General features: G+C 67.6%; 68 protein-coding genes (1 of these 68 running past the window's edge). 48 read left to right on the forward strand and 20 right to left on the reverse strand.

Features of this window, described 5'->3' with window-relative positions; genetic code table 11:
* The 31 genes from MFF26_RS24405 to MFF26_RS24555 form a co-directional block, all read left to right on the forward strand.
* On the forward strand, nt 1-111 hold a 111-nt coding region (locus MFF26_RS24405), incomplete at its 5' end, for an EF-Tu C-terminal domain-related protein (RefSeq protein ID WP_505744335.1).
* Between the two features lie 87 nt (nt 112-198).
* Complete coding sequence (rpsJ, locus tag MFF26_RS24410; protein WP_003597088.1) at nt 199-507, forward strand: 30S ribosomal protein S10; 309 nt, start codon at nt 199-201, stop codon at nt 505-507.
* 51 nt (nt 508-558) lie between these two features.
* Nucleotides 559-1,284 carry a 50S ribosomal protein L3 gene (gene rplC, locus MFF26_RS24415; RefSeq protein WP_137831214.1) on the forward strand — a complete coding sequence of 242 codons (726 nt, stop codon included), beginning with the start codon at nt 559-561 and terminating at the stop codon, nt 1,282-1,284.
* Nucleotides 1,284-1,904: a 50S ribosomal protein L4 gene (gene rplD, locus MFF26_RS24420; RefSeq protein ID WP_137831213.1), complete on the forward strand. Its 621-nt coding sequence runs from the start codon at nt 1,284-1,286 to the stop codon at nt 1,902-1,904. Before rplC ends, rplD begins: the two co-directional genes overlap by 1 nt.
* Entirely contained in the window at nt 1,901-2,197 is a 297-nt protein-coding gene (locus MFF26_RS24425) for a 50S ribosomal protein L23 (protein WP_091947107.1), read from the forward strand. Before rplD ends, MFF26_RS24425 begins: the two co-directional genes overlap by 4 nt.
* Nucleotides 2,198-2,222: 25 nt before the next feature.
* Nucleotides 2,223-3,059, forward strand: a complete 837-nt coding sequence (rplB, locus tag MFF26_RS24430; protein ID WP_137831212.1) for a 50S ribosomal protein L2 — start codon at nt 2,223-2,225, stop codon at nt 3,057-3,059.
* A gap of 5 nt (nt 3,060-3,064) precedes the next feature.
* Nucleotides 3,065-3,343, forward strand: a complete 279-nt coding sequence (rpsS, locus tag MFF26_RS24435; RefSeq protein WP_003597098.1) for a 30S ribosomal protein S19 — start codon at nt 3,065-3,067, stop codon at nt 3,341-3,343.
* A 1-nt stretch (nt 3,344) separates the two neighbouring features.
* Nucleotides 3,345-3,728: a 50S ribosomal protein L22 gene (rplV, locus tag MFF26_RS24440; protein WP_137831211.1), complete on the forward strand. Its 384-nt coding sequence runs from the start codon at nt 3,345-3,347 to the stop codon at nt 3,726-3,728.
* Nucleotides 3,729-3,738: 10 nt separating this feature from the next.
* Nucleotides 3,739-4,485: a 30S ribosomal protein S3 gene (gene rpsC, locus MFF26_RS24445; RefSeq protein WP_017485511.1), complete on the forward strand. Its 747-nt coding sequence runs from the start codon at nt 3,739-3,741 to the stop codon at nt 4,483-4,485.
* A gap of 30 nt (nt 4,486-4,515) precedes the next feature.
* Nucleotides 4,516-4,929: a 50S ribosomal protein L16 gene (gene rplP / locus MFF26_RS24450; RefSeq protein WP_137831210.1), complete on the forward strand. Its 414-nt coding sequence runs from the start codon at nt 4,516-4,518 to the stop codon at nt 4,927-4,929.
* Nucleotides 4,930-4,942: 13 nt separating this feature from the next.
* Nucleotides 4,943-5,158, forward strand: a complete 216-nt coding sequence (gene rpmC, locus MFF26_RS24455) for a 50S ribosomal protein L29 (protein ID WP_137831209.1) — start codon at nt 4,943-4,945, stop codon at nt 5,156-5,158.
* A gap of 10 nt (nt 5,159-5,168) precedes the next feature.
* The gene (gene rpsQ, locus MFF26_RS24460) at nt 5,169-5,453 is read left to right on the forward strand and encodes a 30S ribosomal protein S17 (RefSeq protein WP_137831208.1); all 285 of its coding nucleotides are present in this window, start codon (nt 5,169-5,171) and stop codon (nt 5,451-5,453) included.
* A gap of 335 nt (nt 5,454-5,788) precedes the next feature.
* Complete coding sequence (gene rplN / locus MFF26_RS24465) at nt 5,789-6,157, forward strand: 50S ribosomal protein L14 (RefSeq protein ID WP_012253654.1); 369 nt, start codon at nt 5,789-5,791, stop codon at nt 6,155-6,157.
* On the forward strand, nt 6,157-6,471 hold the full coding sequence (gene rplX, locus MFF26_RS24470; RefSeq protein ID WP_137831207.1) for a 50S ribosomal protein L24: 315 nt from the start codon (nt 6,157-6,159) through the stop codon (nt 6,469-6,471). Before rplN ends, rplX begins: the two co-directional genes overlap by 1 nt.
* The gene (rplE, locus tag MFF26_RS24475) at nt 6,464-7,030 is read left to right on the forward strand and encodes a 50S ribosomal protein L5 (protein ID WP_137831206.1); all 567 of its coding nucleotides are present in this window, start codon (nt 6,464-6,466) and stop codon (nt 7,028-7,030) included. The genes rplX and rplE overlap by 8 nt, the downstream gene beginning before the upstream one ends.
* A 41-nt stretch (nt 7,031-7,071) precedes the next feature.
* A complete protein-coding gene (gene rpsN, locus MFF26_RS24480) occupies nt 7,072-7,377 on the forward strand; it encodes a 30S ribosomal protein S14 (protein ID WP_137831205.1) in 306 nt (101 codons plus the stop codon).
* A gap of 12 nt (nt 7,378-7,389) precedes the next feature.
* Nucleotides 7,390-7,785 carry a 30S ribosomal protein S8 gene (gene rpsH, locus MFF26_RS24485; protein WP_137831204.1) on the forward strand — a complete coding sequence of 132 codons (396 nt, stop codon included), beginning with the start codon at nt 7,390-7,392 and terminating at the stop codon, nt 7,783-7,785.
* A 16-nt stretch (nt 7,786-7,801) separates the two neighbouring features.
* Entirely contained in the window at nt 7,802-8,335 is a 534-nt protein-coding gene (rplF, locus tag MFF26_RS24490; protein ID WP_091947083.1) for a 50S ribosomal protein L6, read from the forward strand.
* Nucleotides 8,336-8,347: 12 nt separating this feature from the next.
* Nucleotides 8,348-8,710 carry a 50S ribosomal protein L18 gene (gene rplR / locus MFF26_RS24495; protein ID WP_017485522.1) on the forward strand — a complete coding sequence of 121 codons (363 nt, stop codon included), beginning with the start codon at nt 8,348-8,350 and terminating at the stop codon, nt 8,708-8,710.
* Nucleotides 8,711-8,798: 88 nt separating this feature from the next.
* Nucleotides 8,799-9,377: a 30S ribosomal protein S5 gene (gene rpsE, locus MFF26_RS24500; RefSeq protein ID WP_137831203.1), complete on the forward strand. Its 579-nt coding sequence runs from the start codon at nt 8,799-8,801 to the stop codon at nt 9,375-9,377.
* Between the two features lie 12 nt (nt 9,378-9,389).
* Nucleotides 9,390-9,584: a 50S ribosomal protein L30 gene (gene rpmD / locus MFF26_RS24505; protein WP_137831202.1), complete on the forward strand. Its 195-nt coding sequence runs from the start codon at nt 9,390-9,392 to the stop codon at nt 9,582-9,584.
* A gap of 13 nt (nt 9,585-9,597) precedes the next feature.
* Nucleotides 9,598-10,107 (forward strand): 50S ribosomal protein L15, encoded by a 510-nt coding sequence (gene rplO, locus MFF26_RS24510; RefSeq protein ID WP_137831201.1) that lies wholly within the window; start codon nt 9,598-9,600, stop codon nt 10,105-10,107.
* Nucleotides 10,108-10,221: 114 nt separating this feature from the next.
* Nucleotides 10,222-11,571: a preprotein translocase subunit SecY gene (secY, locus tag MFF26_RS24515; RefSeq protein WP_137831200.1), complete on the forward strand. Its 1,350-nt coding sequence runs from the start codon at nt 10,222-10,224 to the stop codon at nt 11,569-11,571.
* Nucleotides 11,572-11,713: 142 nt separating this feature from the next.
* Complete coding sequence (locus MFF26_RS24520) at nt 11,714-12,316, forward strand: adenylate kinase (protein ID WP_137831199.1); 603 nt, start codon at nt 11,714-11,716, stop codon at nt 12,314-12,316.
* A gap of 319 nt (nt 12,317-12,635) precedes the next feature.
* On the forward strand, nt 12,636-13,004 hold the full coding sequence (gene rpsM / locus MFF26_RS24525) for a 30S ribosomal protein S13 (RefSeq protein WP_056247446.1): 369 nt from the start codon (nt 12,636-12,638) through the stop codon (nt 13,002-13,004).
* Nucleotides 13,005-13,176: 172 nt separating this feature from the next.
* Entirely contained in the window at nt 13,177-13,566 is a 390-nt protein-coding gene (gene rpsK / locus MFF26_RS24530; RefSeq protein WP_137831198.1) for a 30S ribosomal protein S11, read from the forward strand.
* Nucleotides 13,567-13,598: 32 nt separating this feature from the next.
* On the forward strand, nt 13,599-14,480 hold the full coding sequence (locus tag MFF26_RS24535) for an MBL fold metallo-hydrolase (RefSeq protein WP_137831197.1): 882 nt from the start codon (nt 13,599-13,601) through the stop codon (nt 14,478-14,480).
* A gap of 75 nt (nt 14,481-14,555) precedes the next feature.
* Nucleotides 14,556-15,593 carry a DNA-directed RNA polymerase subunit alpha gene (locus MFF26_RS24540; protein WP_171015565.1) on the forward strand — a complete coding sequence of 346 codons (1,038 nt, stop codon included), beginning with the start codon at nt 14,556-14,558 and terminating at the stop codon, nt 15,591-15,593.
* Nucleotides 15,594-15,833: 240 nt separating this feature from the next.
* Nucleotides 15,834-16,247 carry a 50S ribosomal protein L17 gene (gene rplQ, locus MFF26_RS24545; RefSeq protein WP_137831196.1) on the forward strand — a complete coding sequence of 138 codons (414 nt, stop codon included), beginning with the start codon at nt 15,834-15,836 and terminating at the stop codon, nt 16,245-16,247.
* Nucleotides 16,248-16,498: 251 nt separating this feature from the next.
* Nucleotides 16,499-16,975, forward strand: coding sequence for a MarR family winged helix-turn-helix transcriptional regulator (locus MFF26_RS24550; protein ID WP_137831195.1), 477 nt, complete (start codon nt 16,499-16,501; stop codon nt 16,973-16,975).
* A gap of 340 nt (nt 16,976-17,315) precedes the next feature.
* The gene (locus tag MFF26_RS24555; RefSeq protein WP_137831194.1) at nt 17,316-17,777 is read left to right on the forward strand and encodes an NUDIX hydrolase; all 462 of its coding nucleotides are present in this window, start codon (nt 17,316-17,318) and stop codon (nt 17,775-17,777) included.
* A 60-nt stretch (nt 17,778-17,837) separates the two neighbouring features.
* Here the strand turns inward: MFF26_RS24555 and MFF26_RS24560 are convergent, their stop codons facing one another.
* The 5 genes from MFF26_RS24560 to MFF26_RS24580 form a co-directional block, all read right to left on the reverse strand.
* Nucleotides 17,838-18,788 carry an ABC transporter ATP-binding protein gene (locus tag MFF26_RS24560; protein WP_137831193.1) on the reverse strand — a complete coding sequence of 317 codons (951 nt, stop codon included), beginning with the start codon at nt 18,786-18,788 and terminating at the stop codon, nt 17,838-17,840.
* 19 nt (nt 18,789-18,807) lie between these two features.
* Nucleotides 18,808-19,077: a hypothetical protein gene (locus MFF26_RS24565; protein ID WP_137831192.1), complete on the reverse strand. Its 270-nt coding sequence runs from the start codon at nt 19,075-19,077 to the stop codon at nt 18,808-18,810.
* Between the two features lie 162 nt (nt 19,078-19,239).
* A complete protein-coding gene (locus MFF26_RS24570) occupies nt 19,240-19,467 on the reverse strand; it encodes a hypothetical protein (RefSeq protein WP_137831191.1) in 228 nt (75 codons plus the stop codon).
* Between the two features lie 279 nt (nt 19,468-19,746).
* On the reverse strand, nt 19,747-20,310 hold the full coding sequence (locus tag MFF26_RS24575) for a thermonuclease family protein (RefSeq protein ID WP_238308780.1): 564 nt from the start codon (nt 20,308-20,310) through the stop codon (nt 19,747-19,749).
* A 333-nt stretch (nt 20,311-20,643) separates the two neighbouring features.
* Nucleotides 20,644-21,030, reverse strand: coding sequence for a hypothetical protein (locus MFF26_RS24580; RefSeq protein ID WP_238308781.1), 387 nt, complete (start codon nt 21,028-21,030; stop codon nt 20,644-20,646).
* A gap of 74 nt (nt 21,031-21,104) precedes the next feature.
* Between MFF26_RS24580 and MFF26_RS24585 the strand changes: the two genes are divergently transcribed.
* The 4 genes from MFF26_RS24585 to MFF26_RS24600 all read left to right on the forward strand — a co-directional run bounded on the left by MFF26_RS24585 (nt 21,105) and on the right by MFF26_RS24600 (nt 25,429).
* A complete protein-coding gene (locus MFF26_RS24585; protein ID WP_137831188.1) occupies nt 21,105-21,479 on the forward strand; it encodes a hypothetical protein in 375 nt (124 codons plus the stop codon).
* 276 nt (nt 21,480-21,755) lie between these two features.
* Complete coding sequence (locus MFF26_RS24590; RefSeq protein ID WP_137831187.1) at nt 21,756-23,000, forward strand: GGDEF domain-containing protein; 1,245 nt, start codon at nt 21,756-21,758, stop codon at nt 22,998-23,000.
* 128 nt (nt 23,001-23,128) lie between these two features.
* Nucleotides 23,129-24,127 (forward strand): phosphatase PAP2 family protein, encoded by a 999-nt coding sequence (locus tag MFF26_RS24595; RefSeq protein ID WP_137831186.1) that lies wholly within the window; start codon nt 23,129-23,131, stop codon nt 24,125-24,127.
* A 276-nt stretch (nt 24,128-24,403) separates the two neighbouring features.
* Entirely contained in the window at nt 24,404-25,429 is a 1,026-nt protein-coding gene (locus MFF26_RS24600; protein ID WP_238308782.1) for an alginate O-acetyltransferase AlgX-related protein, read from the forward strand.
* Here the strand turns inward: MFF26_RS24600 and MFF26_RS24605 are convergent.
* Nucleotides 25,356-26,243, reverse strand: coding sequence for a YihY/virulence factor BrkB family protein (locus MFF26_RS24605; protein ID WP_137831184.1), 888 nt, complete (start codon nt 26,241-26,243; stop codon nt 25,356-25,358). The genes MFF26_RS24600 and MFF26_RS24605 overlap by 74 nt on opposite strands.
* Before the next feature lie 469 nt (nt 26,244-26,712).
* Here MFF26_RS24605 and MFF26_RS24610 point away from each other — a divergent pair, with 469 nt between their 5' ends.
* The 3 genes from MFF26_RS24610 (at nt 26,713) to MFF26_RS24620 (ending at nt 30,195) form a co-directional block, all read left to right on the forward strand.
* A complete protein-coding gene (locus tag MFF26_RS24610; RefSeq protein ID WP_137831183.1) occupies nt 26,713-27,390 on the forward strand; it encodes a hypothetical protein in 678 nt (225 codons plus the stop codon).
* Nucleotides 27,391-27,504: 114 nt separating this feature from the next.
* Entirely contained in the window at nt 27,505-28,380 is an 876-nt protein-coding gene (locus tag MFF26_RS24615; RefSeq protein WP_137831182.1) for a DMT family transporter, read from the forward strand.
* Nucleotides 28,381-28,503: 123 nt separating this feature from the next.
* On the forward strand, nt 28,504-30,195 hold the full coding sequence (locus MFF26_RS24620) for an acyl-CoA dehydrogenase family protein (protein ID WP_137831181.1): 1,692 nt from the start codon (nt 28,504-28,506) through the stop codon (nt 30,193-30,195).
* A 76-nt stretch (nt 30,196-30,271) separates the two neighbouring features.
* Here the strand turns inward: MFF26_RS24620 and MFF26_RS26580 are convergent, their stop codons facing one another.
* On the reverse strand, nt 30,272-30,898 hold the full coding sequence (locus tag MFF26_RS26580) for a hypothetical protein (protein ID WP_308447770.1): 627 nt from the start codon (nt 30,896-30,898) through the stop codon (nt 30,272-30,274).
* Nucleotides 30,899-31,153: 255 nt separating this feature from the next.
* A complete protein-coding gene (locus tag MFF26_RS24630; RefSeq protein ID WP_137831565.1) occupies nt 31,154-32,272 on the reverse strand; it encodes an NADH:flavin oxidoreductase/NADH oxidase in 1,119 nt (372 codons plus the stop codon).
* A 137-nt stretch (nt 32,273-32,409) separates the two neighbouring features.
* Here MFF26_RS24630 and MFF26_RS24635 point away from each other — a divergent pair, with 137 nt between their 5' ends.
* The 5 genes from MFF26_RS24635 (at nt 32,410) to MFF26_RS24655 (ending at nt 36,010) form a co-directional block, all read left to right on the forward strand.
* Nucleotides 32,410-33,402, forward strand: a complete 993-nt coding sequence (locus tag MFF26_RS24635; protein ID WP_137831564.1) for a glutathione S-transferase family protein — start codon at nt 32,410-32,412, stop codon at nt 33,400-33,402.
* 84 nt (nt 33,403-33,486) lie between these two features.
* Nucleotides 33,487-33,996, forward strand: a complete 510-nt coding sequence (locus MFF26_RS24640) for a hypothetical protein (protein ID WP_137831563.1) — start codon at nt 33,487-33,489, stop codon at nt 33,994-33,996.
* A gap of 111 nt (nt 33,997-34,107) precedes the next feature.
* The gene (locus MFF26_RS24645) at nt 34,108-35,019 is read left to right on the forward strand and encodes a thioredoxin family protein (RefSeq protein WP_238308783.1); all 912 of its coding nucleotides are present in this window, start codon (nt 34,108-34,110) and stop codon (nt 35,017-35,019) included.
* Nucleotides 35,020-35,056: 37 nt separating this feature from the next.
* On the forward strand, nt 35,057-35,728 hold the full coding sequence (locus tag MFF26_RS24650) for an LON peptidase substrate-binding domain-containing protein (RefSeq protein WP_137831561.1): 672 nt from the start codon (nt 35,057-35,059) through the stop codon (nt 35,726-35,728).
* A gap of 75 nt (nt 35,729-35,803) precedes the next feature.
* Nucleotides 35,804-36,010: a Trm112 family protein gene (locus tag MFF26_RS24655; protein ID WP_091943211.1), complete on the forward strand. Its 207-nt coding sequence runs from the start codon at nt 35,804-35,806 to the stop codon at nt 36,008-36,010.
* Nucleotides 36,011-36,150: 140 nt separating this feature from the next.
* Here MFF26_RS24655 and MFF26_RS24660 read toward each other — a convergent pair whose 3' ends face one another.
* The 6 genes from MFF26_RS24660 to MFF26_RS24685 all read right to left on the reverse strand — a co-directional run bounded on the left by MFF26_RS24660 (nt 36,151) and on the right by MFF26_RS24685 (nt 41,979).
* Nucleotides 36,151-37,140 (reverse strand): TIM44-like domain-containing protein, encoded by a 990-nt coding sequence (locus tag MFF26_RS24660; protein WP_137831560.1) that lies wholly within the window; start codon nt 37,138-37,140, stop codon nt 36,151-36,153.
* A 109-nt stretch (nt 37,141-37,249) separates the two neighbouring features.
* Entirely contained in the window at nt 37,250-38,338 is a 1,089-nt protein-coding gene (locus MFF26_RS24665; RefSeq protein ID WP_238308785.1) for an ATP-binding protein, read from the reverse strand.
* A 112-nt stretch (nt 38,339-38,450) separates the two neighbouring features.
* Entirely contained in the window at nt 38,451-39,140 is a 690-nt protein-coding gene (locus MFF26_RS24670; RefSeq protein WP_137831558.1) for a transglutaminase-like cysteine peptidase, read from the reverse strand.
* Nucleotides 39,141-39,519: 379 nt separating this feature from the next.
* The gene (locus tag MFF26_RS24675) at nt 39,520-40,182 is read right to left on the reverse strand and encodes a transglutaminase-like cysteine peptidase (protein ID WP_137831557.1); all 663 of its coding nucleotides are present in this window, start codon (nt 40,180-40,182) and stop codon (nt 39,520-39,522) included.
* A 448-nt stretch (nt 40,183-40,630) separates the two neighbouring features.
* On the reverse strand, nt 40,631-41,242 hold the full coding sequence (locus MFF26_RS24680; protein WP_137831566.1) for a PilZ domain-containing protein: 612 nt from the start codon (nt 41,240-41,242) through the stop codon (nt 40,631-40,633).
* A gap of 116 nt (nt 41,243-41,358) precedes the next feature.
* Nucleotides 41,359-41,979, reverse strand: a complete 621-nt coding sequence (locus tag MFF26_RS24685; RefSeq protein ID WP_137831556.1) for a PAS domain-containing protein — start codon at nt 41,977-41,979, stop codon at nt 41,359-41,361.
* Nucleotides 41,980-42,368: 389 nt separating this feature from the next.
* Between MFF26_RS24685 and MFF26_RS24690 the strand changes: the two genes are divergently transcribed.
* The 3 genes from MFF26_RS24690 to MFF26_RS24700 all read left to right on the forward strand — a co-directional run bounded on the left by MFF26_RS24690 (nt 42,369) and on the right by MFF26_RS24700 (nt 44,861).
* A complete protein-coding gene (locus tag MFF26_RS24690; protein ID WP_137831555.1) occupies nt 42,369-43,184 on the forward strand; it encodes a rhomboid family intramembrane serine protease in 816 nt (271 codons plus the stop codon).
* 155 nt (nt 43,185-43,339) lie between these two features.
* Nucleotides 43,340-44,194 (forward strand): transporter, encoded by an 855-nt coding sequence (locus tag MFF26_RS24695; protein ID WP_137831554.1) that lies wholly within the window; start codon nt 43,340-43,342, stop codon nt 44,192-44,194.
* Nucleotides 44,195-44,429: 235 nt separating this feature from the next.
* Nucleotides 44,430-44,861 carry a CBS domain-containing protein gene (locus MFF26_RS24700; protein WP_137831553.1) on the forward strand — a complete coding sequence of 144 codons (432 nt, stop codon included), beginning with the start codon at nt 44,430-44,432 and terminating at the stop codon, nt 44,859-44,861.
* 106 nt (nt 44,862-44,967) lie between these two features.
* Here the strand turns inward: MFF26_RS24700 and MFF26_RS24705 are convergent, their stop codons facing one another.
* Genes MFF26_RS24705 through folE form a run of 3 tightly spaced genes read right to left on the reverse strand, consistent with a single transcriptional unit; the run spans nt 44,968 to nt 47,212 of the window.
* Nucleotides 44,968-46,029, reverse strand: a complete 1,062-nt coding sequence (locus MFF26_RS24705) for a patatin-like phospholipase family protein (RefSeq protein WP_137831552.1) — start codon at nt 46,027-46,029, stop codon at nt 44,968-44,970.
* Nucleotides 46,026-46,448: a phosphoribosyl-AMP cyclohydrolase gene (gene hisI, locus MFF26_RS24710; protein ID WP_137831551.1), complete on the reverse strand. Its 423-nt coding sequence runs from the start codon at nt 46,446-46,448 to the stop codon at nt 46,026-46,028. Before hisI ends, MFF26_RS24705 begins: the two co-directional genes overlap by 4 nt.
* 14 nt (nt 46,449-46,462) lie before the next feature.
* Complete coding sequence (gene folE / locus MFF26_RS24715; RefSeq protein ID WP_505744344.1) at nt 46,463-47,212, reverse strand: GTP cyclohydrolase I FolE; 750 nt, start codon at nt 47,210-47,212, stop codon at nt 46,463-46,465.
* A gap of 284 nt (nt 47,213-47,496) precedes the next feature.
* Between folE and MFF26_RS24720 the strand changes: the two genes are divergently transcribed.
* Together MFF26_RS24720 and yidD are read left to right on the forward strand one after the other, a co-directional pair.
* A complete protein-coding gene (locus tag MFF26_RS24720) occupies nt 47,497-47,955 on the forward strand; it encodes an iron-sulfur cluster assembly scaffold protein (protein ID WP_137831549.1) in 459 nt (152 codons plus the stop codon).
* Nucleotides 47,952-48,296, forward strand: coding sequence for a membrane protein insertion efficiency factor YidD (yidD, locus tag MFF26_RS24725; protein WP_238308788.1), 345 nt, complete (start codon nt 47,952-47,954; stop codon nt 48,294-48,296). The genes MFF26_RS24720 and yidD overlap by 4 nt, the downstream gene beginning before the upstream one ends.
* Before the next feature lie 137 nt (nt 48,297-48,433).
* Here the strand turns inward: yidD and thrS are convergent, their stop codons facing one another.
* The 3 genes from thrS to mepA form a co-directional block, all read right to left on the reverse strand.
* Nucleotides 48,434-50,461 carry a threonine--tRNA ligase gene (thrS, locus tag MFF26_RS24730; RefSeq protein ID WP_137831338.1) on the reverse strand — a complete coding sequence of 676 codons (2,028 nt, stop codon included), beginning with the start codon at nt 50,459-50,461 and terminating at the stop codon, nt 48,434-48,436.
* A 112-nt stretch (nt 50,462-50,573) separates the two neighbouring features.
* On the reverse strand, nt 50,574-51,365 hold the full coding sequence (locus tag MFF26_RS24735; RefSeq protein WP_238308790.1) for a hypothetical protein: 792 nt from the start codon (nt 51,363-51,365) through the stop codon (nt 50,574-50,576).
* Between the two features lie 68 nt (nt 51,366-51,433).
* Nucleotides 51,434-51,899, reverse strand: the 3' portion of a protein-coding gene (gene mepA, locus MFF26_RS24740; RefSeq protein WP_137831336.1) for a penicillin-insensitive murein endopeptidase. 479 nt of this gene lie beyond the right edge of the window; the window shows 466 of its 945 coding nt (coding positions 480-945); its start codon lies beyond the right edge, outside the window; it ends in the stop codon at nt 51,434-51,436.

Below are 51,899 nucleotides of genomic sequence, written 5' to 3' on the forward strand. Positions count from 1 at the left end.
ATGGACGTGGCGCTGATCGTGCCGGTGGCGATGGAAGAGAAGCTGCGCTTCGCCATCCGCGAGGGTGGCCGCACCGTCGGTGCCGGCGTCGTCGCCGCCATCAACGACTAACCGCCAACGCAAGGCATCATCGTCAGGGGACGTAAGAGGGGCGGGCCCTCGCGCCCGCCCTTCCAACGTTTCCGCCGAGGTCAGGTCATGAACGGTCAGAACATCCGCATTCGCCTTAAGGCGTTCGATCATCGCATCCTCGACGCGTCGACCAAGGAGATCGTCTCCACGGCGCGTCGTACCGGGGCGCAGATCCGGGGCCCGATCCCGCTGCCGACCCACATCGAGAAGTTTACGGTCAACCGCTCGCCCCACATCGACAAGAAGTCGCGCGAGCAGTTCGAGATGCGCACGCACAAGCGGGTGCTCGATATTGTCGACCCGACGCCGCAGACCGTGGACGCGCTGATGAAGCTCGACCTCGCCGCTGGCGTGGACGTGGAGATCAAGCTCTAAGTCCGCGCTGGATTTAGAGCTTACCGTTTCATCGCGCGAGGAGAGTGACCTATGCGCTCAGGCGTCATCGCACGGAAGGTCGGCATGACCCGCGTCTTCACCGACGCAGGCGAGCATGTGCCCGTAACCGTGCTCCAGATCGATCAGTGCCAGGTTGTGGCACACCGCACCACCGACAAGGATGGCTACGTCGCCGTCCAGCTCGGTGTCGGCAAGGCCAAGGTGAAGAACGTGTCGGCGGCCGAGCGCGGTCGCTTCGCGGTCTCCAAGGTCGAGCCGAAGAAGAAGCTCGCCGAATTCCGCGTGTCCGAGGACGCGCTGATCCCGGTGGGCGCCGAGATCACCGCCGACCACTTCATCCCGGGTCAGTTCGTCGACGTGACGGGCACCACCACGGGTAAGGGTTTCGCCGGCGGCATGAAGCGCTGGAACTTCGGCGGTCTTCGCGCCACGCACGGCGTGTCGATCTCCCACCGCTCGATCGGTTCGACCGGTGGTCGTCAGGATCCGGGCAAGACCTTCAAGAACAAGAAGATGCCGGGCCACATGGGCGTCGAGCGTGTCACCACGCAGAACCTCAAGGTCGTGCGCACCGATCCGGAGCGCGGCCTGATCCTCGTCGAGGGCGCCGTTCCGGGCGTCGCCGGCGGCTGGATCCAGGTTCGCGACGCGGTCAAGCGCAAGCTGCCCGCCGACGTGCCGCTGCCGGGGAAGTTCCGTGAGAACGGTTCGGCCAACGGCGCCGCCGAGGCTCCTGCGTCCGAGGAGAACGCGTGATGAAACTCGATGTCACCACGCTCGACGGCGGCACCGCCGGCTCGGTCGAGCTCAACGAGGCGATCTTCGGCCTTGAGCCGCGCGCCGACATCCTGCACCGGATGGTCCGCTACCAGCTCGCCAAGCGTCGCGCCGGCACCCACGCGGTGAAGAACCGCTCGGATGTCGATCGCACCTCGAAGAAGCTGTACAAGCAGAAGGGCACCGGCAACGCCCGTCACGGCGCTGCCTCCGCTCCGCAGTTCCGCGGCGGTGGCCGGGCCTTCGGTCCGGTGGTGCGCGATCACGCCCACGACCTTCCCAAGAAGGTCCGCGCGCTGGCGCTCAAGCACGCCCTTTCGTCGAAGGCCAAGACCTCGACCCTCATCGTCGTGGACGATCTCAAGGTCGAGAACCACAAGACGAAGGCGATGGTCGAGCGTCTGGGCAAGCTCGGCTGGTCGAGCGCCCTGATCATCGGCGGTCCGGAGGTCGACGAGAATTTCGGCCGCGCCGCCCGCTCGGTGGCCAAGATCGACGTGCTGCCCGTCCAGGGCATCAACGTCTACGACATCCTGCGCCGCGACACGCTCGTCCTGACGCGCGCGGCCGTCGACGCGCTGGAGGAGCGTTTCAAATGAGTGCCGATCCGCGCCACTACGACGTGATCGTCTCCCCGGTTATCACCGAGAAGGCGACCAACCTCACCGAGCAGAACAAGGTCGTCTTCCGGGTCGCCCCGAAGGCCACCAAGCCGCAGATTAAGGAAGCGGTCGAGCGTCTGTTCGACGTCAAGGTCACCGGCGTGAACACGCTCACGACCAAGGGCAAGAAGAAGTTCTTCCGCGGACAGCGCGGGCAGCGTTCGGACGTGAAGAAGGCGATCGTGACCCTCGCCGAGGGCGATACGATCGACGTCACGACCGGCCTCTGAGACGAGAAGCGTTAGGATCAAGCCGATGGCCTTGAAGACATTCAAACCGGTCACGCCGAGCCTTCGCCAGCTCGTGCTCGTCGACCGCCGTGAGCTCTACAAGGGCAAGCCGGTCAAGTCGCTGACCGAGGGCAAGAGCTCCTCGGGCGGCCGCAACAACCTGGGTCGCATCACCGTCCGCTTCCGCGGCGGCGGTCACAAGCGGGTCCTGCGCAACGTCGATTTCAAGCGTCGCGAGAACCTCAACGTGACTGCGACGGTCGAGCGGATCGAGTACGATCCGAACCGGACGGCCTTCATCGCGCTCATCACCTTCCCCGAGGGCAAGCAGAGCTACATCCTGGCTCCGCAGCGCCTGCAGCCGGGCGACAAGGTGGTGGCCGGCGAGAGCGTCGACATCAAGCCGGGCAATGCCGGCCCGATCGGCTCGATGCCGGTGGGCACCATCGTCCACAATGTCGAGCTGAAGATCGGCAAGGGCGGCGCCGTCGCCCGCTCCGCGGGCAACTACGCTCAGATCGTCGGTCGCGATCAGGGCTACGTGACGCTCCGTCTGAACTCGGGCGAGCAGCGTCTCGTCCACGGCCAGTGCTTCGCGACGGTGGGTGCGGTCTCGAACCCGGACCACATGAACATCTCGCTCGGCAAGGCCGGTCGTAATCGCTGGCTGGGCAAGCGTCCGCATAACCGCGGTGTCGCTATGAACCCGGTCGACCACCCGCACGGCGGCGGCGAGGGTCGTACCTCGGGCGGCCGGAACCCGGTCACGCCTTGGGGCGTGCCCACCAAGGGGAAGAAGACCCGGTCCAACAAGCGGACCGACACCTTCATCCTGTCCAGCCGCCATAACCGCAAGAAGTAACCGCCATGGCACGTTCCCTCTGGAAAGGGCCGTTCGTCGACGGCTACCTCCTCAAGAAGGCCGACGCCGCGCGCGGCGGAAGCCGCAACGAGGTCGTCAAGATCTGGAGCCGTCGCTCCACGATTCTCCCGCAGTTCGTCGGCATCACCTTCGGGGTGCACAACGGACACAAGCATATCCCGGTCTACGTCACCGAGGAGATGGTCGGTCACAAGTTCGGCGAGTTCTCGCCGACCCGCACCTTCCCCGGTCACGCGGCCGACAAGAAGGCGAAGAGGCGCTGAGATGGGCAAAGCTGCCACCCCCCGCGCGCTCCCCGAGAACGAGGCGAAGGCCGTCGCGCGGATGCTCCGCGTGTCGCCCCAGAAGCTCAACCTCGTGGCGGCGCTGATCCGCGGCAAGAAGGTCGATACCGCTCTGGCCGACCTCGAATTCTCCCGCAAGCGCATCGCCCGCGATGTGAAGAAGTGCCTGGAGAGCGCGATCGCCAACGCCGAGAACAACCACGACCTGGACGTGGACGATCTCGTCGTGACCCAGGCCTTCGTCGGCAAGGCGCTGGTTCTCAAGCGCTTCCACGCTCGTGCCCGCGGTCGCGGCGCGCGCATCCTGAAGCCCTTCTCGAACCTCACGATCGTGGTTCGCGAAGTGCGCGCTGAAGCGGCCTGAGGAGACCATCATGGGTCAGAAGATCAATCCGATCGGCCTGCGTCTCGGCATCAACCGGACCTGGGATTCCCGCTGGTTCGCCGAGAAGGGCGAGTACGCCAAGCTGATGCACGAGGACGTGGCCATCCGCGCCGCCCTCATGAAGCAACTGAAGCAGGCCGCCGTCTCGAAGATCGTCATCGAGCGCCCGCACCGGAAGTGCCGCGTCACCATCCACTCGGGTCGTCCGGGCGTGGTGATCGGCAAGAAGGGCGCGGACATCGAGAAGCTGCGCAAGCTTGTCGGCACGATGACCAAGGCCGACGTGACGATCAACATCGTCGAGGTGCGCAAGCCTGAGGTGGACGCGACGCTCGTCGCCGAGTCCATCGCGCAGCAGCTCGAGCGCCGCGTCGCCTTCCGTCGCGCCATGAAGCGCGCCGTGCAGTCGGCCATGCGCCTGGGTGCTGAGGGCATCCGCATCAACTGCGCCGGCCGTCTCGGCGGTGCCGAGATCGCCCGTACCGAATGGTACCGCGAGGGCCGCGTTCCGCTGCATACCCTGCGTGCGGATGTCGATTACGGCACGGCGACCGCCTTCACGACCTACGGCACCTGCGGCATCAAGGTGTGGGTGTTCAAGGGCGAGATCCTCGAGCACGATCCGATGGCTCAGGACAAGAAGGCCCAGGAAGAGGGCGGCCGTTCCGGCGGGCGTCGCGAGCGTGACGGCGATGACCGCGGGGGCCGTGGCCGCCGCGATCACGCCAACGCGTGACCCGGCCACCGGAGGATTTGAGAGGCTGCCATGCTGCAACCCAAGAAGACCAAGTTCCGTAAGCAGTTCAAGGGGCGCATCCATGGCGCCGCCAAGGGCGGCTTCGAGCTGAACTTCGGCCAGTTCGGGCTCAAGTGCCTTGAGCCCGAGCGCATCACCGCCCGGCAGATCGAGGCGGCCCGCCGCGCGATCACCCGCGAGATGAAGCGTCAGGGCCGCGTGTGGATCCGGGTGTTCCCGGATCTCCCCGTCACCGCCAAGCCGACCGAGGTCCGCATGGGCTCCGGTAAGGGTGCTCCCGAGTACTGGGCGGCCCGCGTCCATCCCGGTCGCATCATGTTCGAGGTCGACGGCGTCTCCGAGGACATCGCCCGGGAGGCCCTGCGCCTGGGCGCGGCCAAGCTGCCGGTGCGCACCCGCGTGATCCAGCGCATCGCCGACTAAAGGAAGATAGATCATGAAGTCCGATCAGAGACTGTCTGATCTGCGCGCTCTGTCGGCGGATCAGCTTTCCGACGAGCTCGTCAACCTGAAGAAGGAGCAGTTCAACCTGCGCTTCCAGGGCGCGACGGGCCAGCTCGAGAACGTCGCCCGGGTCCGCGAGGTCCGTCGCGATATCGCCCGTGTCCGCACGTTGCAGCGTCAGAAGACGCTCGACACGGCCAAGGCCTGAGGAGTCCGCCATGCCCAAGCGCGTCCTGCAAGGCGTCGTCGTCAGCGACAAGACCGATAAGACCATCGTCGTGAAGGTGGAGCGTCGCTTCACCCATCCGGTGATGAAGAAGACGGTTCGCCGCTCCAAGAACTACCACGCGCACGACGAGGCCAATCTGGCCAAGATCGGCCAAACGGTGTTCATCGAGGAGTCGCGGCCCTACTCGAAGACCAAGACCTGGAAGCTGGTTGAAGACCAGGCCGCCGCTGCGGAAGCAGCCGGCACCGGTGTCGAGGCCACCGTCGAGGCTTAATCGCCTCACCGGTTTCGAGATTCGCGAAGGGCGGATGCTGATGCGTCCGCCTTTTTCGTTGGGGCTGAGCCCCCTTCGGCCCTGGGTGCAGCGTGAGTTCGATCACCGCAGCGCTCAGTGCCTTGCCTTCTTCTTCTTCCCGGTGTAAGCGGCCCGTCTTCGCGACATTCGGCAAGGGTGCTCGCACCCTCCCAACGCGGTGACCGCGCCGGCGTCTCAAGCGCCGTTTGCGCGGTTCGTTACATCCGGGGACATCAGATCCCCATCAGGCGTCGTCCGCCGGGCAATACCGTCCGCGTGCGGAAACCCGCCTGAAACAAGGAAAGGTCACTCCCGTGATCCAGATGCAGACGAATCTGGACGTCGCCGACAATTCGGGTGCGCGCCGCGTGATGTGCATCAAGGTGCTCGGCGGCTCCAAGCGCAAGTATGCCGGCGTCGGCGACATCATCGTCGTCTCCGTCAAGGAGGCGATCCCGCGCGGCCGCGTCAAGAAGGGCGACGTCATGAAGGCGGTCGTCGTGCGTACCGCCAAGGACGTGAAGCGCGCCGACGGGTCGGTGATCCGCTTCGACAAGAATGCCGCAGTTCTGATCAACAATCAGAAGGAGCCGGTCGGCACCCGTATCTTCGGGCCGGTGCCGCGCGAGCTGCGCGCCCGCAACCACATGAAGATCATCTCGCTCGCTCCTGAGGTGCTGTGATGGCTGCGAAGATCAAGAAGGGCGACACGGTCGTCGTTCTCACCGGCCGCGACTCGGGTCGCTCCGGCGAGGTCATCCAGGTGCTCCCCAAGGAGGGCAAGGCCCTGGTGCGCGGGGTCAACCTCGTGAAGAAGCACCAGCGCCAGACGCAGAACCAGGAAGGTGGCATCATCTCCAAGGAGGCCGCCATCCAGCTTTCCAACATCGCGGTCGCCGATGCCAACGGCAAGCCGACCCGCGTGGGTTTCCGCATCCTCGATGACGGGCGCAAGGTCCGCTTCGCCAAGACGACGGGGGATCAGATCGATGGCTGAGGTCGACAAGAACGCCTACGTCCCGCGTCTGCGCAAGCATTACGACGAGGTCGTCCGGCAGAAGCTCATCGAGCAGTTCGGGTACAAGAACCCGATGCAGGTGCCGCAGATCGAGAAGATCGTCATCAACATGGGCGTCGGTGAATCCACCGCCGACTCCAAGAAGGCCTCGGTGGCGGCGGGCGATCTCGCCCTGATCGCCGGCCAGAAGCCGGTCATCACCCGCGCCCGCAAAGCGATCGCGACCTTCAAGGTCCGCGAAGGCATGCCGATCGGCTGCAAGGTGACCCTTCGCAAGGCCCGCATGTACGAGTTCATGGATCGCCTGGTCACGATCGCGCTGCCGCGCGTCCGCGACTTCCGCGGCCTGAACCCGCGCTCCTTCGACGGCCGCGGCAACTACGCCATGGGCCTCAAGGAGCACCTCGTGTTCCCGGAGATCTCCTACGACAAGGCGGAGCAGACCTGGGGCATGGACATCATCGTCCAGACGAGCGCCCGCACCGACGAGGAAGCCAAGGCCCTCCTCGCCCACTTCAAATTCCCGTTCCGGCAGTAAGCGGCGGCAACGCCGCTTAGACGCGGACACTGGAGACAGACATGGCTAAGAAAAGCTCAGTCGAGAAGAACAACCACCGCAAGGAGTTGGTCAAGCGCTTCGCCGAGAAGCGTAAGTCCCTCCTCGCCATCGCCAACGACGAGTCCCGTGAGATGGAGGAGCGCTTCGAGGCGCGCCTCAAGCTCGCGGAACTACCGCGCAACTCGTCGGCCACCCGTATCCGCAACCGCTGCGAGATGACCGGTCGCCCGCGTGCCTATTACCGCAAGCTCGGCGTCTCCCGCGTCGCCCTGCGGGAGCTCGGCAACCGGGGTCTGATCCCGGGTCTCGTGAAGTCCAGCTGGTAAGGGGAGGCATCCATGGTGAACGATCCCGTGGGTGACATGCTCACCCGCATCCGCAACGGCCAGAGCCGCCGTCGCAACGTCGTCCAGACCCCCGGTTCGCGTCTGCGCGCCTCGGTCCTCGATGTTCTGAAGTCGGAAGGCTACATCCGCGACTACGCCGTCTCGGATCTCGGCAATGGCCGCACCGAGTTCGCGATCGAACTCAAGTACTACGACGGTCGCCCGGTCATCCGGGAGATCAAGCGCGTGTCGAAGCCCGGCCGCCGCGTCTACTCGTCGGTTGGCGAGCTGCCGCGCGTGGCCGACGGTCTCGGCGTGACCATCGTCTCGACCCCGCAGGGCGTCATGGCCGATCACGAGGCGCGCGAGCGCAACGTCGGCGGTGAAGTGCTCTGCAAAGTGTTCTGATCCGGAGGACAGCGACATGTCTCGCGTAGGCAAGAAGCCCGTCCCCGTCCCCGCCGGCGTCACCGCCACGGTCACGGGTCAGACGGTCAAGATGAAGGGCTCCAAAGGCGAACTCCAGTTCGTCGTTCCGCCCCAGGTGAACGTCGAGTTCAAGGACGGCGCCGTCTCGGTTCAGCCCAAGGACCAGTCGAAGCAGGCGCGCTCCCTGTGGGGCACGTCGCGTGCCCAGGTGGCCAACCTCGTCGAGGGCGTCTCCAAGGGCTTCGAGAAGAAGCTGGAGATCACCGGCGTGGGTTACCGCGCAGCGATGGCCGGCAAGGCGCTCAAGCTGTCGCTCGGCTACAGCCACGACATCGAGTACGAGATCCCGGCCGGCATCACCATCGTGACGCCCAAGCCCACGGAGATCGTGGTGTCGGGCATCGATCGGCAGCGCGTCGGTCAGGTCGCGGCGGAGATTCGCGAGTATCGTGGCCCCGAGCCGTACAAGGGCAAGGGCGTCAAGTACGCTGGCGAGTTCATCTTCCGCAAGGAAGGCAAGAAGAAGTAAGGAGGGCGATTCATGTCGAACAAGAACGAAGCCCTCCTGCGCCGCAAGGCGCGGGTCCGTCGGGCTCTCAAGGCAACCGCCAATGGCCGCCCGCGGCTGTCGGTGTTCCGCTCATCCAAGCAGATCTACGTCCAGGTCATCGACGACGCCGCGGGCCGCACGCTCGCCGCCGCCTCGAGCCTCGACAAGGATCTCAAGGCCAGCCTCAAGACCGGTGCCGACAAGGCTGCCGCCGAGGCCGTGGGCAAGCTCGTCGCCGAGCGCGCCAAGGCTGCGGGTGTCACCAAGGTCGTCTTCGACCGCTCGGGCTACATCTTCCACGGCCGCGTGAAGGCTCTTGCCGACGCCGCCCGTGAGGGTGGCCTGGACTTCTGAGGACGCGTCTTCCCTCCCCTCGCGGGGAGGGGAGCATCGAGCGAGCGGGCCTTCGGGCTCGCGTCAGTGAGATCATAGGAACAACAGAATGGCACGTGAACGCGAGGGTCGTCGCCGCGACGACCGCGAGGAGCGCGACAGCGAGTTCGTGGACAAGCTCGTCCACATCAATCGCGTCGCCAAGGTGGTGAAGGGTGGCCGTCGCTTCGGCTTCGCGGCGCTCGTCGTCGTCGGTGACCAGAAGGGCCGCGTCGGCTTTGGCCACGGTAAGGCCCGTGAGGTGCCTGAGGCGATCCGTAAGGCGACCGAAGCCGCCAAGCGCGGGCTGATCCGCGTGTCGCTGCGCGAGGGCCGGACCCTGCACCACGACGTCAACGGTCGTCACGGCGCCGGCAAGGTGATTCTCCGCGCGGCTCCGCAGGGTACCGGCATCATTGCCGGCGGCCCGATGCGCGCCGTGTTCGAGACGCTCGGCATGCAGGACGTGGTGGCGAAGAGCCTCGGCTCGTCGAACCCCTACAACCTCGTGCGCGCCACCTTCGACGCGCTGAAGAACGAGGACAGCCCGCGCTCCGTCGCGGCCCGTCGTGGCCTCAAGGTCTCCGCCATCCAGTCGCGCCGCCGCGACGCGGATCCGGCCGACACCTCCGAAGCCGCCGTGGCGTAAGGGGAGGGCAGCATGGCTAACAAGACTGTCCGCGTCGAGCAGATCGGTTCGCCGATCCGCCGCGAGGCTTCCCAGCGTGCCACGCTGGTCGGCCTGAAGCTGAACAAGCTGCACCGCGTTTCCGAGCTGGAGGACACTCCGGCCGTGCGCGGCATGATCCGCAAGGTCGCGCATCTCGTGCGCGTCCTCGACGACGCCGCGGCGTGAGGAGGGCTTAACCATGAAGCTCAACGAGATCCGCGACAATGAAGGGGCTGTGAAGTCCCGCATGCGCGTCGGCCGGGGCATCGGCTCCGGCAAGGGCAAGACCGCGGGCCGCGGCGTGAAGGGTCAGAAGGCCCGCACCGGCGTGTCCATCAAGGGCTTCGAGGGCGGTCAGATGCCGCTCCACCGGCGCCTGCCGAAGCGCGGCTTCAACAACATTCACGCCCACGACCTGAACGAGGTGAATCTCGGTCGCGTCCAGCAGGCGGTGGATGCCGGCAAGCTCGACGCCAACGCGACCGTGACGGTCGATGCCCTTGTCCAGGCCGGGATCATCTCCCGCGCCCGCGACGGCGTGAAGCTGCTCGGTGTCGGCGAACTGACCTCGAAGCTCAGCTTCGAAGTCACCCGCGCCTCCAAGTCGGCCGTCGAGGCCGTCGAAAAGGCCGGCGGTTCGGTCACGACCACCTTCGCTGCCGGCGTCGCCCATCGCGGCGCGGCTGAAGGCGCGGTTGCGTCCGCCTGAGCCGACCATTAAGTCGAACGCCGAAGCGGCGGCCCGTGCTCGCACGCGGCCGCCGCTTCCGCTTTCAGGGACCGTCCACGACGTCTCCCGACGGCAATTTCCGGGATCGATGACATGGCCTCAGCCGCCGAGCAGCTCGCCGCCAACCTGAATTTCGGCGCCATCGCCAAGGCCGACGAACTCAAGAAGCGCATCTGGTTCACCCTGGGTGCGCTGATCGTGTTCCGCCTCGGCACCTACATTCCGATCCCCGGCATCGATCCGGAGCAGTTCGCCCGGAACTTCCAGAATCAGGCCGGCGGCGTGCTCGGCATGTTCAACATGTTCTCGGGCGGCGCGGTCGAGCGCATGGCAGTCTTCGCGCTCAACATCATGCCCTACATCTCGGCCTCGATCATCGTTCAGCTCCTCACCTCCGTGGTGCCGAGCCTCGAAGCCTTGAAGAAGGAGGGCGAGTCCGGCCGCAAGGTCATCAACCAGTACACCCGCTACCTCACCGTGGTGCTGGCACTGGTGCAGTCCTGGGGTATCGCCTTCGGCCTCCAGGGGTCCAACGCGGTCATCAATCCGGGCCCGTTCTTCATCCTCTCGACCGTCGTCACCCTGACCGGCGGCACGCTGTTCCTGATGTGGATCGGTGAGCAGATCACCGCCCGCGGGATCGGCAACGGTTCCTCGCTCATCATCTTCGCCGGTATCGTCGCCCACCTGCCGGCCTCGATCTTCGGCGCCCTGGAACTGACCCGCACCGGCGCGCTCTCGCCCGCGATCCTGCTCGGCGCCGGCCTCGCCGCCGTCGGCCTCGTCTACTTCATCGTGTTCATGGAGCGTGCCCAGCGTCGGCTCCTGATCAACTACCCGAAGCGCCAGGTCGGCAACCGCATGTACGAGGGCCAGACCTCGTTCCTGCCGCTCAAGCTCAACACGTCGGGTGTCATTCCGCCGATCTTCGCGTCCTCGCTGCTGCTTCTGCCGACCACGATCGCCAGCTTCTCGGCCAATCAGGGTTCGACCGGCATTCTCGGCACGCTGACGGCCTATCTCGGCCATGGCCGGCCGCTCTACATGGTCGCCTATGCGGCGATGATCATCTTCTTCACGTTCTTCTACACGGCCGTCGTCTTCAATCCGCAGGAGACGGCCGACAACCTGAAGAAGCAGGGCGGCTTCCTTCCCGGCATCCGCCCCGGTGAGCGCACTGCCGCCTTCATCGACAAGGTTCTGACCCGCATCACGGTGATCGGTGCCGCCTACCTCACCTTCGTCTGTCTCGTGCCGGAGATCGTCGCCTCCTACACCTCGGCGGCCCTCGGCTTCGGCGGCACGTCGCTGCTGATCGTCGTGTCGGTCACGATGGACACCGTGGCGCAGATCCACGGGCATCTGATGGCGCATCAGTACGAGGGCATCGTGAAGAAGGCGAAGCTGCGCGGCGCCTCCGTCGGCGGTGCACGGCGTCGCTGAATTGTCATTCTCCGCCAAAGGTTCGGTGGACGGGCCTTCGGAATTCTCGCATCAACGTCGTTGCGACAGAGGCGCCCGTTTAAGGGGGCGCCAACCAGTGAAGAACGAGCCCGGCGCCGGGCCCTGATGACGAGGAGACGCCATGCGGATCATCCTGCTCGGACCGCCGGGAGCGGGAAAGGGCACCCAGTCCGAGCGTATTGTGGAGCGCTACGGCATTCCGCAGCTCTCGACGGGTGACATGCTGCGCGCCGCCGTCGCCGCCGGTACGCCGGTGGGCCTCGAGGCCAAGTCGATCATGGAAAGCGGCGGCCTCGTGCCGGACGCGGTGGTGGTCGGCATCGTTGCCGATCGCGTCGAAGAGGCGGATGCCAAGAGCGGCTTCATCCTCGACGGCTTCCCGCGCACGGTCGAACAGGCCAAGGCCCTCGATCGGATGCTGGCCGAGAAGGGTATTGCGCTCGATGCAGTGGTCGAGTTCGTCGTCGACGAGAATGCCCTCGTTGGCCGTATCGCCAAGCGCGCCGAAGAGACCGCAGCCCGCGGTCAGCCGGTGCGCAAGGACGACACGCCTGAGGTCTTCAAGACCCGTCTCGACGCTTACAAGACGCAGACCGCCCCGCTCTCCGACTATTATGCCGGCACCGGGCTGTTGCGGAAGATCGACGGCATGCAGCCGATCGATCACGTGACGGGTGAGGTCGTGACCCTGCTCAACGGCTTTCGCGAGAAGGCCGTCTCCTGAATCCGAAGCTCTCCGCCGTCTTCCGGGGCTCGTCTCAGGCGAGAGTCCGGAAGGCGGCGGTGGGGTCGTCGGACGATCGGCGGACAGGCGATCGCTCGAAGCCGACCGACAAGATCGTATAGAGATCGTTGACAAGGGGGTCCGTCTGCGCTAGGCGGGCCCCCTTCGTCCAAACGGGATGTGGTCCGAAAGCGCCTCGACGAGGACGCTCGCGGACCGATTTGTCGTTTCGGGCGGATGCGCAGGGGCCGGCCTCCACCGGACGCGCATCGTCATCGTGTGACGGCGGAAATCGGTTCCGCCACATGGAGAGAACATCTTGGCCCGTATCGCAGGCGTCAACATCCCGACCGCCAAGCGCGTCGTCATCGCGCTTCAGTACATCCACGGCATCGGCCCGAAGAAGGCCGAGGAGATCACCGAGAAGGTCGGTATCCCCGCCGAGCGCCGCGTGAACCAGCTCACCGACGCCGAGGTGCTCCAGATCCGCGAGACCATCGACCGGGATTACATGGTCGAGGGCGATCTGCGCCGCGACGTGTCGATGAACATCAAGCGCCTGATGGATCTCGGTTGCTACCGCGGTCTCCGTCACCGCAAGCAGCTCCCGGTTCGCGGCCAGCGCACCCATACCAACGCCCGCACCCGTAAGGGCAAGGCGAAGCCGATCGCCGGCAAGAAGAAGTAATCTTTTGCGATTGGAAGGCCGTGCTTCGCTCGGCCTCCCTTCCGTCGCGCCGAGTGCTCCTCGACGCCGCCGGTTGAATGGGACGCTCCTGCACGGCAGCGGCGCCCAACTCCGAAAAAGAATCCCGAGCGCCTGGTGTTACGGGCGTGATTGAAGGACCAGCGAGAAGAAGATGGCTAAGGAACCGACCCGCGTCCGCCGGCGCGAACGCAAGAACATCGTCTCGGGCGTGGCGCACGTGGCCGCCTCGTTCAACAACACGATGATCACCATCACCGACGCCCAGGGCAACACGATCTCGTGGTCGTCCGCCGGCGCCATGGGCTTCAAGGGCTCGCGCAAGTCGACCCCGTACGCCGCCCAGGTCGCTGCCGAGGACGCTGCCCGCAAGGCCGCCGAGCACGGCATGCGCACCCTCGAGGTTGAGGTCTCGGGCCCCGGATCTGGTCGTGAGTCGGCCCTCCGCGCGCTTCAGGCAGGTGGCTTCACTGTCACCTCGATCCGCGACGTGACCTCGATCCCGCATAACGGCTGCCGCCCGCGCAAGCGTCGTCGCGTCTGATCGTTCACGCACACGGCCGAACGGAGAAGCCTATGGCGGACGGATCGAACAAGCCCTTACCCGGCGTGCTGCGGTGGAATGTCGGCGACCTCACGGTCACGGCGCTCAACGACGGTTGGTTTCAGGGCTCGCTCGATCTCGTCACCGGCATTCCGAAGGAGGAGGCGGGCGCGCTTCAGCGGGCCGGCTTCCGCCCGGAGGCTCCGATCGTGACGCTCAACGCGTTCCTGATCACCGGCGCCGGCCGCAAGCCGGTGCTGATCGATTCGGGCTACGGCCATTTCGGGCCCGAGACGATGGGCCGTGTGCCTGCTGCCCTGGCGTTGGCGGGCGTCAGCCCCGACGAGATCGAGACGGTGCTTCTGACCCATCTCCATCCCGACCATGCGGGCGGGCTGGTGAAGCAGGACGGTTCGGCAGCCTACGCCAACGCGGAACTCGTGGTGCATGCCGACGAGGCTGCCCACTGGCTGCCCGATGAGGCGCTCTCCCGCGCTCCCGATGCGGCGAAGCCGTATTTCGAGAACGCCCGCAAGGCGGTTGCGCCCTATGCGTCGCGGTTGCGCAAGCATGAAGGCGGCGAGCTGGTGCCCGGCATCATCGCCGTCCCGCTCCCGGGGCACACGCCGGGTCATTGCGGCATGCGGATCGTGTCTGGGGACAAATCGCTCTTCATGTGGACCGATGTGGTGCACATGCCCGCGATCCAGTTCAAGCAACCCGAGGCTGGCGTCGCCTTCGATGTCGACGGGGAGCAGGCGCGGGCGACCCGCAAGCGCGTCTTCGACGAGGTCGCCACCGAGAAGAGCCTGATCGCGGGCTCGCATCTCGAATTCCCGGCGCTCGGGTACGTTGCCCGCGACGGCGCGGGCTACAGCTTCGTCCCCGTTCTCTGGGTCGGCGGCGAGGCGTGATTTTAGGGACCGGCCGGGCGCCCGAGGGGCGCGCCCGGCCGGCCGAAGCGCTTCCGGGACGCCGGCGGCGCGGGTTTGGCAAGAGGTAGGACCGTGGTCATTCAGAAGAACTGGCAAGAGCTGATCAAGCCGAACAAGCTCCAGGTTTCGGCCGGCGACGATCCCAAGCGGGTCGCCACCGTGGTGGCCGAGCCGCTGGAGCGGGGCTTCGGCACGACGCTCGGCAACTCGCTTCGCCGCGTGCTGCTCTCCTCGCTCCAGGGCGCTGCGGTCACCTCCGTCCAGATCGACGGCGTGCTCCACGAATTCTCCTCGATTCCGGGCGTGCGCGAGGACGTGACCGACATCGTCCTCAACATCAAGACGATCGCGCTGCGTTCGCAGACCGACACCCCGAAGCGCATGACGCTGCGCAAGACCGGCCCCGGCCTCGTCACGGCCGGCGACATTGCCGTGACCGGCGACGTGCAGGTCCTGAATCCCGACCTCGTCATCTGCACGCTGGATGACGGCGCCGAGATCCGCATGGAATTCACCGTCGCCACCGGCAAGGGCTACGTGCCGGCCGAGCGCAACCGTCCCGAGGACGCGCCGATCGGACTCATCCCGGTCGATGCGCTCTACTCGCCGGTGACCAAGGTCAGCTACCGCGTCGAGACCACCCGTGAGGGTCAGGATCTCGACAAGGACAAGCTGACCATGACGGTCGAGACCAACGGCGCGATCTCGCCGGAGGATGCCCTGGCCTACGCCGCGCGCATCATCCAGGATCAGCTCCAGGTCTTCGTGAACTTCGAGGAGCCCCGCAAGGAAGAGGCCGCGCCGCTCGCGCCGCAGCTGCCCTTCAACCCGGCGCTGCTCAAGAAGGTCGATGAGCTCGAGCTGTCGGTCCGTTCGGCGAACTGCCTGAAGAACGACAACATCGTCTATATCGGCGACCTCATCCAGAAGTCGGAGGGCGAGATGCTGCGCACCCCGAACTTCGGCCGCAAGTCGCTCAACGAGATCAAGGAAGTGCTCGCCGGCATGGGCCTGCACCTCGGTATGGACGTTCCCGGATGGCCGCCGGAGAACATCGAGGATCTCGCCAAGCGCTTCGAGGAGCATTATTGAGCCGCGCGTCTCACGCTCCGACCTCATCCTGAGGTGCCGGAGCGAAGCGGGGGCCTCGAAGGAGGCCTTCCGCGCGCAGCGATCCCCGGAGCCCTCCTTCGAGGCCGCTTGTGCTGCATCTCAGGATGAGGGCTTTGGGGTTGGAATCCCGCCGCGGGGTCAAGCGGATTTCGAGAACAGCCCTGCGGGGCACATGGTCGTTCCGTGGCACGGCGATCGTGACTGAGAAGGAAAGCCAACATGCGTCACGCTTACCGCGGTCGTCGCTTCAACCGCACCGCCGAGCATCGTAAGGCGATGTTCGCCAACATGTCCGCCGCGCTCATCAAGCACGAGCAGATCGTCACCACCCTGCCGAAGGCCAAGGATCTGCGTCCGGTCGTCGAGAAGCTGATCTCCCTCGGCCGCACCGACAGCGTCCATGCCCGCCGCCTCGCCATGGCGCAGATCCGCGATGCCGACATGGTCAAGAAGCTCTTCACGGTGCTCGGCCCGCGCTACCAGTCGCGGCCCGGCGGCTATTGCCGCATCATGAAGGCGGGCTTCCGCTACGGCGACAACGCTCCGCTCGCCGTCATCGAGTTCGTGGACCGCGACGTCGATGCGCGCGGCAAGGATTCCGGCCCGACTCAGGTCGAGGCAGACGCCGCCTGATCGGGCGATCGACAGTCGAGTGATGCGAGAGGCGGCCGAGAGGCCGCCTTTTTGCATATGGACCGTCGATGTCGGATGCTACGGCTGACAGCCGGATGAAAGTCCGGGGGAAAAGCGGCACTGGGACAATTGTGCAGGTACCCCCTGGTCTTTCATCCGTTATCGTATTCTCTGTGTAATCTGGGCTGGTCCGCCGCCGCGGCGACAGGCGCCCCGGTTACGCAGCCGGCTGAAAGGCCTTGGCGAACGGCATGGTGTGCGTCGTGAATGCTCCCGATGAGACTGCGAGGGTGCTCAAGGACCCTTTGCTCCTCGACAATCAGCTCTGCTACGCGCTGTACGCTGCCGCCCACCGGATGACGAAATCCTACCGGCCGATGCTGGAGCGGATGGGCCTGACCTACCCGCAATACCTCGTGCTGCTGGTGTTGTGGGAGAGCGACGGCATCACCGTCTCCGAGATCGGCCGACGCCTCCGCCTCGATTCCGGGACTTTGACGCCGGTTCTGAAGCGCTTGGAGAGCAGTGGTTTCCTCAGCCGGAGCCGACGCCAATCGGATGAGCGCGAGGTCGAGATCTCGTTGACCGAGGAGGGCCGTGCCCTTCGCGCCGAGGCGGTGGCGGTGCGCCAGTCGGTCATGTGTCAGCTCAACATGTCGGAGCCGGAAATTCAGGCCATGCGCGCCGATCTCAATGCGCTGATCGAGAACCTCAGCACCGGCGCTTGAGAGCGCTGCGAAGGGCGCATCGTCGTCTCGGCTTGGGGAGGAAGCGGCGCTTCCTGTTTGTCGTCTCCCCGCACACCGTGCTGCCCGACCCTGTGACGCGTCTGCGGCGAATGTGGTCCTAATGCTTTGCCGGATCATTTTCTCTTGAGCCCCTTCCATCGGTTCCGTTAGGGGATGCGCGTCACCATTCGCTGCAGCGCGGTACAGGGTTCGGGGGCAACGTCGTGCCGACCTGTCATCAGGGCGTCAAACGCCTCGGTGCTTCTCTCCACCTCATGGGGAAAGTCACGAGGGAAGGAACGGCGTGCGAACCGCATCGGCCGCGGGACGTTTCACGACCATGACGGCCGGCCCGATTGAGAGCAGCCGCGAAGCGCGGCCCCAGGTCGGCGTCCTGCCGATGCGCCGGACCCCTGAGGGCGGAACCGAAATCCTGCTCGTGACCTCGAGGGAGACCCGTCGCTGGATCATTCCCAAGGGCTGGCCGATGAAGGGCCGCAAGCCGTTCGAGGCGGCCGCCCGTGAAGCCTACGAAGAGGCTGGCATCGTCGGCCATGTCGGAAAGCGGCCGATCGGATTCTATCTCTACGAAAAACGTCTCAAGAACCGCGATGCGGTCCTGTGCCAAGTCACCGTCTTTCCCTTGGACGTTCGAAAGCAGCTGAAGAAATTTCCCGAGCGCGGTCAGCGCGAGGCCCGCTGGTTCTCTCCATCCGATGCTGCGGAGGCGGTGATCGAGGCGGGTCTTGCCGGTCTGATCCGGGCGGCGGCGAACCGCGATCCCAAGAAACGAAAAGGCTGAGGCCAGGCGCTCGGTCGCCGGCGCGACAGGGGCGGCCGGTTGTTTGGAGGTGAACCGAATTCACCCCCGGCTCTCCGGGCAATCCTTTGGCAATTGCGCCGCCTTGCGCACCGCGTCGAGGGTCACGCTTCCCGATCCGACGACGAGCCGCGTCGCGCCTGTCGCCAGCATCCGGTCGAGCGCCTCCCGCACGCTGGCCTCCGGCGCGATGGCCGGATGGGAAGGGGCGGTGGTCTGCGCATCGGCGATGTCACGCACCCGCAAACGTTCCAGCCGCCGCAACGCCCGGGTTCCGCCGAGGAAATTCTCGACGAAGTCGTCGGCGGGCGCGGCAAGCAGCTGCTCGGGCGTGTCCGCCTGAACCAGATGGCCATCGCGCATCAGCGCGACCCGATCGCCCATTCGCATCGCCTCGCCGATATCGTGGGTCACGAGGATGACGGTCTTGCGCAGATTCCGGAGAATGGCCCCGATCTCGTCCTGCAAGCGGTCGCGGGCGACGGGGTCGACGGCGCCGAACGGCTCGTCCATCAGCAGGATCGGGGGATCGGCGGCGAGCGCCCGAGCCACGCCGACGCGCTGGCGTTGCCCCCCGGACAATTCGGACGGCCGTCGGTCGCGGTAGAGGGCAGGATCGAGGCCGACGAGGTCGAGCATCGCGTCCACTCGCTCGAGAATCCGCGCCCGCTTCCAGCCGAGCAGAGCCGGCACGGCGGCGACGTTTCGGCCGACGCTTCGATGGGGAAACAGCCCCACGCCCTGAAGCACGTAGCCGATGCCGCGGCGGAGGGTGACGGGATCGATCCCCGCGACGTCGCGGCCCCCGACCAGCACCCGCCCGGCATCCGGCTCCACGAGACGGTTGACCATCCGCAGCGTCGTCGATTTGCCGCAACCGGAAGGCCCGATGAGCGCGCATGTCGTGCCCTCCTCGACCGTGAGGTCGAGCGACGCAACGGCCGCAGACGCCGCTCCGGGGTAACGCTTCACGACGCCTTCGAACCGGATCACCCTCCCGGCTCCGCCCTGTTCAGCAGCCTTTGCAGATCGAGCCCATCGTCCGGTTCATCTTGGCGTCCCACGCCTTGTCGCGCTCGCGCGCGGCGCGCTGCGCCTTCAGCATCTGCTCCTGCGAGGTGGACGACAGCTGGCCCGGGGCGGGCGGCTTGGTTTGCCCGGTGGCCGTGACGCTGCGGCCGGTCGCCGTGAGCCGAGCGTCGGCGGTGCCCTGTGCTTCGGCGGCACCGGCCGCGCTGAAGACGGAGAGCAGAAGAACGGCGGCAACGGTCGGACTACGCATCGTGGTCATGACTCCCAGAGTCCCGCGCCGCCGGGGCGATCTCGACGAACGCAATCGCCGAGGCACCCGTAAGGCCGGGCACATTCCCCCCGCGCGAGTCTAGGTGGCACCGCTCCGGCCCGGCGGCAAGGCATGCTCGGAGCCGCTCCACCGGGACCGCGGTCAGTTTCCGCCGAAGACGATGCTGTCGCGTCCGAGAGCGGGATCGTCGTTGCGGTGGACGTGCAGGGTCAGGGTCTCGTCGGCGCGGTCGCCGATCTCGTCGATCCAGACCAGCCAGGATGCGGGGAGCGCTGTTTCGCGATCCACGTCGAGGTTCACACCGAGTTCGTGGCCGAGCTTGTGCAAAACCAGCCGTGAGCGGAAGCCGAGAGCCTGTTCGATCGACATGGATGAACCTCGCGCGTCTTCGGGAGACGGTCTCTCCTCGTCCGACGGCTCTGACCGGGTTGCATCACTCCGCTTCCGCCTCTGCGCGTCGGATTGATCCATCTCGCCGACCGGTGATGGCCGATCGGCGGCAGAAGCGGCCAGCCGCGCAACCCGTGGCGAAGCCATCGATCACATTTAGATCGACCGATCGATGCCGAAGTCCAGTCGAGAGGGTATGAAGGCGCCCGGCTGGGCGTGGCGGGCGCTCCGCTCAGCTTCCCAGCGCCACCAACGGATTCATCGAGCGTCGAGCTTGTCGATATCGGCGGCGGCGTTGGCGACCGCATTGGCGCGGTTATAGGCGGTCCGTGGGCGATTGGTCGGATCCTCGAAGGAACCTGCCCAGAGGCCCAGCCGCTTGCCCCAGGCCAGTGTCTCGGCACCGACATAGGCCGCCTGACCGGTGCGGCGGTCCGCCATGGCGAGGCCTTTCTCGGCCAGCCACGCACTGAGATCTTCCTTGTCCCGCAGGCAGACCGAGATGGCACGGCCGTAACTGTCGGTCTCGCGGATGCGGCAGGTCACGGTCGCGTCCCGCAGGTGGGCGGCGAGTGCCTTGGCCGCCACGGTCCCGCAGGCATAGGATTGCGCCTTCGCATTGAGGCAGGTTTGCTTGAGGCCCGGCGCGACCACGCCGTAGAGACCGACCACTTGCCCGCCGACGATCAGCGTGTCGCCGTTGAGCACACGGACCTTGCCGCTGACGCTGTCGCCGGCCCAGGCACCACCCAGGGCCGCCATCGTCGAGAAAAAGCCCGCAGCGATGACGGCGGCGGGCCCGATCGATCCTGTCTTCCGCATTCCATGACCTCAGCGCACGCCCGGCCTCACGGCCGGACCTATGCGAGTCTTATGCCCATTCTGTGGCTGGCTCAGCAGCCGCCCGTGTCGGCGGCGGCGTTGACCGGACGGGCATTGCTCTCGGGTTATCTTTTGATCGGTTTTCTCTCTACACACCAGTCACCGGTTCGATAAAATGCCACCGACCGGCGCTTCTCCGGCTTGATCGCAGCATCGTCCCCGCCGTGGAAGACCGCGTTCGCGCGCGCCTGCACGGGATGCATCAGCGCGGATCGACCCATCTGCAGGCTGACGCGTCGCGCTTCCGCCGCTCCGTAAGATTTGGCCGTCGTGTCAGCCGTTGACCACGGCGCGGGGGCGTTCGAAGGTCGTGGCGGCATCCGGTCGCGGTGGAGGAGCGATGAAGGGATCGGACGATGCATTCACGCCTCCGGAGACCGCATCGATCGCACCCGGCCCGCGTCGCAGCGGAACGCTCATCCACCGCAGAATGCGTACGTTGCCCCCGCGCTCGAAGTGGCGCGCCAAACGCCGCCGCGCCCAAGCCGGAAGACCGTCGATATCCGTCATGTCTGCTTCCGATACTGTGTTGGATCTGCGAAACATTGCCCGCGTTCGGATCAGTTGAGTTGTTCTCAACTGTGAAAGCAATAAGGCGTGGGCGCGGACGGAACGTGGCTGTTTTTCGCCGACGCTGTCGGGTGACAGCTCCGGAAACATCGGCGACTCCAATCGTTGCCTGCCGGAAACGCGTTGCGAGACGGTCGGTATGCCGCTCTCGAGGGGAGACGGGGATGGCGGCGAGCTTGGCGGATCTGATGCGCGGCGCGGCGGCCGAGGCACGGCGGCTCGCCGCGACCTTCCCCGGCGCGGTCGCGAAGGACGATCTGCCCTGGCGCGTGATCGCAGGCTTCGATGCGGACATCCGCGGCCATATCGAGCGCGACCGCCGGATCGAGGACGAGCGCGACCGCGTGCTGATGGCATCGGTCACCCTGGCCGAAGTCCCACCGGAAGCGGAGACGGAAGAGCGGGAGCGCGCGCGGCGGGGCCTCGTTCGGGCGGTGGATTATCTGGAGGAGGCGGTGCTGCGCTTCGGAATCCTCAACCGCGTCGCTGCCCAGCGCGGCTGCGGCGCAGCGGGCGATCCGGTGACCAGCAGTCGCTGACCCCGGCATCGGACGATAGCTTCCGGAGAGGGGGTGTTCGTCCGCTTCCCGCATTCGGCATGCACCGCCAGGACGCTCCGATCGGGATAGGGCGCGGTCGAGCGGTGGACGGCGCGCCTTTATCCTGTCGCTTTGCCCCCGTCGGCAGGATTCGTTCGTTCACGTCGAAGTTGACTAAAATCCCGGCCCGATTAGTGCCGGGCACCTCTTTACCAGAGATCGAAAATGCTGGACTAGATCGACTGAAGCTGATCGGTCGACTGTCTCGCATTTGTCATGCACGCCTTGATCGAATCCGGTCTGCGCCGCCCCTGGTACCGTCTCTGTCTGCCATCCGCGCTGGAAGAGCAGTACCGGGTGGAGACGGACCGCCGCAGCGGCCGGTACGCCCAGTCCTGGCTGGCCGTCTTCGCCCTCTTCAACGTCCTGTCCCTTGCACTGGACTACGACGTCTTCGGCCCGGACGCGTTCCAAGTGCCGCTTGCCCTGACGATGGGCGTGTTCTGCCCCGTCGTGCTGATCGCCATCGTGTCACTGCGCGGGTCGCCGACCATGCTGCGGATGGCGGGAGCCATGCTGGCGACGGTGCTCGTCGATATCGCCATCGCCCTCAACAGCGCGCGGCTCGCCCCGCCGGAGCACGCCGCGTCCTACATTATCCTCGCGGCGATCGTGCCCCTCCTCGTCGGACTCATCTTGCCGTTGCCGTTCCGACATACCGTCGTCTACTGCGCCATGTCCTTCGCGCTCTATGCCGGGCTGATCCTCGCCTTCGATCTCGCCGGGCCCGGACAGGCCGGCTTGCCGCTCCTCGTCTCGGGACTGATCCTGGTGCCGCTCAAGCTCGGGTATTCGCGGGAATGGGAGGCGAAGACGGTGTTTCTTCTCGGCCTGCGGGAGAGGCTCCAGGCGGAGGCGTTGGCCCGCGCCAATGCGCAGCTGACCATCCTGTCGGAGACGGATTCCCTCACGCGCCTGCCGAACCGGCGCCATTTCTCAGAACGCCTCGATCGGATGTGGCAGGTGGCCGCCGACGAGGGCCTCTGGCTCGGTGTCGTCTTCGTGGATATCGATCATTTCAAACCCTTCAACGACGCGGTCGGCCACCATGCCGGTGACGAATGCCTCGTCGCGGTGGCGGGTGTGCTCGGTTCGACGGTCGAGGCGAAGGGCGGGCTCATGGCACGCTACGGCGGCGAGGAGTTCGTCGCCTACCTGCCCGGGGTCGATCTCGGCGGGGCCATCGAGGCCGGAGAGGCGATCCGGGCTGCCGTGATGCAGCTCGCGCTGCCCCATCCCGGCCTTCAGCAAGGGGCACAGGTCACCGTGAGCGTCGGCGTCACGTCGGCCCACGGCTCCTCCCGCGCCTCTGGGATGAAAGTCAAGGACCTCCTCCGCGCCGCGGATCTCGCGCTCTACGCGGCGAAGACCGAGGGCCGCAATCGCGTGGCCGCCCTCGGCACCGCGGCCAACAGCAACCGTGCGCCGGCCGACGGCTCCGTGGCGAGCGACCTTCCCTGACGGCACGCCCGCGAACCGTTCCTCCCGCACGTCTCACCCTAAACTCCGCGAACATCGCACCGTCATGCGGGAGCTTGACGGGCGCGGGCGAGTTTGCCCCGGCGGGTTCGATGAGGAGCGAAGGGCGGATGCTGCTGGACGAGAACTGCGCCGCCGGTGTGCAGACCCTGCGCGGAGAGGGACCCGCGAGCCCTCGTGGGATGGTGGGGCCGCACCGGACAGACCGCGCGGTCGGCGTCCATCCTCGCCTCACGGCCGGCATCGCCGCCCCGGGTCGCGCCTACTGGGGCTTCGCCGCCGCGATCGGTGCCCTCGACGGGATCGGGCTGGCCTGGGCGGGGATCGTCGTCGAGCCCACCGGTTTCCTCGCGGCCTTCGGGGCGATCCTGCTGCTGCTCGGGGCAGCCTTGCTGTGCAGCCTCATCCGTGAGCCGAAGCTGCGGGCGATGGCCCTCGCGAGCGCCTACCTCCTCGCCGTCACCACGGCACTGGCGGTCCTCCACATCCTTGCCGCCCTTCCGGCCCTGCCGCTCGCCGACGATGCGCTGGCAAGTATCGAACGGGCCCTCGGCTTCGACGGCCCGGCCTACCTCGCCTTCCTGGCAGAGCATCCGGATCTGACCCGGCTCCTGGCGCTCGCCTATCATTCGAGCGGGCCGCAGATCGGGCTCGTCGTGATTGTTCTGAGCGCCTGCGGGCGCACGACGCGGCTCTGGACCTTCGCCCGCCTGTTCACCCTGACGCTCTCCGCCTGCATCCTCGTCTCGGCCTTCGTTCCGGCGGCCGGCACCTATGCGGCGGCGGCGGTCGAGGCCCGGCCTACGGGCGAGATGGAAACGGTCGGCGCGCTCTGGCATCTCGAGGCCCTGCGGGCCCTGCGCGAAGGCCACTTCCACAGTCTCGCTTTGTCGGAGATCCGCGGTCTCGTCACCTTCCCGTCGTTCCACGCGAGCCTTGCCGTCCTCACCGGATGGGCGCTCATGCCGCTGCCGGTGATCGGACCGCTCGCCCTGCTCCTCAACGCCGCGATCATCGTCGCTGCCATCGGCGCGGGAGGGCATTATCTGCCCGACGTGATGGCGGGCGCGGGCCTCGCCTTCGCCTTCGTGGCCTCGCGCTCCCGCTAGAGCATCGGCCCGAAAGGTGGGAGCCGGCTTTCGGAAAAAGCCGATGCATCACAATAACCTAGAGCATCGTGCCGGATCCGATATCCGACACGATGCTCTAGGATGCTGCCGACGGACCGGCCACTTTTTCCGCGGTCGGTGTCGAACCCGTACGGTGGCGCCCGATGCGTCGGGACCGGAGAGGGTCGGTGGGGGTGACGCGGATTGTCCGCCGGCCCCGGCACCCGTTACAGCGGGGTCCATGACAAGCGGGCTGCCTGCTCCCGGACGATGCCGATGACGTCCGTCCCCGACCCGTCCGCCGATCGTTCCCCCGACGTGCATGAGGGCAGCGACGGCTGGCTGTTCCTGACCGGCGGCACGAACCGCGTGATCGAACAATACCGGCGAACGGGCCTCTCCCGCCGCCTGCTCTGGCGCTGGCGTCGACTTCTGGCGCACCGGGTGAGGGCCTGCGCCCGGCTCGGTGCCACCTATATTCACGTCGTCGCCCCCGAGAAGCTGACGGTCTACGGCGATCATGCGCCGAGCTTGGCCTTCGATCCCGCCTCTGCACCCGTGCGGCGGCTTGCCCGCTGGCTGACGGCATCCCCGGGCGCCCGCGCCTTCGTCGATCTCGACGAGGCCTTCCGCGCGGCGCGGAACGGGCCGCCGCTCTACCTGCGCACCGACTCGCACTGGACGGTCCGGGGCAGCGAGATCGCCTATCGGGCGATCCTGTCCCGCATGGGTGTGACCCCGCGCGACGATCTCGAAGCCCGACGCACGGGTGGGACCGTTCCGTTCTCCGGCGATCTCGGACGCAAATGCGCGCCGATCCGGTTCGAGCAGGCCCCCGTCACCACCTTCGCGACGGGCGCTCGACGCATCCTGGCCAACGAACTGCTCACGGAGCTGGAGGCGCAGGGGCGCGGCATCGAGGCCCATCTCGGGGCGCATGCGGTGTTCCGCAACGACGATCCGAGGGCGGACCCCCGCCGACTCGTCATCTTCGGCGATTCATTCTGCCAGCATACCAGCTACAGTCCCGTGGCGACGCTGACCGCGTTGATGGCCGACCGCTTCCGCGAGGTCCATTTCCTGTGGTCGACCAGCATCGACTGGCACTATCTCGCCGCGGTGCGCCCGGATTTCGTCCTCGGCGAGATCGCCGAACGCTTCATGATCGATCTGCCACCCCGGGGCTTCCCGATCGAACGCCTGGCGGAACTCGCCCGCGCGCGGAAATTCACGGACGCGACGCCGCTTCCGCCTGACGCGCCCGCATCCGCGCCTGAAGCCGTTGGCGCCGCGCCGCGATGACCGTGCCGTTCACCTCGCCGCCGAACAGGAACATCGCGGCAAGCCAGTAGAGGAACACGAGGAACACCATCGCGGTGGCCAAACCTCCGTAGGTCGAGGCGTAGGCGTTCGAGAAGCGATCGAGGTAGAAGCCGAAGCCGAGGCCGGCGAGGAACCACAGCACCAGCGTCACGCCGATGCCGGGCAGCACCGCCAGCAGAGGGCGGCGCCCGGCGGCGACGAATTTGTGGGCGATCACCAGAACCAGCGCGATCAGGAACGCCGTCACCCCGATCCGCCCGATCGCCACCGTGAGCCCGAGCGGTTCCAGGCCCGGCGCCACGAACACGACCTGCCGCCAGAGCAGCGGCCCCAGCACCACCAGCAGGGCGAAGGCCAGCATCGCGAAGGCGCCGCACACGACGTAGCCGATCGATTCGAGGCGCGTCAGCCACCAAGGCCGCATCTCGCGCAACCCGTAGGCGCGATTGAGCCCAACCCGAAGGGATTCGACCCCGGAGGATGAGAAGTAGAGCGCCAGCACCGCACCCAGCGTCAGCACGCCGCCGCGCTGCTCGGTGAGGATGCGATGCACCTCGCCGACGATGGGCTTGGCGACCTCGCGCGGCACGGCGTCGAAGATCAGTGTCCCGGCCTCGTCGGCGAGCGACTTTGTGCCGAACAGGCCGGCGAGGGCCGCGAGCAGAATCAGGAACGGGAACAGCGACGTCAGCATCGACAGCGCGATGTGGCTCGCGATCGCCCAGCCGTCATGGGCGACGAAGCGCTGCGCGGCGAGGCTCGCCACGTCGAGGATCTTTCTGGGACGGCTCAAGGGAGGGGCGGATTCTGCGGTGGACGACGAGGGCCTCTCATACGGGCATTCGGGCGGGCCGCGTCAATCGCAGCGGGCGTCGGGGTGGCGGGATGGGAACCGAAACAGCCGGGGCTCGCCCTCACGATGCGTTGTGCACGCCTCGGCGATGTCGCGGCAAGACGTAGCCGCATAGCCAAAACGCTTGACCGGCCGTGCCGCCTTCTGAAGCCCTGCATCTCGGTCGACGCCGGATTCTGCTGCAGGATCAAAGGAGTTTATAATAAAGTGTATGATCGTCAAATGGATTGATATCGTTTCCTAATCTAGTCGTAGGATTCGACATAACTTCAATGAATTTTCAAAAATCATTATCTTTAGGAAAATCCTGCGCGCTTATAATCGTTGTGACACCATATGCGTGCTGCGCTCGGTCGTCTTGCTCGAAGGATTCTGCGATTAGACGCCACATTGAAGGTAGGAAAATCACATGAGCCTGACGTTCCTACGCCGCATATTTTTGACTGGGGGTGTCTTGCTGCTCCTTGCTTATTTCCTCGGCGTCATGATTGCCCTGCCGTCTAAGAATGGTCCCCAAATCATCATACCAACCGCGGCAAACCTCATACCCAATGCAGGCATGATTCTGCTGGTAATATCCGGTCTGATCGCCGCAGCAATGCGAGCAGGCTGGCGGCGAGCCGTGCCTTTGCTGAACCTCGCTCTCGTGATCCCCGTCGTGGGACTGTTGCTCGGTTTCGTTGAACTGACCCTCGTACGGCGCGAGATCGACCGCGTGATCCTTCCGGGTGGGCGGGTCGTATTGATGACGCTCGAGCCAGGGTTCACCGACACAAGCTTCGGGCTTTGGTGGCCGGATGGCTGGCGCTGGAAAGCGGTCTTCGATGCTGGCGACCAGATCACGTACTCGGAAGACGGTTCCTTCACGAGCGATCCGAGATTGGTCCTTACGCGGGATGGGCGGCACTTGATGATCCGCCGTGGTGGCATCTGGACGGATTGCTGGATGATCCAGCCTGAGATGACGTCGTCGGAGCCAACACCCTGTTTGGCTGGGGAGGGCAACAGCCCTGGAAGCCGGAGTGCATGGCTCGACCGTTCCGACCGCATCGCCGCTGCGATCGGTGCCGAGCCCGCGAGACCGTAATAGTCCCCCTTGCCCATCCGCTCGCCGTGGCGCGCGTCGCCTTGAGGCCGGTATGGCAGCCCGGACGGCCGGATGGTTGCCTTCCCCGGCCGCCTATGATGCGTGGCCTTCGCCATGCCCCCGTTTCTCACCGGGCTGATCCCGGCCGCCTTCGTCCTGATCTGGGCCTCGGGCTTCGTCGCCGCGCGCTACGTCGCGCCGCTCTCGGAGCCGCTGGTGTTCGTGGCGGCGCGCCTTTCCCTCGTCGCCCTCGTGCTGACCGGCATCGCGCTGGCGCTGCGGGCCCGATGGCCGAAGGATGGGCGCGGATGGCGCGACGGGCTGGTGGCGGGGGTGCTGATGCAGGGCATCTACGTCGCCGGGGTGTTCTGGTCGGTTAAGCACGGGTTGCCCTCAGGCATCGCGGCGCTCGTCGGCAGCCTGCAGCCGCTCCTGACCGCCGCCGCCTCCGAGCCGTTGCTCGGCGAGCGGGTCGGCCCAAGGCGCTGGGCGGGGATCGGGCTGGGCTTCCTCGGAGCCGGTCTGGTGCTGGCGCCGAAGCTCGGCGCCCTCGACCCCGCCGGCATTCCGCCGGTGGCCCTCGCTGTCTGCCTCGCCGCGATGCTCGCCATGACGGCGGGCACCCTGTGGCAGAAGCGCAAGGCGGCCAAGGCCGACCTCGTCACCAATGCGGCGATCCAGTTCATCGGCGGGGCCGCGTTTGCCGTGCCGCTGGCGCTCGTCGCCGGAGAGGCCTGGCCCGAGCTGAGCCTGCCCCTCGGCCTCGGCATGGCTTGGTCCGTGCTCGTCAACTCGGTCGCCGGCATCCTGCTGCTGATGGCGCTGATCCGGCGCGGCGCGGTGGCGGGCGTCGCCTCGCTGTTCTTCCTCGTGCCGCCGGTCTCGGCGGCCATCGCCTATCTGATGTTCGGTGAGACCCTGACCCTGGTCCAGATCGCCGGCATGGCGGTCGCCGCCGCAGGTGTCGCCGTAGCGAGCCGAAGCCGATGAACTGGATGATGAATTCAGTCCGGTTTCATCCAAAGGTATAGGCTGCGGCAAAGAAAATCGACTACTGCGCGGGCAATCCTGCCTATAATGAACCTAACCCGATCATTGCACAGGGAATGAGACATGGCCGCTTCTCCCGCCATTCAGCCCGCCAACGACCCGCAGGATTTCGTATCCCTCGCCCAGCAGGCCGCCGAAGGCGCCAAGGCCCTCGTCGCCGAGGCGACACAGCGCGTGAAGGCGCGCGTGGCCGGGCCTGAGGGCAAGCTCGACGCGGGCAAGCTGGAGCGCGAGCAGCACGCCGCGCACGGCCTCGCCTGGTTGACGACCTACGGTGAAGCGGTGCGCGAGCTCGCCGACTACGCCGCCCGCCTCCAGGGCGAGGGCCAGTTCGGCGAGACCGAGGCCCTGCTCGTGAAGATCGGCATGGGCGAGTATCTCGACCAGATGTTCTTCGGCATCCCGATGAGCCAGGGCGAGATGGTGCGCCCGACGAGTTCGCTCGGATTCACCGCCTCGGAACTCTCCGGCTTCCGCAACGCCGCCATCGAGACGATCACGGCCGAGGGCAACACCGCGGAGAACCGCGCGGCCCTCGTCGCCAAGATCCGCGAGGCGACCCGTTCGGGCGCCGCGACGATCGGTGCCTCCGGCCTCGACGAGGACATGGAGGCGATCCGCTCCGAGATGCGCCGCTTCGGCAAGGCCGAGGTCGTGGATCAGGCCCACGAATGGCACCTGAAGAACGACTACATCCCGATGGAGATCGTGGCGAAGATGGCCGAACTCGGCGTCTTCGGCCTCACCATCCCGGAGGAGTACGGCGGCATGGGCATGCCGAAGGCCGCCATGTGCGTGGTCTCGGAGGAGCTGTCGCGCGCCTATATCGGCGTCGGCTCGCTCGGCACCCGTTCGGAGATCGCCGCCGAGCTGATCCTGTGCGGCGGCACCGAGGAGCAGAAGCAGCGCTTCCTGCCGGGCATCGCCTCCGGCGACATCCTACCCACCGCCGTCTTCACCGAGCCGAATACCGGCTCCGACCTCGCCTCCCTGCGCACCAAGGCGGTGAAGGACGGCGACGTGTGGAAGATCTCGGGCAACAAGACCTGGATCACGCACCCCGTGCGCGCCGACATCATGACGGTGCTGGTCCGCACCAAGCCGGAGGAGAAGGGCCATCGCGGCCTCTCCATGCTCATCGCCGAGAAGCCGCGCGGCACCGACGAGGAGCCCTTCCCGGTCCAGGGTCTCACCGGCGGCGAGATCGAGGTGCTCGGCTACCGCGGCATGAAGGAGTACGAACTCTCCTTCGAGAATTTCGAGGTGCCCGGCGGCAATCTGCTCGGTGAAGTCGAGGGCAAGGGCTTTGCCCAGCTGATGCAGACCTTCGAGTCGGCCCGCATCCAGACCGCCGCCCGCGCCATCGGCGTCGCCCAGTCGGCCCTCGATATCGGCCTGCGCTACGCCGAGGAACGCGTCCAGTTCGGCAAGGCGCTGGTCGAGTTCCCGCGGGTCGCCGACAAGATCGCCATGATGGCGGTGGAGATCAACATCGCCCGCCAGCTCACTTACTTCTCGGCCCGCGAGAAGGACGAGGGCAAGCGCTGCGATCTCGAGGCCGGCATGGCGAAGCTCCTGGGCGCCCGCGTCGCCTGGGCGGCGGCGGACAACGCCCTGCAGATCCACGGCGGCAACGGCTTCGCGCTGGAGTACCAGATCAGCCGCGTGCTGTGCGACGCCCGCATCCTCTCGATCTTCGAGGGCGCGGCCGAGATCCAGGCCCAGGTCATCGCCCGTCGCCTGCTCGAGCAGTAAGCCTCTGTTTTTCTAAAGTGAAAGGCCCCGCCCGGACTGTCCGGGCGGGGCCTTTTTCATGTCGTGTGCGGGGCCATCACAGCCCTGGGAAGCGGCCGAGATCCAGGCGCCCCGCCTCCGCGCTGCCGAGCCGGGCGAACTGGCGCTCGATCGAGTCGGCATAGCCCGCAAGGGTGCGGTGCCAGCCCTGGGCCTGCGCCTCCAGGCCTGAGAAATCGCCGTTGCTGCCGAGGCTCTCACCGCGCGCGGTGGCGCGGGGTGTGGCCCGTACCGTCCGGTCGAGACCGGCGACCCGAGCCGAGGCTCGGCGTTCGGCAAGGCGTTCGGCCCTGGCCGGCCGCTCGCGCGGGGTCGCGGCCGCTTGGCGGGGGAGGCGCGTTTCGGCTGCGGCGACGCGACGCCCGCGATCGGTCCGAGCCGGCGGCGCGGCCTCGGAGGATTTGGCGGTCTCGCGGGGCGCCGGCGCCGCGGCGGTCCGAGCGGTGCGATCCCCCTCGTCGAGCATTGCCCGGCACGCCCCGCTCAGGCGCTCGCGCTCCCGCCGCAGACAGGCGGCGATGCGACCGGGATCGGGGATCGAGGACGCGCAGAGCCGGAACGCGTCCGGTCCGCAAGCCGCTCGCTGCGCCTCCGTCCCCTGTGCCAGGGCCGGCGGGGCGGCCAGCAGCGGCAGGAGCAGGGCGAGCTTCGGGATGGTGTTCAAGCGCGTGCCTCCGTTGCTTCGCGAACGGGGTACATCGCGTGTCACGGCCGACCCCGGACGCTCGGGTCACCGCTCATCCCTCGGGCGGCGGTGTATGCGGTGAGGAGACCACAGCACCGCGTCACGAGGCAAATCACGAGCGACGTGAAGAGGCGGGACCGATTGTCCTGAATCGGCATCGACCATCCATTTGTCGATGATCGACCCGCCCCGAAAGCATCCCGCCCCGTCACCGCCGCGGATCGGCGACCACCGTCACCGTTGGCCGTGCGCCGTGTCCTTGAACAGATCCTTGTGTTCCCGTGGCTGCGAGCGCCAATACTGCTTGGGTGCGCGCACCTGCGCCCCGAGTTCGGCCGCCGCGTGCCAGGGCCAGCGGGGATCGTAGAGCATGGCGCGGGCGAGCGAGACCGCATCGGCTTTCCCCTCCGTCAGGATCGCTTCGGCCTGAGCCGCCTCCGTGATGAGGCCGACGGCGATGGTGGTCAGGCCCGTCTCCGCCTTGATCCGCTCGGCGAAGGGCACCTGATAGCCCGGCCCGAGCGGGATCTTCTGGGCCGTGGAGAGGCCACCGGTCGAGACGTGGATCGCCGCCGCGCCCCGCGCCTTCAGGGCACGGGCGAGCTCCACCGTCTGGTCGAGATCCCAGCCCTCCTCGACCCAGTCGGTGGCCGAAACCCGCATCCAGACCGGCTTGCCGGCAGGCACCGCCGCGCGCACCGCCTCGAACACCTCGAGAGGGAAGCGCATCCGGTTCTCCAGGCTGCCGCCATAGGCGTCCTCGCGCCGGTTCGAGAGCGGCGAGAGGAACTGGTGCAGCAGGTAGCCGTGGGCGCCGTGGATCTCGAACCCCTCGATGCCGAGGCGCAGCGCCCGCTCCGCCGTAGCAACGAATCCGTCGCGCACCCGCTTCAATCCCTCCGCATCGAGGGCGTGGGGAGGAACCTCGTCCGCCGCATGGGCGAGGGCCGAGGGGGCCTCGGTGCGCCAGCCGTCGGGGGCGTCGGGGGCGATCTGCGCGCCGCCTTCCCAGGGAACGCGGCTCGACGCCTTCCGGCCGGCATGGTTGATCTGGATGGCGATGGGGATCGGCGCGTATTCGCGGATCGCGTCGAGGACCCGGGCGAGGGCCCGCTCCGTCGCCGCGTCGTAGAGGCCGAGATCGGCCGGCGAGATGCGGGCCTCCGGCGAGATGGCCGTGGCTTCCAGCGTCAGGAGGCCGGCGCCCGATTGGGCGAGTTGGCCGAGATGCGTCATGTGCCAATCGGTCGCCGCCCCGCCGCGGGCCGAGTACTGGCACATCGGCGCGATGATGATGCGGTTTTCCAGTTCGAGGTCGTCGAGGCGCAGGGGTTCGAACAGGCGGGCGGACATTGTGGAACTCCGGATCGTCTTGCCTCGGGCATTTGGGGTCTCGCACCGCTGCGGCCACCCCGCGGCCTTCCATCCGCCGACGCCCCTCCCATGTTCCCGCACGGATGACGGCGTGAACGGCGGAAGGAAGTGACGCGATGGGACTGCTGGTCGACGGCGTGTGGCGGGATCAGTGGTACGACACGGCCAAGACCGGCGGACGCTTCGAGCGTTCGGCGTCCGCTTTCCGCAACTGGGTCACGGCGGATGGCCGTCCCGGCCCGTCGGGGGAGGGCGGTTTCAAGGGCGAGGCCGGGCGCTATCACCTGACCGTTTCCCTCGCCTGTCCCTGGGCCCATCGCACGCTGATCGTGCGGGCCCTCAAGGGTTTGGAGGCGGCGATCAGCGTCTCGGTGGTCTCCCCGTACATGCGCGAGGAGGGCTGGGTGTTTCAGCCCGAAGCCGCGGGCGGCGTTCCGGGAGCGACCGCGGACGACCTGTTCGGCGTCGAGCGCCTCTATGAACTCTACCAGCGGGCCAAGCCCGACTATAGCGGCCGCGTGACCGTGCCGGTTCTGTGGGACCGCGAGCGAAACACGATCGTCTCCAACGAATCCGCCGAGATCATCCGGATGCTCAACGATGCCTTCGGCGGCAGCGGGCCGGACCTCTACCCGGACGACCTCCGCAGCGCGATCGATGCGGTCAATGCCCGCGTCTACGACCGGGTCAACAACGGCGTCTACAAAGCGGGCTTCGCCACGAAGCAGGAGGCCTACGAAGAGGCGTTTCTCGCCCTGTTCGAGGAACTCGACGCCCTGGAGGAGCGGCTGGACCGGCAGCGCTACCTCTGCGGCGCGCGGCTCACGGAGGCCGATCTTCGCCTGTTCACGACGCTGGTGCGGTTCGATGCTGTCTATGTCGGTCACTTCAAGTGCAACCGGCAGCGTATCGCCGATTACCCGAACCTCTCGAATTACCTGCGCGACCTCTACGCCTTGCCCGGCATCGCCGCGACGGTGAACCTCGATCACATCAAGCGCCACTATTACGGCAGCCACCCGACCATCAACCCGACCGGGATCGTGCCGCTCGGCCCCGAACTCGACTTCACTGCGGGAAACGATCGCGCCCGGCGCTTCGGCGCTTGAAGCGGAGCGCTCCGAGAACACATAGCGCCGACAGATTCGACAAGAAGCCGTGCCATGCACGGCCGGACCGGAGGAACCGACACCATGACGATCCGTGCCGTCCCCATCCTCGTGCTGCTCGGCGCGTTCGCGACCGGGCCGGCGATCGCGCAGCAGGGGGCCGAGATCAAGATGACCGGCCAGTGCGAGCGCTTGGTGATCGCCGACAAGGACATCACGCAGAACTGCAAGGAGCAGGTCGTCAACACCGTCACGCGCGGCCGCACCACCTTCGATTTCGCGGCCTGGGACGGTCAGACGCTGAGCTTCAGCGGATCCGGCGCTCAGCATGAGGCCACCGAGGAGACCGAGCAGTTGCAGCCGGTCAGCCTCGTGGTATCCGGATTGAAGAACAGCGACGGCATCGTGCGCAGCCCCGCTCCGGCCGTCGGCGCCTGCCGCTTCTCGAGCCCGCAGCCCGGCAAGACGCAGATCGCCTGTGAGGCGACGTCCCAGGGCAAGACCTATGCGGGCGTGTTCGTGACCGATGCCAAGACGGATTCGAAGGCCGGCGGCGACGGGACCAAGGGCGCGACCGAAGGGACCAAGCCCTGATCTGACGGCCATCCCCGCCTGCCGGAAAACCGCTGGTCAGGCCGGGGCGCCGGCCCCATGTAACGCGAGCGATCCAACGCACGCGAAACATGTTCCGACTTTGAGGGCTCCATGCTCGAAGCCAACCCCGCCGCCGGTGCACCTCCCGCCGCCGGCCTGATCAAGGACACCACCACCGCGGGGTTCCAGCAGGATGTCATTGCCGAATCGATGAACCAGCCGGTCATCGTCGATTTCTGGGCGCCCTGGTGCGGCCCGTGCAAGCAACTGACGCCGGTCCTCGAGAAGGTGGTGAATGCGGCGGGGGGGCGGGTGAAGCTCGCCAAGCTGAACATCGACGAGCATCCGGGCGTGTGGCAGCAGATCGGCCAGCAATTGGGCCTGCAATCGATTCCCGCCGTGATCGCGATCGATCGCGGGCGGCCGGTCGATGCCTTCATGGGAGCGGTGCCGGAATCCGAGGTGCGCGCCTTCGTCGATCGGCTCGCTGGACCCTCCGAGATCGACCAAGTCCTCGAAGAAGCCGCGGCGGTGGCCTCGGCCGGTGACTTGGCCTCCGCCGCCGAACTCTACGCCGCAGTTTTGCGCGAGGAGCCCGCCAACCTCACGGCGCTTGCCGGCCTCGCCAAGACACAGCTCGAACTCGGCGAGACCGAGAATGCCCGTCAGGTCCTCGCGATGGTGCCGGCGGACAAGGCCGAGGACCCGGCCCTGGCCGGCGTGCGCGCCGCCCTCGAACTGGCCGACCAAGCGGAAAGTCTCGGCGACCTTGCCGGCCTGCAGAAGCGGATCGAGGCCGATCCGAACGATCATCAGGCTCGCTTCGACCTCGCGTTGGGGCTCAACGCTGCGGGCAAGCGCGACGAGGCGGTGGACCAACTCGTCGCCATCGCCCGGGCCGATCGCTCTTGGAACGAGGATGCGGCGCGCAAGCAGATGCTCCAGTTCTTCGAGGCCTGGGGTCTGATGGATCCGGCCGCGATCCGCGGTCGGCGCCAACTCTCGACGATCCTGTTCTCGTGATCGCGGGACGCCCCATCGGCTCGCGGGGGAGACGCGCATGACCACGCAGACGAGCATCAAGTCGCCCGCGGATTGCCCCGCCGTCATTCCGGTTTTCCCGCTTCCGGGCGCGCTGCTGCTGCCGCGGGGACAGATGCCGCTCAACATCTTCGAGCCGCGCTACCTCGCGATGATCGATGATGCGCTCCGCACGGACCGGATCATCGGCATGATCCAGCCCGACGCGGAGGGGGGCGGACCGCCGATGGCGCCGAAGCTCTACCGTGTCGGCTGTGCCGGCCGGATCAGTCAGTTCGCCGAGACCGGCGACGGGCGCTACCTGATCTCCCTGACCGGCGTCAGCCGCTTCCGGATCGAGAGCGAGCTCGCCGTCACCACCGCCTATCGCCGCTGCCACGTCTCCTACGACGCCTTCGCCACCGATTTCGAGCCGCGGGCCGGCGAGGAAGCGGTCGACCGCGACGGCGTCCTGCGGGCCCTGCGCCGGTTCGTCGAAGCCAACGATCTTCAGGTCGATTGGTCGGGAATCGAGGAGGCGCCCAACGAAGCCCTCGTCAACGCCCTCTGCATGATGAGCCCGTTCGGCGTCCGCGAGAAGCAGGCGATGCTGGAAGCCGCCGATCTCAAGACCCGCGCCGAGGTGCTCGTCGCCGTCACCGAGATGGAGCTGGTGCGGGCGAGCGGCGGACCCGAACCGACGCTGCAATAGCGATTTCGCGTGGGCGCCCCGGCCGGTTCCGGCTATGGGGCGACGCGGATTGTTCCCGATAACCCGGAAGAGACCATGGCCGATAGCGCTGTCCCCCCCGTCGAGGCGACCCGGGTTGATCCCCGCCTGCTCGAACTCTTGGTCTGCCCGCTGACGAAGGAGCCGCTCGAATACGACGCGGCGCGTGAGGAACTGATCAGCCGTTCGGCCAAGCTCGCCTACCCGATCCGCGACGGCATCCCGATCATGCTGCCGGAAGAAGCCCGCTCGCTCACGGACTGATCGCGGCTCTCACGCGACACGGCTCCTCGTCCTGAAATGCCCGCCTGACGCGGTTCAGGATGAGGAAACGGGCGGGAACGAAGGCATGAAAAAGGGGCGTCCGGTTCCCACCGGACGCCCCTCTTGTTTCATCGGACGACTCAGCGGCCCTGCTGGATCGCAGAAAGGATCCAGGGAGCGTTCGGCTCACGCAGGAACGTCCAGAACTCCTTGGCTTCCTGGGCACCGTTCTCGACGTGGCGGTTCGTGGCACGCTCGAACACCTCGTCGCGCAGCGAGAACCGCATGGCGACGGTCGCGTACTCGACACGACCCTCGCGCCACGCCTCGGACAGGTCGCCCTGAAGCAGCTTCACATCGGAGATGCGGTTGACCACGCCGCGGGCGGCGTTGGCACGCAACTCCTCCTCGAAGTACCCGACCATCTCCGGCGTCGCGAGGCGGCGCAGAGTGGCGACATCCTCACGCCCGTAGGCGTCCTGGATCTCGTACAGGTTGCGCTCGAACGCCTGGAAGTCGTTCGGCTGCACCTGGATCGGCTGCGGACGAGCACCGCCGGCATAGGAGCCGCCCATCGGGTTCATGCCGCCCTGCATTCCACCCGGCATGCCGCCGCCCTGCGCCGGGTTGTTCGGCTCGAGGCTGGAGCGGGCATGGGCGTTGGAATTGCCGGCCATGGCCGTCTGCGGGCCCTGCTGGCGGCGGCGGAAGAACCGCACCACGAACATGACGACGAGCGCGAGCAGACCGATCTGCAGGATCAGGCCGAGGAACGAGGCGATACCGCCCAAGCCCCCGGAGAAACCTGCGCCGAGCAGCGCGCCAAACAGGCCCGCGCCGAGCAGGCCCGCCATGAAGCCACCGCCGAAGCGCGGCCGGTTGGGAGCGGCCATGCCCGGATTGGTCATGCCCGGGCTCGGGCTCGTCTGCGAACGCTGCATCGGCGCGCCCATCGTGCCCGGCGAGGTCGCCGTGCCCGCCGGGGGAGCATAGGTCTTGGAGCCGCGGGAGCCGAAGCTCGATCCGCCGCCGCCCGGCCGCGCCTCGACAACGGGCGCCGCCACGGCGAGCGAGGCCGCGAGCGCGAGGAGGGTCACGACGCGCTTGGTACGCGCGGGGGAGGAAGCCATCGGGTAAACCTCGGGTCACCATCATGAGAGCGGGCGGGAACTCGCCCTCTCGAAGATGGTGACGCGTGAGGCGGGTTTTTAGTCCGCTTCCAGAGTCATCCTGTCCATTTCATCCCGCTGCCGGGAAGACGAGGCGCACGGTGGCGCCCTCACCGGCGCGGCTGTCGATGGAGATGGTGCCGTTCTGCCGCTTCATCAGGCCATGGACGATGGCGAGCCCGGCCCCGCGCCCGGCCTCCCGGGTGGTGGCGAAGGGGGCGAGGGCCCGTGCCTGCATCTCCGGCGACAGACCGTGGCCGGTATCCGAGACCGTCAGCACCACCGCGCCCGCATCGGGCCGCTGCAATGTCCGGTCGCCGGGTTCGATCGCCGACAGGCGCACGGAAACCTTGCCCTCGCCCGCCATCGCCTCACAGGCATTGGCGAGGATGTGGCCGAGCGCCAATTCGACCTGACTCGGATTGCAGAGGGCCGGCGGGAGCCCGTCTGGGATCGACAGATCGAGGCTGATGCGCGGCGGGAGGCCGGGGCGCAGCCGGTCGAGGGCCGCCCGCACGGTCTCGCCGAGATTGACCGGGCGCAGGTCCGGCGCGATGCGGCGGGAATGGGCGAGCAGTTGCCGCGTCAGCACGGCGGCGCGCTCGGAGGCTTCGGTCGAGCGGGTGACCGCGCGCTGGATGAACGGCTCCTGACGGTCGCCCAGACGGCCCTTTAGCCCGTCGATGTAGCCGATCAGGATCTGGAGGAAGTTGTTGAACTCGTGGGCGACGCTGTTGGTGAGCAGCCCCAACGCTTCCCGCTGCCGCGACAGGGCGAGTGCCCCTTCCGCCTCCCGGCAACGGCTGATGTCGACGATCTGGCCCAGGAGCCGTCGTTCGCCCGCCCGTGCAACGAGATGCAATTCGCCCCAGAACGACGCGCCGTCCCGCCGGGCAAACAGCAATTCCGCCTTGAGTGGTTCACCGGGCGCCGCGTTCCCGTTCAGGGCGTCGCGCAGGATCGTCCAGCCGGAATGATCCGCGTGCCGGCATTCGAGGCATGCGAGCGGTTGGCCCACCAGATCGGTGTCCGAGAAGCCCGTCAATGCGAGCAGGGCCGGATTGACGGCGAGGATCGTCGGTTCAGCGTCCCCGGTCCCGACCACCAGGGAGGGCAGCGGCAGAGCCGCCAGAAGAGCGTCCTCGGGAAGCGCGGTCATGCGGGCGTGGCTGCCGAAAGCCGGGCCGCGGGAGCCCTGGAAGCTTGATCGATAGCCGCTTTGGCCGCCCGCCGATACTCCCGACGCGGCGGGCTCGACGCCGCGCCCGTCGTCAGCGGTTGGCCGTGGTGACCGGCGAGGCGCCGTTGTTGAGGGTCACCCACGCCTTGCCGTCCTGGCCCTCGCGCTTGACGAAGCTGTAGCCGGTGCGCTGCCAGGGCAGCACCGCATTGGTCTTGTTGTCGAGGATCAGATCGCCCCGGTCGGTGCGCACCATCAGCACGGCGTGGCCCTCGCCGATCTCATCGATCACCACCGTCATGCGCAGGGCTCGCCGCGGCAGCCGCCGCTCGATCAGCAGGCGCCGCTTGAGGAGCTGGATATCCTCGCAATCGCCGAAACCGTCGTCGGGGAAGTCCCAGCGATCGACGACGCCCCAATGGGCCGCGTCGGTGATCGGCTTGATGCGGGCGTTGACCCGCCGATTCACGCTGGCCAGCGTCTGCCACAGGGCGGGCGTCAGGGCGATGACGGCCGGTTCCGAGGTGTCGACCGCGCATTCGGCCGGATAGCGGGCGCAGAAATCGTTCCAGGCGGCGACGGGACGGGCGGGTGCGCCCTGCTCGGCGGCGGTGCCGGTCTCGGGCAGGGACGCCACCGTCTGGGCCTGGGTGGTCGCTCCACCGAGGAGCAGGATCGCCCCGACGAACGACAGCTGGGCCGCCCGGCGCAGGCGCTGGCCCACCACCCCGCGGGAGAACGCCGATCCGTCGCCGACGCCCCGAAGCACCGCGTACCGCATGGCCGAACGTCCTGCCGCCCTCGTTTCACGGTAAAGCTTGCACGAGCCCGCGCCCGGCTCAATACGAAAGTGAAGAAAGGGTGACACAGGGCGCCCGCTTTCCCGTGCCGGAACAGGACATCTTCGCTCGGGCTGGCAATCGCGCCACACCGGAGCCGCCTGGATCCCGCGCGATACGATCCTCTTGCTTACCTCTCGCTGTCGGGCATCAGCGGCCTGTCGCTACTGACGGCGATCTTCGCTCGGAACGACGCCGGGTTCTGTCCGATATCGGTGTTCGCCAGGTCGACAGTGCGCCTCGAGCCTGCCGGCTCACCGGCACGGAGAATGACGGGGGTGAGGGTCGCCCTGCCTGACCGGCACGCCGCCGGGCGGGACCTCACCGGTTGGCGGTGGTGACCGGCGAACTCGCGCCGCCCAGGGAGACCCAAGCGAGGCTGTCCTGGCCCTCGCGCTTGATGAAGACGTAGCCGGTCTCGTGCCAGGCGGTGATCGCGCTGGTCTTGTTGTCGAGCACGTAGTCGCCGCGGTCGGTGATGAGGGTGAGCACGGCGTGGCCCTCGCCCTTCTCGTCGATCACGACCGTCATCCGCATGGCGCGCCGCGGCAGGCCCGCCTCGGCGAGGAGGCGACGCTTCAGCAGCTGGAAATCCTCGCAATCGCCCGAACCGTCTTCGGCGAGATCCCAGCGGTCGGGGCGACCCCAATGCTCCTGATCGGTGACCGGACGGATCTGGCGGTTCACGCGCCGGTTCACGGAGACGATGGTGGCCCAGACCGCCGGGGTGAGGGTGATGCGGGCGGGCTCGGCGCGGTTGAAGGCGCATTCGGCCGCATAATTCTGGCAGAACTCGACCCAGGCCACGATCGGCCGGGCTTCCGCGCCGGGGGTGAGACCGATGTTGGCATTGGGAAGGGACGTCGGGAGCGCCGCCAGCGTCTGCGCCTGGGCGGTACCGAGAAGGCCGGCGCCGATGGCGAGGGCGGCGAACAAAGCCGCTTTCAGTCCGGCCTTGAAGTATCCCATGTCGGCGTTGCGCATCGCGGCTGTCCTTCGAACACAGCCAGGATGTCGCCGCACCCCCTCCGCCGCGCTGAAGCCGATGCGCGCAATTTTATCGATTCGCCGCCTCCGAAACGGCTCCGCTTGGAAGGGCGAAAAGGTACTCAGGGCGCTCCCGCAAATCCGCAGGATCGGATTCAGCCGCTGCTAACTCTGCCCATGGCTGCGGTGACGGCGAGATCGGCCCTCGGGCGCCCGCAACATCCCGGAAGAGCTCCCCTCACGCGAAACGCCGTTTCGCGCGCCGGTCGGAGACGGGTCGCAGAGAAAGAGTCCACGCCCGGCATGGGTGCTGTCGTGTGACGCGACGGCGGTGTGAAGCCAGGATGCGCCGATCCGGCGGGCATGCTGCGCGATCCGCCATCTTGCGGAATCCGCAGCTCGGCCGATGGACAGCCTGCTCTCCTCGACGGCCGTGGCCGGAAGCTCAGAGGGTGATGCCCTCGTGGAAGCGGTCGGGGGAGATCGGCAGCATGAACTGGGCGCCGATACCGCCCTCGAAGTAGCGCACCACCCGGCCGGGCGTGGAGCCGACCATCACGGCGGTGCCGATCGGCGGCGTCGTCGTGGTCGCGAGCGCGACACCCGACATTGAGATGTCGATGACGCGGGCCGGGACCGTCCGCCCGGAATCCAGCCGCAACTGCACGCCGGGATTGGTCGGCACGAGGCGCTCGTGGGTGCGGCCCTCCGGCAGTCCGAGATTCTCCCGATTGGCCAGCCACATGAGCTGCGAGGCGATCTTGTCGCGCTTGCGCGGGGTGGCGTTGAGCTGCATCGCGAAGCCGTTGGGCGGATGGCGCACGATCACGCCTTCCAGCCGTCCGATCTGCTCCAGATAGAGCACCACACGCTCACCCACGGCGCCGAGGACGGCGCAGGTCACGCGGACGCCCCCCGGCGACATGTCCACGGTCTGGCAGGGATATTCGCGCCGGTCGGAGAGCATGTAACGGCCGAGCAGCTCGGTACGCACCCGCTGATGGCGCCGCTGCTCGGCGACGCGAAGGGCGGTCCCGTTATGGGAGGGCTCGATCATGGTGGTCCGACGGTCGATGAGATGAGTCATCTCACATGGATCAATACCGTCGGGCGGGTTACGAAACACTTGCCTCTGGGCGGACATTTCTCGCTGGTTGTGGTGGCTTGCCTCTTTCAAGCACCGCTGCGTCCACCTTCGTGGACGAGAAGATGTCCGAATCGGACCGGGCGGACATCATTGGCAGGCTCCGGCAAGCCTTCGACGAAAGGGCGGGAAGCCGCCTCGGTCTTGGCCGGCGCCAGCACCCGTTGCGAGATCGTCTCGACATGCAGGATCGGGCGGATCCCGAGCCAGGGTGGGATGGTGTGGGGGCTCAGGGCTCCCAGCATGCGGGCTTCGGTCTTGCCGCGATGGCGCAGGGGGAGGAGCACCAGTTCGAGGTCGAGGCTCTCGCCGCGGGCGGTGCGCCCGGTGAGACCGGCGACCATCCCGACCGTGTCGACGTTGACCGTCTCGACGAGGTGCCACGGGTCGGCTTCGGTGCCCCGCACCCTTTCGTCCCAGAGCGCGGAGATGTGGCCGCCGCGCAATTCGCGGCCGAACAGGGCACAGAGGCGGGTGCCGGCCAACCGCACCGTACAGGAGCGGCGAGCCGGATCGATTTCGAGAATAAAGCTGTCGGCCAAAAGGTTTCGGATCTCGCCCGGCTCGATCTCCCCTCGTTCCGGGGCGGAGCGAGGGCCCCGCAGGCGGTTCCAGTAGGCGTGGAGCTGGCGGCTGGTCGGATGCTTCATGATGTTCCGCATCGGTACGGTCCGCTCCGTTACGGAGCTATAACGGTTCGATGCGGGTCGGATTTCATGGTCCGACCCGCCACTCCCGTCCTTCTCCGCACACTTTATGCTCGGTACCCCGCCGCCGCGCGGGCAACCCTTTCTTAACCTTAACAGGAAGTTGACGGCGGCCCACACTTGCCGTCCGCCGGCCTCCTTGAGACGATCGACGCGTCGAGAGCGATGTCGACGCCAACACTTCGGGCGGGGTCCTGACGGATCGCCGGCCGCACGGGAGGGCTCCGACGAGGACCCTCCCGTGCCTTTCCTCGGCGGATGCGGCGCGGCACCGCGCGGAATCGGCCGCCCCGGGGCTTGCAGGTCGGCGCGGTCCGCCGACATGGTGCGGCATGGATGCCTCTCCCGACCTGCCGCGCCAGGGCCGCGTACCCGTCTTCAACCTGCCGGGGATCGTCACCGCCTCGATCGCGGTGATTGCGGGCATTCACGTCGTGCGCAGCGTGCTGCCGGACAGCTTCGACCTGTCGGTTCTCCTCGACCTCGCCTTCATCCCGGCGCGCTGGACCGCTTCCCTCGACCCGTCGCGGGCGGCCGACATCGTCAGGGCTGCCGGTGAGGCGGCGGGCGATCCCGCCATCTCGGCCGCGAGGCAGGAATTTGCCCGCTACCTCGTGTCCGACCCTTCGGCGATGCCCTGGACCTTCGTCAGCTACGCGCTGCTGCACGGCTCGTGGATGCACCTGATCTTCAACTCGGTCTGGCTCGCCGCCTTCGGGGCGCCGGTCGCCCGGCGCTACGGAGCCCTGCGATACGGGCTGCTGGCCCTCGCCGGGATCGTGGCCGGTGCCGGTCTCCACCTCGTCCTCGATCCGGAGAGCGCGATGCCCCTGGTGGGGGCTTCGGCGGGCATCTCGGCGCTGATGGCGGCCGCGGCCCGCTTCGTGTTCCAGCCGCCGCCCCCCTTCGCGGCCGCCGCCCCCTGGCATTTGCCGCCGCGACCGCCCCTGCAGACCATCCCCGAATTGTTGCAGAATCGCACGGCGATGCTGTTCCTCGGCGTCCTGCTCGGGACGAACCTGCTGTTCGGCCTGCTGGCCCTGCCGCTGGGCGGCAGCGAGGGACCGATCGCCTGGGACGCCCATCTCGGGGGCTTCGTCGCCGGCTTCTTCCTGCTGCCTCTGATGGAGCCGAGGGGGCGCCGCTGAAGCCGGGCAGCGTGGGTGAAACCGTGCCCTTTGGGCGACACCTTCCGCCGGAGGCGCCCCTCGGATCGCTTCGCTGGCAATAAACCGGCCCGCTATCCGTCAGGATTCGTAGGCGCGGCGACGGTCGCTGCGCGTCCGACGGAGCTTTATCCCCGGTGACACGTCGCATCCTCGCCGTCCTCCTGTCCTCCGTCGCAGCCGGTCCCGCCCTTGCCGGATCCGCCGCTCAACCGGGCCAGACGATCGGCCTGCCGGTCGGTGCACAGCTGCCCGTCGGCCTCTACTTCGTGAATACCTCGAGCTTCGGCATACGGGATACGCTTCCGCGCGACTCGGAGAGCAACGTCAATCTGCCGACCTTCGCCTGGGCGACGCCGTGGAACATCCTCGACGCCCGCCTCCAGTTCTTCGTCACCCAGCCGGTCGCCGCCTCCAGCGCGCGCGGGGCGCCCTACAACAGCGGCATCGGCCAGACGCTCCTCGCCGCCCAGCTCGCCTGGAACCTCGGCAACGATATCGGTGTGAGCTACCTGTTCGGCGGTTACCTGCCGATCGAGACGCAATTCCTGACGCAGTCCGCCTCGCTGAGCCATCGCTTCGCGATCAGCTACACGGGCAACGACTTAAACATCACCGCAAACATGCTCTACGGCGTCTTCCTCGACACCCGCTCACCCTCGGGGACGCTTTATCCCGACTACATCAACCTCGACCTGACCATGACGAAGAAGTTCGGCAAGTGGCAGGTCGGCCCCGTCGCCTTCGCCTCGACCGATCTGCCGACCGGCGTGGCAAGCTATCGGCCGCAGGGGCAGATCGCGGTGGGGGGCCTCGTCGGCTACAATTTCGGGCCGGTGAACCTCCAGGCCTACGTCACCCGCGACGTCGTCGAGCGGAACTACGGTGGCCACGAAACCCGAGGATGGCTGCGCGCCATCGTTCCGCTCTACCAAGACAAGAGCGAAGCCGCGCCGAACCGCACCACGGTGACACGCCGCCAGTCGCAGTAGAGCGTCTGCCTGCCCTGACGCGCGGGGGAACCGAGTGCACCCCCGCGCGGTCTCCCCTCGGGGTATGTGGAAATTTCGTTCCGTATGACAGGCTGAACTGACAGGTTATTCTGCAAGAAGCGCTTGCCAGTGCGGCCGAGGTGCCACACAATCGCCTTATCCGAGGCGGGGCCAACCCGTCCTGATCGCTCTCGCGCCGTGGGGCTGTCGGCGCGATCCAACGGGAGGGGAGTTCATGAGCGTTGGGCGTATTCTCGCGGAGAAGGGCGCATCCGTCATCACGGTGCCGCCTCACCGCACCATCGACGAAGCCATTCACCTGCTCGCCGAGAAGCGCATCGGCGCCCTCGTCGTCGGCGATTCCGGCGGCCGCCTGATCGGAATCCTGTCGGAGCGCGATGTCATGCGCGCGCTTGCCTGTGACGGCGCCAGCGCCTTCGACCAGCCGATCTCCCGCTACATGACCGCGAAGGTCGTCACCTGCACCCGTCGCACCTCGATCGAGGAGGTGATGGAGACGATGACGGAGGGGCGCTTCCGCCACCTGCCGGTGGTGGAGGATGGGCAATTGCTCGGCGTCGTTTCGATCGGCGACGTCGTCAAACGCCGCATCGCCGCCGTCGAGGCGGAACATCAGGCGATGCGCGACTACATCACGATGGCCTGATCCTGTATCGGCCGGCGGCCTCGATCCGGGTCTGTGACCGCGCCGCATCCGTCCCGACGCGCGGAGACTTAATCAACGCGTCGGGATCTGGCCGACCGGCAGGCCGTCAGCAGCGGGCCGCCGCGCCCTCGATCATCCGGCGGATCTCCGGCACGGCTGCCCGACCGGCCTGACGGCCGAGCTCGATGCCGAACTCGGCCCGATGGAATTCGAATTGGCCGAACTCGCCGAGCCGCGGCCGGATCGACACGTCCGGCGGCTCGCTCGCCAACCGGGCACGCGAGATCCGATCCTGCGTGATGTTGAAGGCGTCCAGCATGACACGGGCGACGCCGGGTGCCGCGCGTCCCGTGTCCCCCGGTGGCTTGGGCCGGGCGCGGCGGCCCATCAGGCGCCGGCTCGCCCCGCTCAGGAGGGCCCAGCGACCCCTGCGCCGGACGGTGGCCTCCAGCGTCCGCTCGATCTCTTCCTCGTCGGGCAAGGCCCGCTCGTCCACGGGCTCCTCGGGATCGAGGCCGGGTCGGATCACGCGGGCGCGCGGGCGGGTCTCGCAGGAGAGGTTCACGCAGATCACCAGATCGGCGCCGAGCTCCCGCGCGAGCCGAACCGGCACGGGATTGACCAGGGTCCCATCCATCAGGAGACGCCCCTCAAGGGCGACCGGCGGAAAGATGCCGGGGATCGCGTAGGAGGCGCGCACGGCCTCGACGAGCGGCCCCCGCGTCAGCCAGACCTCGTGCCCGGTGCCGAGTTCGGTGGCCACGCTCGCGAAGGCCAAAGGCAGCCGCTCGATATGAAAGCCGGTCAGTTCTCGAGCGAGCCTGTGCCGCAGGCGTTCGCCGGCGATCAGTCCCGAGCCGGTCAGCCGTGGATCGATCATCCCCATCACCCGGCGGCGGGTGAGCGAGAGCGCGAAATCCTTGAGGGCACCGATCCGCCCGGCGGCGTAGGCCCCACCGACCACGGCGCCGATCGAGCAGCCGGATACCACCTCGGGAAAGATGCCGGCCTCTTCCAGTGCCTCGATCACGCCAATATGCGACCAGCCCCGGGCCGAGCCTCCGCCGAGGGCGAGACCGATCCGCGGTGCGCGGGTGCGCGGGACCACCGGCTCCACGGCCCCTGCCGGAATCATCCGCGGCATGGGACCGGGCGCCTCCAGCCTCATCGAGGCGGATCGATATGCGCGAGGAAAGCGGTGCCGGTCTCGGGATCGCGCGCGACGGCGCGATAGAAGCAGGACCGGCGCCCGGTATGGCAGCATCCGCCATCCCCGCCGACCTCGACCCGAATCAACAGCGCATCCTGATCGCAGTCGATCTGCATCTCCACGATGCGCTGGATTTGGCCGGAGGTCGCGCCCTTGTGCCAGAGCTCCCGGCGGGAGCGCGACCAGTACCAAGCCTCGCCGGTCTCGAGGCTGCGGGCGAGCGATTCGGCATTCATATGGGCGAGCATTAGGATCTGCCCGTCTTGGGCATCGACGGTGATGCAGGTGATCAGCCCATCCGCGCCGAAGCGCGGGGTGAGCCGGGTGCCCTCCTCGACCTCGGCATGGGTGCCGGGCTTCTCGAACAAGTCCGTCATCGTCGGCGGACCGCTCAGGCCTTGTGGCCGCGTACGAGGGTCAGGAAGCGAACCTGCTCGCTCGGATCCTGCTTGTAGACGCCGCGGAACTGCGTGGTGATCGTCGAGACGCCGGCCTTCTGGACGCCGCGCATCGCCATGCAGAGATGCTCGGCCTCGATCATCACGGCGCAGCCGCGCGGCTGGAGGATGCTCTCGATCGTGTCGGCGATCTGGGCCGTCATGGTCTCCTGCGTCTGCAGACGACGGGCGAAGGCATCGACCACGCGGGCGAGCTTCGAGAGGCCGACGACGCCCTTGGTCGGATAGTAGGCGATGTGGGCGAGCCCCATGAACGGCACCATGTGGTGCTCGCAATGGGAGTAGAACGGGATGTCGCGCACCAGCACGACGTCCGAATATCCCTCGACTTCCTCGAACACCCGCTCCAGCAGCGCGTCGGCGTCCGTCCGGTAGCCGCCGAAGAGCTGCTCGTAGGCCTTCACCACGCGCTTGGGCGTGTCGATCAGACCCTCGCGGGTCGGATCGTCGCCGGCCCAGCGCAGCAGCGTGCGCACGGCAGCCTCCGCCTCCTGACGGCTCGGACGACCGAGCGCGATCTCGTTCGGCACCCGTTGGGCCGAATCGGGGAGGGGGGCGATGTTGGCCGATCCCTCGGGCCGACCGGGGTCGTTGGCACCCTGCATCCCATCGAGGCCGACGGCGCTCGTGCGTCGCTCGTCGTCGCTCATGCCGTAGGAGAGGGATTTGAGGGCGGCATCCATGGCATCTCCGGCCTTCGCGACACGGGCCTTCATGGTCGTGCTGTCGGGCTTGGCGTACATCGTCGATCCGTCCCGGCGCTTCTCACTTCAAGTGCCGACGCCCTCGAACGATCCTATTCCGGGGTCAGGGCGTGACCGGGGTCGACGGTGCCATTCTCGCGAAACGGCTTCGTCGCGCCTATATCGTCGCATTCGCGCCGTCACGCAATGCACGGCACGCGCATCCGGCTCAACGTTTCCTCGACTCCTCCCCCGCATCGGCGCCGTGGACAAGAAGGTCCGCCATGATCGACGACATCTACAACCGCCGCATCCTCGAACTCGCCGCCGACATCCCCCGGCTCGGGCGGCTGCCGAAGCCGGATGCCACGGCGACCGCGCATTCCAAGCTCTGCGGCTCGACCGTGACGGTGGATCTCGCCACCGATGCGGCGGGTACCGTCACCGACTTCGCCCACGACGTGAAGGCCTGCGCCCTCGGCCAAGCCTCCTCCTCGCTGATGGCCCGCCACGTGGTCGGTTCGACCACGGAGGAATTGCGGGCCGTGCGGGCCCGGATGCGGGCGATGCTCAAGGAGAACGGCCCGGCGCCCGACGGCAAATGGGCCGATCTCGCCGTGCTGGAGCCGGTGCGCGACTTCCGTGCCCGCCACGCGTCCACGCTGCTCACCTTCGACGCGGTGGTCGACGCCCTCGACCGGATCGCCGCGGAGCGGGGACCCGGCGCCCCCGAGGCGGCGTGATCCGACAGGCCGCTCACTGGGCGATTCGCGGCTACCAGCTCAGCCTGTCCGGGCTGGTGGGCCGCCAGTGCCGGCACTGGCCGTCCTGCTCGGAATACACCGACACGGCGATCCAGCGGCACGGCCTCTGGGCCGGCGGCTGGATGGGGGTTTCGCGGATCTGCCGCTGCGGCCCGTTCGGCACGCACGGCATCGACCTCGTGCCCGAGCGCATCCCGGAAGGCGCGGCCTGGCACCGCCCTTGGGCCTATGGCCGCTGGCGCAGTGTCGAGGCGCCGCCACCGCTGGTCTGCGAAGCGGTCGAAAGCACCGGCTCCTCCCACCCGCCCCCCTCATCCTGAGGTGCCCGCCTTAAGGCAGCCCTCGAAGGAGGGCTTCAGATGTCTCGGCGATCTCTGGAGCCCTCCTTCGAGGGCGACGCTGCGCGTCGCCACCTCTGGATGAGGGGGATGGGTGGGGATAGAGGTAAAGCCGAAGCCTACGGTGCCGGCTGCTCCACATGATGCCCGTCGAGCACCGTATCCGTGCTCGGGCGGCTCTCGACCACGGCCTCGGCCCGGCGGCGATCCGGGGAGGTCGCCTCGTCCACGAAGGCCGCGAGCGCCGCGTCGAGCGTCAGCGTGGTGGTCTTCTGGCTGCCGAGGCGGCGCACCGAGACAGTGCGCTCCTCCGCCTCGCGCTTGCCCAGCGCCAGCAGCACCGGCACCTTGGCCAGCGAGTGCTCGCGGACCTTGTAGTTGATCTTCTCGTTGCGCAGGTCGGCGTCCACACGCAGCCCTGCGCGTTCGAGAACCCGCACGACCTCGCGGGCATAGCCGTCGGCTTCGCTGGTGATCGTCGCCACCACGATCTGCACGGGCGCGATCCAGAGCGGGAAATGCCCGGCGAAATGCTCGATCAGGATGCCGGTGAAGCGCTCCATCGAGCCGCAGATCGCGCGGTGGACCATCACCGGCGGCTTCTTCTGGCTGTCGGCATCGATATAGGTCGCGCCGAAGCGCTCCGGCAGGTTGAAGTCCACCTGGGTGGTGCCGCATTGCCAGTCGCGGCCAATGGCGTCGCGCAGCACGTACTCGAATTTCGGCCCGTAGAAGGCCCCTTCGCCCGGATTGACCGCGGTCTTGATGCGGCCCCCCGACTGCTCCTCGATCTGGGCCAGCACCCGCGTCATCACCGCCTCGGCATGATCCCACAGGGCATCCGAGCCGACGCGCTTCTCCGGACGCGTCGAGAGCTTCACCAGGATCTCGTCGAAGCCGAAATCCGCGTAGGTCGAGAGGATCAGGTCGTTGATCTTCAGGCACTCGTCGGCGAGCTGATCCTCGGTGCAGAAGATATGCGCGTCGTCCTGCGTGAAGCCGCGCACGCGCATCAGCCCGTGCATGGCGCCCGACGGCTCGTAGCGGTGGACCACGCCGAACTCGGCCATGCGCAGCGGCAGGTCGCGGTAGGATTTCAGCCCGTGCTTGAAGATCTGCACGTGGCCGGGGCAGTTCATGGGCTTGAGCGCGAACCAGCGCTTGTCCTCGGCCTCGTCGCCGGCCGATTGGGCCGCGAACATGTTCTCGCGGTACCAACCCCAGTGACCCGAAGTCTCCCACAACGACTTGTCGAGGATCTGCGGCGCGTTCACCTCGGCGTAATCGCCCTTCAGGCGGCGGCGCATATAGGCGATCAGCTCCTGGAACACCGTCCAGCCCTTGGCGTGCCAGAACACGACGCCGGGGCCTTCCTCCTGGAAGTGGAACAGGTCCATCTCCTTGCCGAGGCGCCGGTGGTCGCGGCGCTCGGCCTCCTCCAGGCGGTGCAGATAGGCGTCCAGATCGCCTTGCGAGGCCCAGGCGGTGCCGTAGATGCGCGTCAGCATCGGGTTGCTGGCGTCGCCCCGCCAATAGGCGCCCGCGACCTTCATCAGTTTGAAGGCGGTGCCGATCTTGCCCGTCGAGGTCATGTGCGGACCGCGGCACAGGTCGAACCACTCACCCTGCCGGTAGATCTTCAGATCCTCGCCCGGCGGGATCGCGTCGACCAGCTCGACCTTGTAGGCCTCGCCCCTGTCGGCGAAGAGCGCCTTGACGTCGTCCCGCTTCCAGATCTCCTTGGTGAAGGGCGCGTCGCGCGCGATGATCTCGCGCATCTTGGCTTCGATCTTCGGAAAGTCCTCCGGCGTGAACGGCTCGTCCTTGGCGAAGTCGTAGTAGAAGCCGTTCTCGATCACCGGGCCGATCGTCACCTGCGTGCCGGGCCAGAGCGCCTGGACGGCCTCCGCCAGCACGTGCGCGCAATCGTGGCGGATCAGTTCCAGGGCGCGGGGATCGTCGCGGGCGATGAACTCGATCGCGGCATCCTGCGCGATCGAGTCGTCGAGATCCCGCACGACGCCGTCGAGCGCCATGGCGACGGTGCGCTTGGCCAGCGACTTGGCGATGCCCTCGACCACGGTCCGGCCGGTCACCGCGGCGTCGAACGCGCGGGTGTTGCCGTCGGGGAAGGTCAGGATGGGCATGATGGAACCGTGTCTTCGAAGGTCTCTGCGTCCCGGAAGAGGCGCGGGCCGGGTTTGCGGGACGCGGGGGAGGGAAGTCAACGCCGATTGAAGGGGCCGGTGGGAGCGCCGCTCACGGCCGCCAGTCGGTGAAGCCCGCGACCTGGTGCAGGAGGCGTCGGCCGCGGGCGATCTCGCCGAAGGGCGCGAGCTCCCAGGTCCAGGCGTGGTCGGACGCGCCGAGTGCCACGCCGTAGAGCAGGTCGTGCCGCTCGACGACGTGGCCGGCCCGATCTTCCTCGGTCTCGTCGAGGTCGGTCACGAGGCAGATCTGGGCGGACAAGCGGGCCAGGTCTGCGAGATGTGCCTCGACGATCCTCCGACCGAAGGCGTCTCCGTCCTGCGGCGTCCAGGGTCCGTAGGCCCGGCGGCCGCCCTCCAGCCGGGCGACCGGGCGGATCGGCAATTGCGACAGCAGGTTGGCCGAAATCACCAAGTCGGTCCCCGGCTCGGCGCAAACCGGTGGCAGGCACGGCTTCAGATCCGAGGCATGGCCCGTCAGCAGGGCCATGGCGCCGCTGAGATCGGCCGTCAGCAGTTCGACCTGCGCGAGGGCGCGCACGGCGCGCCGGGTCGCCAGCGGATGCACTGCATCGACCAGCACCACCCGTCGGAACGCATCCGTCAATGCGGCGAGCGGGACGTCGGCGAGCAGGCCGGAGCCCAGCACCACCACCGTGTCCCGCCGCCCGCGGGTCGCGATCGCCGCCCGCATCACGTCCCGGCTCGCCGCGAGATGCGGCGCCCAGGCCGCCCGGCAGCGGTGCGCCCGCGATTGCAGCCAGATGCTGTCCCGCAGGTAGCCGAGCCGGCGCTGGGCCGGCGGCGCGGGCGTGGCGATGTATCGGAACAGGTCGCGGATCACGGCGTTTTCGGGCTCCGACGCCGGGCCTGCCCGATCACGGAGCGGCGCGGCGTCGATCGACTCATCGCCTACCGGGCGTGCAGCACCGCACGGCAGGCATCAGGCAGACCGGCGAGCGTCATTGGCGGGCGGGGCTTCGGCGGGGTCTTGGGTTTGGGCGGGTTGAGGATGGCCGGGCTGAACCAATAATCGAGTTCGGCGCCGCAGCCGTCTCCGGGCGGCGGCGGGGCTTGGTCGTCGCAGGACCCCTCGCCGCCGGGGCAGGCCAAGCGGATGTGGTAGTGGTAATTGTGCCCGTACATCGGGCGCACCTTGTTGAGCCAGCCGCGATCGCCACCGGCCTCCCGGCAGAGCGCCTTCTTGATCGCCGGATTGACGAAGATGCGCGCCACTTCGGGCTGGCGCGCGGTCATGCGGATCAGCGCCGTGTGCTGCGACGTCCACACATCCGGGTCGATGTCGAGCCGGTCGGCGCGCACGACGTTCGTCGCGGAGGTTTCCTCGCGCTCGGCCCGGCTCATGCGATGGTCCGGC

The sequence above is a fragment of the Methylorubrum suomiense genome (assembly GCF_022179765.1).
Lineage (GTDB): Bacteria > Pseudomonadota > Alphaproteobacteria > Rhizobiales > Beijerinckiaceae > Methylobacterium > Methylobacterium suomiense.

What these genes read in the sequence shown, in the direction of transcription:
- rpsJ (WP_003597088.1), top strand. Translation starts at nt 199, where the DNA reads ATGAACGGTCAGAACATCCGCATTCGCCTTAAGGCGTTCGATCATCGC.
- rplC (WP_137831214.1), top strand. Translation starts at nt 559, where the DNA reads ATGCGCTCAGGCGTCATCGCACGGAAGGTCGGCATGACCCGCGTCTTC.
- rplD (WP_137831213.1), top strand. Translation starts at nt 1,284, where the DNA reads ATGAAACTCGATGTCACCACGCTCGACGGCGGCACCGCCGGCTCGGTC.
- MFF26_RS24425 (WP_091947107.1), top strand. Translation starts at nt 1,901, where the DNA reads ATGAGTGCCGATCCGCGCCACTACGACGTGATCGTCTCCCCGGTTATC.
- rplB (WP_137831212.1), top strand. Translation starts at nt 2,223, where the DNA reads ATGGCCTTGAAGACATTCAAACCGGTCACGCCGAGCCTTCGCCAGCTC.
- rpsS (WP_003597098.1), top strand. Translation starts at nt 3,065, where the DNA reads ATGGCACGTTCCCTCTGGAAAGGGCCGTTCGTCGACGGCTACCTCCTC.
- rplV (WP_137831211.1), top strand. Translation starts at nt 3,345, where the DNA reads ATGGGCAAAGCTGCCACCCCCCGCGCGCTCCCCGAGAACGAGGCGAAG.
- rpsC (WP_017485511.1), top strand. Translation starts at nt 3,739, where the DNA reads ATGGGTCAGAAGATCAATCCGATCGGCCTGCGTCTCGGCATCAACCGG.
- rplP (WP_137831210.1), top strand. Translation starts at nt 4,516, where the DNA reads ATGCTGCAACCCAAGAAGACCAAGTTCCGTAAGCAGTTCAAGGGGCGC.
- rpmC (WP_137831209.1), top strand. Translation starts at nt 4,943, where the DNA reads ATGAAGTCCGATCAGAGACTGTCTGATCTGCGCGCTCTGTCGGCGGAT.
- rpsQ (WP_137831208.1), top strand. Translation starts at nt 5,169, where the DNA reads ATGCCCAAGCGCGTCCTGCAAGGCGTCGTCGTCAGCGACAAGACCGAT.
- rplX (WP_137831207.1), top strand. Translation starts at nt 6,157, where the DNA reads ATGGCTGCGAAGATCAAGAAGGGCGACACGGTCGTCGTTCTCACCGGC.
- rplE (WP_137831206.1), top strand. Translation starts at nt 6,464, where the DNA reads ATGGCTGAGGTCGACAAGAACGCCTACGTCCCGCGTCTGCGCAAGCAT.
- rpsN (WP_137831205.1), top strand. Translation starts at nt 7,072, where the DNA reads ATGGCTAAGAAAAGCTCAGTCGAGAAGAACAACCACCGCAAGGAGTTG.
- rpsH (WP_137831204.1), top strand. Translation starts at nt 7,390, where the DNA reads ATGGTGAACGATCCCGTGGGTGACATGCTCACCCGCATCCGCAACGGC.
- rplF (WP_091947083.1), top strand. Translation starts at nt 7,802, where the DNA reads ATGTCTCGCGTAGGCAAGAAGCCCGTCCCCGTCCCCGCCGGCGTCACC.
- rplR (WP_017485522.1), top strand. Translation starts at nt 8,348, where the DNA reads ATGTCGAACAAGAACGAAGCCCTCCTGCGCCGCAAGGCGCGGGTCCGT.
- rpsE (WP_137831203.1), top strand. Translation starts at nt 8,799, where the DNA reads ATGGCACGTGAACGCGAGGGTCGTCGCCGCGACGACCGCGAGGAGCGC.
- rpmD (WP_137831202.1), top strand. Translation starts at nt 9,390, where the DNA reads ATGGCTAACAAGACTGTCCGCGTCGAGCAGATCGGTTCGCCGATCCGC.
- rplO (WP_137831201.1), top strand. Translation starts at nt 9,598, where the DNA reads ATGAAGCTCAACGAGATCCGCGACAATGAAGGGGCTGTGAAGTCCCGC.
- secY (WP_137831200.1), top strand. Translation starts at nt 10,222, where the DNA reads ATGGCCTCAGCCGCCGAGCAGCTCGCCGCCAACCTGAATTTCGGCGCC.
- MFF26_RS24520 (WP_137831199.1), top strand. Translation starts at nt 11,714, where the DNA reads ATGCGGATCATCCTGCTCGGACCGCCGGGAGCGGGAAAGGGCACCCAG.
- rpsK (WP_137831198.1), top strand. Translation starts at nt 13,177, where the DNA reads ATGGCTAAGGAACCGACCCGCGTCCGCCGGCGCGAACGCAAGAACATC.
- MFF26_RS24535 (WP_137831197.1), top strand. Translation starts at nt 13,599, where the DNA reads ATGGCGGACGGATCGAACAAGCCCTTACCCGGCGTGCTGCGGTGGAAT.
- rplQ (WP_137831196.1), top strand. Translation starts at nt 15,834, where the DNA reads ATGCGTCACGCTTACCGCGGTCGTCGCTTCAACCGCACCGCCGAGCAT.
- MFF26_RS24550 (WP_137831195.1), top strand. Translation starts at nt 16,499, where the DNA reads ATGGTGTGCGTCGTGAATGCTCCCGATGAGACTGCGAGGGTGCTCAAG.
- MFF26_RS24555 (WP_137831194.1), top strand. Translation starts at nt 17,316, where the DNA reads ATGACGGCCGGCCCGATTGAGAGCAGCCGCGAAGCGCGGCCCCAGGTC.
- MFF26_RS24565 (WP_137831192.1), bottom strand. Translation starts at nt 19,077, where the DNA reads ATGCGTAGTCCGACCGTTGCCGCCGTTCTTCTGCTCTCCGTCTTCAGC.
- MFF26_RS24570 (WP_137831191.1), bottom strand. Translation starts at nt 19,467, where the DNA reads ATGTCGATCGAACAGGCTCTCGGCTTCCGCTCACGGCTGGTTTTGCAC.
- MFF26_RS24575 (WP_238308780.1), bottom strand. Translation starts at nt 20,310, where the DNA reads ATGCGGAAGACAGGATCGATCGGGCCCGCCGCCGTCATCGCTGCGGGC.
- MFF26_RS24580 (WP_238308781.1), bottom strand. Translation starts at nt 21,030, where the DNA reads ATGTTTCCGGAGCTGTCACCCGACAGCGTCGGCGAAAAACAGCCACGT.
- MFF26_RS24585 (WP_137831188.1), top strand. Translation starts at nt 21,105, where the DNA reads ATGGCGGCGAGCTTGGCGGATCTGATGCGCGGCGCGGCGGCCGAGGCA.
- MFF26_RS24590 (WP_137831187.1), top strand. Translation starts at nt 21,756, where the DNA reads ATGCACGCCTTGATCGAATCCGGTCTGCGCCGCCCCTGGTACCGTCTC.
- MFF26_RS24595 (WP_137831186.1), top strand. Translation starts at nt 23,129, where the DNA reads ATGCTGCTGGACGAGAACTGCGCCGCCGGTGTGCAGACCCTGCGCGGA.
- MFF26_RS24600 (WP_238308782.1), top strand. Translation starts at nt 24,404, where the DNA reads ATGACGTCCGTCCCCGACCCGTCCGCCGATCGTTCCCCCGACGTGCAT.
- MFF26_RS24610 (WP_137831183.1), top strand. Translation starts at nt 26,713, where the DNA reads ATGAGCCTGACGTTCCTACGCCGCATATTTTTGACTGGGGGTGTCTTG.
- MFF26_RS24615 (WP_137831182.1), top strand. Translation starts at nt 27,505, where the DNA reads ATGCCCCCGTTTCTCACCGGGCTGATCCCGGCCGCCTTCGTCCTGATC.
- MFF26_RS24620 (WP_137831181.1), top strand. Translation starts at nt 28,504, where the DNA reads ATGGCCGCTTCTCCCGCCATTCAGCCCGCCAACGACCCGCAGGATTTC.
- MFF26_RS24630 (WP_137831565.1), bottom strand. Translation starts at nt 32,272, where the DNA reads ATGTCCGCCCGCCTGTTCGAACCCCTGCGCCTCGACGACCTCGAACTG.
- MFF26_RS24635 (WP_137831564.1), top strand. Translation starts at nt 32,410, where the DNA reads ATGGGACTGCTGGTCGACGGCGTGTGGCGGGATCAGTGGTACGACACG.
- MFF26_RS24640 (WP_137831563.1), top strand. Translation starts at nt 33,487, where the DNA reads ATGACGATCCGTGCCGTCCCCATCCTCGTGCTGCTCGGCGCGTTCGCG.
- MFF26_RS24645 (WP_238308783.1), top strand. Translation starts at nt 34,108, where the DNA reads ATGCTCGAAGCCAACCCCGCCGCCGGTGCACCTCCCGCCGCCGGCCTG.
- MFF26_RS24650 (WP_137831561.1), top strand. Translation starts at nt 35,057, where the DNA reads ATGACCACGCAGACGAGCATCAAGTCGCCCGCGGATTGCCCCGCCGTC.
- MFF26_RS24655 (WP_091943211.1), top strand. Translation starts at nt 35,804, where the DNA reads ATGGCCGATAGCGCTGTCCCCCCCGTCGAGGCGACCCGGGTTGATCCC.
- MFF26_RS24660 (WP_137831560.1), bottom strand. Translation starts at nt 37,140, where the DNA reads ATGGCTTCCTCCCCCGCGCGTACCAAGCGCGTCGTGACCCTCCTCGCG.
- MFF26_RS24665 (WP_238308785.1), bottom strand. Translation starts at nt 38,338, where the DNA reads ATGACCGCGCTTCCCGAGGACGCTCTTCTGGCGGCTCTGCCGCTGCCC.
- MFF26_RS24670 (WP_137831558.1), bottom strand. Translation starts at nt 39,140, where the DNA reads ATGCGGTACGCGGTGCTTCGGGGCGTCGGCGACGGATCGGCGTTCTCC.
- MFF26_RS24675 (WP_137831557.1), bottom strand. Translation starts at nt 40,182, where the DNA reads ATGCGCAACGCCGACATGGGATACTTCAAGGCCGGACTGAAAGCGGCT.
- MFF26_RS24680 (WP_137831566.1), bottom strand. Translation starts at nt 41,242, where the DNA reads ATGATCGAGCCCTCCCATAACGGGACCGCCCTTCGCGTCGCCGAGCAG.
- MFF26_RS24685 (WP_137831556.1), bottom strand. Translation starts at nt 41,979, where the DNA reads ATGAAGCATCCGACCAGCCGCCAGCTCCACGCCTACTGGAACCGCCTG.
- MFF26_RS24690 (WP_137831555.1), top strand. Translation starts at nt 42,369, where the DNA reads ATGGATGCCTCTCCCGACCTGCCGCGCCAGGGCCGCGTACCCGTCTTC.
- MFF26_RS24700 (WP_137831553.1), top strand. Translation starts at nt 44,430, where the DNA reads ATGAGCGTTGGGCGTATTCTCGCGGAGAAGGGCGCATCCGTCATCACG.
- MFF26_RS24705 (WP_137831552.1), bottom strand. Translation starts at nt 46,029, where the DNA reads ATGAGGCTGGAGGCGCCCGGTCCCATGCCGCGGATGATTCCGGCAGGG.
- hisI (WP_137831551.1), bottom strand. Translation starts at nt 46,448, where the DNA reads ATGACGGACTTGTTCGAGAAGCCCGGCACCCATGCCGAGGTCGAGGAG.
- folE (WP_505744344.1), bottom strand. Translation starts at nt 47,212, where the DNA reads ATGGATGCCGCCCTCAAATCCCTCTCCTACGGCATGAGCGACGACGAG.
- MFF26_RS24720 (WP_137831549.1), top strand. Translation starts at nt 47,497, where the DNA reads ATGATCGACGACATCTACAACCGCCGCATCCTCGAACTCGCCGCCGAC.
- thrS (WP_137831338.1), bottom strand. Translation starts at nt 50,461, where the DNA reads ATGCCCATCCTGACCTTCCCCGACGGCAACACCCGCGCGTTCGACGCC.